At 71.2% G+C, this 56,003-nt stretch carries 55 protein-coding genes and 1 pseudogene (2 of these 56 only partly in view); 28 read left to right on the forward strand and 28 right to left on the reverse strand.

Annotated elements, in window-relative coordinates; all coding sequences use genetic code 11:
• Positions 1–157, reverse strand: partial view of a DNA-binding protein gene (locus AB0M56_RS38775; protein ID WP_364185642.1) — the beginning only. The gene continues 425 nt to the left of window position 1, outside the view; only the first 157 of its 582 coding nucleotides appear in the window; its start codon is at positions 155–157; its stop codon lies beyond the left edge, outside the window.
• A gap of 409 nt (positions 158–566) precedes the next feature.
• The gene (locus AB0M56_RS38780) at positions 567–1,544 is read right to left on the reverse strand and encodes a LacI family DNA-binding transcriptional regulator (protein WP_364185644.1); all 978 of its coding nucleotides are present in this window, start codon (positions 1,542–1,544) and stop codon (positions 567–569) included.
• A 90-nt stretch (positions 1,545–1,634) separates the two neighbouring features.
• On the opposite strand from AB0M56_RS38780, the gene AB0M56_RS38785 reads away from it, so the two are divergent.
• The gene (locus AB0M56_RS38785) at positions 1,635–3,134 is read left to right on the forward strand and encodes an FGGY family carbohydrate kinase (protein WP_364185646.1); all 1,500 of its coding nucleotides are present in this window, start codon (positions 1,635–1,637) and stop codon (positions 3,132–3,134) included.
• Here AB0M56_RS38785 and AB0M56_RS38790 read toward each other — a convergent pair.
• Positions 3,116–3,787: a helix-turn-helix domain-containing protein gene (locus AB0M56_RS38790; RefSeq protein WP_364185648.1), complete on the reverse strand. Its 672-nt coding sequence runs from the start codon at positions 3,785–3,787 to the stop codon at positions 3,116–3,118. The two genes, AB0M56_RS38785 and AB0M56_RS38790, sit on opposite strands and share 19 nt — an antisense overlap.
• 39 nt (positions 3,788–3,826) lie before the next feature.
• Between AB0M56_RS38790 and AB0M56_RS38795 the strand changes: the two genes are divergently transcribed.
• From AB0M56_RS38795 to AB0M56_RS38805, 3 genes are all read left to right on the forward strand, one after another.
• Entirely contained in the window at positions 3,827–4,225 is a 399-nt protein-coding gene (locus AB0M56_RS38795; RefSeq protein WP_364185650.1) for an NUDIX domain-containing protein, read from the forward strand.
• 194 nt (positions 4,226–4,419) lie between these two features.
• Positions 4,420–4,908: an MmpS family transport accessory protein gene (locus AB0M56_RS38800; protein WP_364185652.1), complete on the forward strand. Its 489-nt coding sequence runs from the start codon at positions 4,420–4,422 to the stop codon at positions 4,906–4,908.
• A 49-nt stretch (positions 4,909–4,957) separates the two neighbouring features.
• Positions 4,958–5,764: an ABC transporter permease gene (locus tag AB0M56_RS38805; RefSeq protein ID WP_364185654.1), complete on the forward strand. Its 807-nt coding sequence runs from the start codon at positions 4,958–4,960 to the stop codon at positions 5,762–5,764.
• Here the strand turns inward: AB0M56_RS38805 and AB0M56_RS38810 are convergent.
• Together AB0M56_RS38810 and AB0M56_RS38815 are read right to left on the reverse strand one after the other, a co-directional pair.
• Complete coding sequence (locus AB0M56_RS38810; protein ID WP_364185656.1) at positions 5,740–6,426, reverse strand: histidine phosphatase family protein; 687 nt, start codon at positions 6,424–6,426, stop codon at positions 5,740–5,742. The two genes, AB0M56_RS38805 and AB0M56_RS38810, sit on opposite strands and share 25 nt — an antisense overlap.
• A 40-nt stretch (positions 6,427–6,466) precedes the next feature.
• Complete coding sequence (locus AB0M56_RS38815; protein WP_364185658.1) at positions 6,467–8,341, reverse strand: Na+/H+ antiporter; 1,875 nt, start codon at positions 8,339–8,341, stop codon at positions 6,467–6,469.
• Between the two features lie 82 nt (positions 8,342–8,423).
• Between AB0M56_RS38815 and AB0M56_RS38820 the strand changes: the two genes are divergently transcribed.
• On the forward strand, positions 8,424–9,845 hold the full coding sequence (locus AB0M56_RS38820; RefSeq protein WP_364185660.1) for a carboxylesterase family protein: 1,422 nt from the start codon (positions 8,424–8,426) through the stop codon (positions 9,843–9,845).
• Between the two features lie 20 nt (positions 9,846–9,865).
• Here the strand turns inward: AB0M56_RS38820 and AB0M56_RS38825 are convergent, their stop codons facing one another.
• The 5 genes from AB0M56_RS38825 to AB0M56_RS38845 form a co-directional block, all read right to left on the reverse strand.
• Positions 9,866–10,249: a YchJ family metal-binding protein gene (locus AB0M56_RS38825; RefSeq protein WP_364185662.1), complete on the reverse strand. Its 384-nt coding sequence runs from the start codon at positions 10,247–10,249 to the stop codon at positions 9,866–9,868.
• Positions 10,236–10,706 (reverse strand): ribonuclease HI, encoded by a 471-nt coding sequence (rnhA, locus tag AB0M56_RS38830; protein WP_255638179.1) that lies wholly within the window; start codon positions 10,704–10,706, stop codon positions 10,236–10,238. The genes AB0M56_RS38825 and rnhA overlap by 14 nt, the downstream gene beginning before the upstream one ends.
• A gap of 21 nt (positions 10,707–10,727) precedes the next feature.
• Positions 10,728–12,203 (reverse strand): glycosyltransferase family 39 protein, encoded by a 1,476-nt coding sequence (locus AB0M56_RS38835; protein ID WP_364185664.1) that lies wholly within the window; start codon positions 12,201–12,203, stop codon positions 10,728–10,730.
• An 87-nt stretch (positions 12,204–12,290) separates the two neighbouring features.
• Entirely contained in the window at positions 12,291–12,623 is a 333-nt protein-coding gene (locus AB0M56_RS38840) for a hypothetical protein (protein ID WP_364185666.1), read from the reverse strand.
• Positions 12,577–12,903 (reverse strand): hypothetical protein, encoded by a 327-nt coding sequence (locus AB0M56_RS38845; RefSeq protein ID WP_364185668.1) that lies wholly within the window; start codon positions 12,901–12,903, stop codon positions 12,577–12,579. Before AB0M56_RS38845 ends, AB0M56_RS38840 begins: the two co-directional genes overlap by 47 nt.
• Positions 12,904–12,994: 91 nt before the next feature.
• Here AB0M56_RS38845 and AB0M56_RS38850 point away from each other — a divergent pair, with 91 nt between their 5' ends.
• Positions 12,995–13,789, forward strand: coding sequence for a DUF1684 domain-containing protein (locus tag AB0M56_RS38850; RefSeq protein ID WP_364185670.1), 795 nt, complete (start codon positions 12,995–12,997; stop codon positions 13,787–13,789).
• A 3-nt stretch (positions 13,790–13,792) separates the two neighbouring features.
• Here AB0M56_RS38850 and AB0M56_RS38855 read toward each other — a convergent pair whose 3' ends face one another.
• From AB0M56_RS38855 to AB0M56_RS38865, 3 genes are read right to left on the reverse strand one after another with little or no spacing between them, the layout of a single operon-like run.
• Positions 13,793–14,554 carry an enoyl-CoA hydratase gene (locus AB0M56_RS38855; protein ID WP_364185672.1) on the reverse strand — a complete coding sequence of 254 codons (762 nt, stop codon included), beginning with the start codon at positions 14,552–14,554 and terminating at the stop codon, positions 13,793–13,795.
• 36 nt (positions 14,555–14,590) lie between these two features.
• Positions 14,591–15,997, reverse strand: coding sequence for a 4-hydroxyphenylacetate 3-hydroxylase N-terminal domain-containing protein (locus AB0M56_RS38860; RefSeq protein WP_364185674.1), 1,407 nt, complete (start codon positions 15,995–15,997; stop codon positions 14,591–14,593).
• Between the two features lie 45 nt (positions 15,998–16,042).
• A complete protein-coding gene (locus AB0M56_RS38865; protein WP_364185676.1) occupies positions 16,043–17,197 on the reverse strand; it encodes an acyl-CoA dehydrogenase family protein in 1,155 nt (384 codons plus the stop codon).
• A 156-nt stretch (positions 17,198–17,353) separates the two neighbouring features.
• On the opposite strand from AB0M56_RS38865, the gene AB0M56_RS38870 reads away from it, so the two are divergent.
• Genes AB0M56_RS38870 through AB0M56_RS38880 form a run of 3 tightly spaced genes read left to right on the forward strand, consistent with a single transcriptional unit; the run spans position 17,354 to position 19,798 of the window.
• The gene (locus AB0M56_RS38870) at positions 17,354–18,325 is read left to right on the forward strand and encodes a nitronate monooxygenase family protein (protein ID WP_364185678.1); all 972 of its coding nucleotides are present in this window, start codon (positions 17,354–17,356) and stop codon (positions 18,323–18,325) included.
• An 11-nt stretch (positions 18,326–18,336) separates the two neighbouring features.
• Positions 18,337–19,092, forward strand: a complete 756-nt coding sequence (locus tag AB0M56_RS38875) for a 3-hydroxyacyl-CoA dehydrogenase (RefSeq protein ID WP_364185680.1) — start codon at positions 18,337–18,339, stop codon at positions 19,090–19,092.
• 43 nt (positions 19,093–19,135) lie between these two features.
• A complete protein-coding gene (locus AB0M56_RS38880; RefSeq protein WP_364185682.1) occupies positions 19,136–19,798 on the forward strand; it encodes a TetR/AcrR family transcriptional regulator in 663 nt (220 codons plus the stop codon).
• Between the two features lie 6 nt (positions 19,799–19,804).
• Here the strand turns inward: AB0M56_RS38880 and AB0M56_RS38885 are convergent, their stop codons facing one another.
• Positions 19,805–20,443, reverse strand: a complete 639-nt coding sequence (locus tag AB0M56_RS38885; protein WP_364185684.1) for a TetR/AcrR family transcriptional regulator — start codon at positions 20,441–20,443, stop codon at positions 19,805–19,807.
• Positions 20,444–20,655: 212 nt separating this feature from the next.
• Here AB0M56_RS38885 and AB0M56_RS38890 point away from each other — a divergent pair, with 212 nt between their 5' ends.
• From AB0M56_RS38890 to AB0M56_RS38935, 10 genes and pseudogenes are all read left to right on the forward strand, one after another.
• Positions 20,656–22,167: an acyl-CoA synthetase gene (locus tag AB0M56_RS38890; protein WP_364185686.1), complete on the forward strand. Its 1,512-nt coding sequence runs from the start codon at positions 20,656–20,658 to the stop codon at positions 22,165–22,167.
• 35 nt (positions 22,168–22,202) lie between these two features.
• Entirely contained in the window at positions 22,203–23,306 is a 1,104-nt protein-coding gene (locus AB0M56_RS38895) for an NAD(P)-dependent alcohol dehydrogenase (RefSeq protein ID WP_364185687.1), read from the forward strand.
• A gap of 4 nt (positions 23,307–23,310) precedes the next feature.
• Positions 23,311–23,502, forward strand: a complete 192-nt coding sequence (locus AB0M56_RS38900; RefSeq protein ID WP_220241991.1) for a ferredoxin — start codon at positions 23,311–23,313, stop codon at positions 23,500–23,502.
• Between the two features lie 31 nt (positions 23,503–23,533).
• The gene (locus tag AB0M56_RS38905; protein ID WP_364185689.1) at positions 23,534–24,748 is read left to right on the forward strand and encodes an FAD-dependent oxidoreductase; all 1,215 of its coding nucleotides are present in this window, start codon (positions 23,534–23,536) and stop codon (positions 24,746–24,748) included.
• Positions 24,748–26,196, forward strand: a complete 1,449-nt coding sequence (locus AB0M56_RS38910; protein ID WP_364185691.1) for an aldehyde dehydrogenase — start codon at positions 24,748–24,750, stop codon at positions 26,194–26,196. Before AB0M56_RS38905 ends, AB0M56_RS38910 begins: the two co-directional genes overlap by 1 nt.
• Entirely contained in the window at positions 26,193–27,455 is a 1,263-nt protein-coding gene (locus tag AB0M56_RS38915; protein ID WP_364185693.1) for a cytochrome P450, read from the forward strand. Before AB0M56_RS38910 ends, AB0M56_RS38915 begins: the two co-directional genes overlap by 4 nt.
• A 32-nt stretch (positions 27,456–27,487) precedes the next feature.
• Positions 27,488–27,895, forward strand: coding sequence for an SCP2 sterol-binding domain-containing protein (locus AB0M56_RS38920; RefSeq protein WP_364185695.1), 408 nt, complete (start codon positions 27,488–27,490; stop codon positions 27,893–27,895).
• Between the two features lie 22 nt (positions 27,896–27,917).
• Positions 27,918–28,525, forward strand: a pseudogene (locus tag AB0M56_RS38925) (ATP-binding cassette domain-containing protein); the annotation flags it as partial.
• Between the two features lie 617 nt (positions 28,526–29,142).
• On the forward strand, positions 29,143–29,310 hold the full coding sequence (locus AB0M56_RS38930; RefSeq protein ID WP_364185697.1) for a hypothetical protein: 168 nt from the start codon (positions 29,143–29,145) through the stop codon (positions 29,308–29,310).
• Positions 29,311–29,441: 131 nt separating this feature from the next.
• Positions 29,442–30,212 (forward strand): hypothetical protein, encoded by a 771-nt coding sequence (locus tag AB0M56_RS38935; protein ID WP_364185699.1) that lies wholly within the window; start codon positions 29,442–29,444, stop codon positions 30,210–30,212.
• Here AB0M56_RS38935 and AB0M56_RS38940 read toward each other — a convergent pair.
• Together AB0M56_RS38940 and AB0M56_RS38945 are read right to left on the reverse strand one after the other, a co-directional pair.
• A complete protein-coding gene (locus AB0M56_RS38940) occupies positions 30,196–30,732 on the reverse strand; it encodes a hypothetical protein (protein ID WP_364185701.1) in 537 nt (178 codons plus the stop codon). The genes AB0M56_RS38935 and AB0M56_RS38940 overlap by 17 nt on opposite strands.
• A 159-nt stretch (positions 30,733–30,891) precedes the next feature.
• Positions 30,892–31,569, reverse strand: a complete 678-nt coding sequence (locus AB0M56_RS38945; protein WP_364185703.1) for an MBL fold metallo-hydrolase — start codon at positions 31,567–31,569, stop codon at positions 30,892–30,894.
• Between the two features lie 87 nt (positions 31,570–31,656).
• Here AB0M56_RS38945 and AB0M56_RS38950 point away from each other — a divergent pair, with 87 nt between their 5' ends.
• Together AB0M56_RS38950 and uvrA are read left to right on the forward strand one after the other, a co-directional pair.
• Entirely contained in the window at positions 31,657–32,886 is a 1,230-nt protein-coding gene (locus AB0M56_RS38950; protein WP_364185704.1) for an acyltransferase, read from the forward strand.
• A 76-nt stretch (positions 32,887–32,962) separates the two neighbouring features.
• Positions 32,963–35,824: an excinuclease ABC subunit UvrA gene (gene uvrA / locus AB0M56_RS38955; RefSeq protein ID WP_364185706.1), complete on the forward strand. Its 2,862-nt coding sequence runs from the start codon at positions 32,963–32,965 to the stop codon at positions 35,822–35,824.
• 49 nt (positions 35,825–35,873) lie between these two features.
• Here the strand turns inward: uvrA and AB0M56_RS38960 are convergent, their stop codons facing one another.
• Positions 35,874–36,554: a fibronectin type III domain-containing protein gene (locus tag AB0M56_RS38960; RefSeq protein WP_364185771.1), complete on the reverse strand. Its 681-nt coding sequence runs from the start codon at positions 36,552–36,554 to the stop codon at positions 35,874–35,876.
• A gap of 357 nt (positions 36,555–36,911) precedes the next feature.
• Here AB0M56_RS38960 and AB0M56_RS38965 point away from each other — a divergent pair, with 357 nt between their 5' ends.
• From AB0M56_RS38965 to AB0M56_RS38975, 3 genes are read left to right on the forward strand one after another with little or no spacing between them, the layout of a single operon-like run.
• Positions 36,912–37,460, forward strand: a complete 549-nt coding sequence (locus AB0M56_RS38965; RefSeq protein ID WP_220241983.1) for a sigma-70 family RNA polymerase sigma factor — start codon at positions 36,912–36,914, stop codon at positions 37,458–37,460.
• Positions 37,457–38,173, forward strand: a complete 717-nt coding sequence (locus AB0M56_RS38970; RefSeq protein ID WP_364185708.1) for a zf-HC2 domain-containing protein — start codon at positions 37,457–37,459, stop codon at positions 38,171–38,173. The genes AB0M56_RS38965 and AB0M56_RS38970 overlap by 4 nt, the downstream gene beginning before the upstream one ends.
• Before the next feature lie 3 nt (positions 38,174–38,176).
• The gene (locus AB0M56_RS38975) at positions 38,177–38,620 is read left to right on the forward strand and encodes an SRPBCC family protein (protein ID WP_364185710.1); all 444 of its coding nucleotides are present in this window, start codon (positions 38,177–38,179) and stop codon (positions 38,618–38,620) included.
• On the opposite strand, the gene AB0M56_RS38980 is transcribed toward AB0M56_RS38975, so the two are convergent.
• Positions 38,608–40,020, reverse strand: coding sequence for an MFS transporter (locus tag AB0M56_RS38980; RefSeq protein ID WP_364185712.1), 1,413 nt, complete (start codon positions 40,018–40,020; stop codon positions 38,608–38,610). The genes AB0M56_RS38975 and AB0M56_RS38980 overlap by 13 nt on opposite strands.
• 113 nt (positions 40,021–40,133) lie before the next feature.
• On the opposite strand from AB0M56_RS38980, the gene AB0M56_RS38985 reads away from it, so the two are divergent.
• Complete coding sequence (locus AB0M56_RS38985) at positions 40,134–40,526, forward strand: helix-turn-helix domain-containing protein (protein WP_364185714.1); 393 nt, start codon at positions 40,134–40,136, stop codon at positions 40,524–40,526.
• Positions 40,527–40,641: 115 nt separating this feature from the next.
• Here AB0M56_RS38985 and AB0M56_RS38990 read toward each other — a convergent pair whose 3' ends face one another.
• Positions 40,642–42,027, reverse strand: coding sequence for a cation:dicarboxylase symporter family transporter (locus AB0M56_RS38990; protein ID WP_364185716.1), 1,386 nt, complete (start codon positions 42,025–42,027; stop codon positions 40,642–40,644).
• A gap of 180 nt (positions 42,028–42,207) precedes the next feature.
• Here AB0M56_RS38990 and AB0M56_RS38995 point away from each other — a divergent pair, with 180 nt between their 5' ends.
• Together AB0M56_RS38995 and AB0M56_RS39000 are read left to right on the forward strand one after the other, a co-directional pair.
• Positions 42,208–43,812: a sensor histidine kinase gene (locus AB0M56_RS38995; RefSeq protein ID WP_364185718.1), complete on the forward strand. Its 1,605-nt coding sequence runs from the start codon at positions 42,208–42,210 to the stop codon at positions 43,810–43,812.
• The gene (locus tag AB0M56_RS39000) at positions 43,809–44,477 is read left to right on the forward strand and encodes a response regulator (RefSeq protein ID WP_364185720.1); all 669 of its coding nucleotides are present in this window, start codon (positions 43,809–43,811) and stop codon (positions 44,475–44,477) included. The genes AB0M56_RS38995 and AB0M56_RS39000 overlap by 4 nt, the downstream gene beginning before the upstream one ends.
• Positions 44,478–44,494: 17 nt before the next feature.
• Here the strand turns inward: AB0M56_RS39000 and AB0M56_RS39005 are convergent, their stop codons facing one another.
• A complete protein-coding gene (locus AB0M56_RS39005) occupies positions 44,495–45,733 on the reverse strand; it encodes a sialidase family protein (protein ID WP_364185721.1) in 1,239 nt (412 codons plus the stop codon).
• Between the two features lie 180 nt (positions 45,734–45,913).
• On the opposite strand from AB0M56_RS39005, the gene AB0M56_RS39010 reads away from it, so the two are divergent.
• Positions 45,914–46,342, forward strand: a complete 429-nt coding sequence (locus tag AB0M56_RS39010; RefSeq protein WP_364185723.1) for a hypothetical protein — start codon at positions 45,914–45,916, stop codon at positions 46,340–46,342.
• Between the two features lie 3 nt (positions 46,343–46,345).
• On the opposite strand, the gene AB0M56_RS39015 is transcribed toward AB0M56_RS39010, so the two are convergent.
• The 8 genes from AB0M56_RS39015 to AB0M56_RS39050 all read right to left on the reverse strand — a co-directional run.
• Entirely contained in the window at positions 46,346–47,734 is a 1,389-nt protein-coding gene (locus tag AB0M56_RS39015; RefSeq protein WP_364185725.1) for a beta-N-acetylhexosaminidase, read from the reverse strand.
• A gap of 1 nt (position 47,735) precedes the next feature.
• Positions 47,736–48,629, reverse strand: a complete 894-nt coding sequence (locus AB0M56_RS39020; protein ID WP_364185727.1) for a carbohydrate ABC transporter permease — start codon at positions 48,627–48,629, stop codon at positions 47,736–47,738.
• Positions 48,620–49,576 carry a sugar ABC transporter permease gene (locus AB0M56_RS39025; protein WP_364185729.1) on the reverse strand — a complete coding sequence of 319 codons (957 nt, stop codon included), beginning with the start codon at positions 49,574–49,576 and terminating at the stop codon, positions 48,620–48,622. The genes AB0M56_RS39020 and AB0M56_RS39025 overlap by 10 nt, the downstream gene beginning before the upstream one ends.
• The gene (locus AB0M56_RS39030; RefSeq protein WP_364185731.1) at positions 49,576–50,868 is read right to left on the reverse strand and encodes an extracellular solute-binding protein; all 1,293 of its coding nucleotides are present in this window, start codon (positions 50,866–50,868) and stop codon (positions 49,576–49,578) included. Before AB0M56_RS39030 ends, AB0M56_RS39025 begins: the two co-directional genes overlap by 1 nt.
• A 71-nt stretch (positions 50,869–50,939) precedes the next feature.
• Complete coding sequence (locus tag AB0M56_RS39035; protein WP_364185733.1) at positions 50,940–52,082, reverse strand: lactonase family protein; 1,143 nt, start codon at positions 52,080–52,082, stop codon at positions 50,940–50,942.
• A 38-nt stretch (positions 52,083–52,120) separates the two neighbouring features.
• Positions 52,121–53,512, reverse strand: coding sequence for a gluconate:H+ symporter (locus tag AB0M56_RS39040; RefSeq protein ID WP_364185735.1), 1,392 nt, complete (start codon positions 53,510–53,512; stop codon positions 52,121–52,123).
• Positions 53,509–55,104 carry a D-aminoacylase gene (locus tag AB0M56_RS39045; RefSeq protein WP_364185737.1) on the reverse strand — a complete coding sequence of 532 codons (1,596 nt, stop codon included), beginning with the start codon at positions 55,102–55,104 and terminating at the stop codon, positions 53,509–53,511. Before AB0M56_RS39045 ends, AB0M56_RS39040 begins: the two co-directional genes overlap by 4 nt.
• A 13-nt stretch (positions 55,105–55,117) precedes the next feature.
• Positions 55,118–56,003 carry the 3' portion of an amino acid deaminase gene (locus AB0M56_RS39050; RefSeq protein WP_364185738.1) on the reverse strand. The gene runs 419 nt beyond the window's last position, so the window shows 886 of its 1,305 coding nt (coding positions 420–1,305); its start codon lies off the right edge, out of view; its stop codon occupies positions 55,118–55,120.

Raw genomic sequence — 56,003 nt, forward strand, 5'->3', positions numbered from 1 at the left:
CCGCCAGCGCGGCCTGCTGGTCGGGCGAGAAGTAGTGCGACGGGTCCGGATTCGGCGGCGACAGCCTGCGCGCCGCGTCCTCGACGAGCGTGAGGAACTCGGTGGCGTCGGCCTTGAGCCCCGCCTTGGCGAGGACGTTCTCGAGCGCGACTGACATGCGCTCAGAGTAGCTCGCGTGTGCGGGTTCGTGCGGTTCAGCACCGGATTTGTGGGTGAATTCACCAGAGATCGACACGCGGCGCGCAGAACCCAACACGAGGTGTAGGCGATTTCGCGTCAGTCTGCCCGGCCGGTGGTCGTGCTGTCCAGGCTTTCGTGCCCTTGACACTCCGCCGTGGCCCCTTTACGTTCGGTTGGTAATCGATTTCCCGCCTCGTGCTGTTGCGGGCTCCGGTGGTTTCGGCCGCCGGTGCTGGGGGGACAGGGGGTGGGACGTGCCTGGTGGACCGGTACTGGCCGGTCCACCAGGCACGTCGTCTTTTCAGGGTTTTCCGCGCAGTTTCACGTCGGCGTGGACGCAATTCCGGGTGGTGGGCGCGAATTGCGCGACGTGAATTCCGTGCGCCTCAGCGGCGGGAGCTCTGCCGTTCGATGAGCCGCGCTTCCAGTGTCGTCGTGGTGGGGCGGCGGGTGCTGTCGGTGATGCGGGCGAGCAGGAGCTGCGCGGCGACCCGGCCGACTTCGTAGGCGGGCTGCGCGACAACCGTCAGCGGCGGGTCGATCAGGGTCGTCCAGGGGGCGTCGTCGAAGGAGACGATGCCGACGTCGCGGCCGGGGCGCACGCCGCGGCTCGCGAGGGTTTCCAGGACGCCGATCGTCATGGTGCTGTTGGCCACCAGCAGCGCGTCCGGGGGTTCGGGCAGTTCGAGCAGCTCGGTGGCGGCCACCCGCGCGCCCTCGGCGCGGTACTCGGCGCGGCGGAAGAGCGCGTTCTCCTCGCCGACGGCGTCGAGGTAGCCGGCGAGGCGGTCATCGGCCGTACGGACGCCGGCGGGACCCGTCAGGCACGCGATGCGGCGGTAGCCGCCGGCCACGAGGTGGCGGGTCGCGTCGCGCGCGGCGCGGCGGGTGTCCACGAGGACCTGGTCGCCGTCCGGGCCGGTGAGCGGCCGGTCGACCGCGACCACGGGCGTGCCCTGGCGGCGCAGGCGGTCGACGTTGGTGGAGCGGCCCGTGGGGGAGAGCACGACGCCGGCGACGCGTTCCTGGAGCGCGACGTCGATGTAGCGGCGCTCCTTGTCCTCGTTCTCGTCTGAGTTGCACAGCACCACGGAGTAGCCCGACACCTGTGCGAGGTCCTCGACGCCGCGCGCGATCGCCGTGAAGAACGGGTTCTCGACGTCGGAGATGATCAGCGCCAGCACGGCCGTCTCCTGGCGGCGCAGGTTCCGGGCCAGGCCGTTGGGGTGGTAGCCCAGTTCCTCGGCCGCCACGAGCACCCGCGCGGCGAGCTCCGGGTCCACTGTGGACTTGCCGTTGAGGGCCCGGGACACCGTGGCGGTGGAGACGCCGGCGCGCGCGGCGACGTCGCTGATCGTGGCCACCGTGACCTCCTCCGGCCGTCCTTGACACCCTCGTCCCCCGAAGAATAGCGTCCCGGGTAATCGTTTACCGTCCGCATACGGGGAGTCGCGGTGGATCCGGGCCTGCTGCTCGGCATCGACATCGGCACGTCCAGCTCGAAGGGCGTCCTCGTCGGTGCCGACGGGACGATACTGGCGCGCGCCGGCCGCGCGCACACCACCTCCCGTCCACGGCCCGGGTGGTTCGAGCACGACGCGGAAACGGTGTGGTGGGCCGACTTCATCGCGCTCGTGCGCGAGCTCGCCGCGGCGGCGGGCGACCGGCCGCTCGCCGGGCTGGCCGTGAGCGGCATCGGGCCGGTGCTGCTGCCCGCCGACGCCGACGGCCGGCCCCTGCGCCCGGCGATCCTCTACGGCGTCGACACGCGCGCGGGCACGGAGATCGCCGAGCTCACGGCGGAGCTGGGTGAAGGGTCCATTGTGGAGCGCGGTGGCAGTGCACTGTCCAGCCAGGCTGTGGGACCCAAGTGGCGCTGGCTGTTCCGGCACGAGCCCGAGGTCGCGGAACGCGCCGAACTGTTCCTCATGGCAAGCTCGTACCTCGTGCTGCGGCTCACCGGCGAGTACGTGCTCGACCACCACTCGGCGAGCCAGTGCGACCCGATGTACGACCTGCGCGCCGGTGCGTGGGCCGAGGACTGGGCCCGGCTGGTCGCGCCCGGCGTGCGGCTGCCGCGGCTGGCGTGGCCGACGGAAGTGGCCGGCACGGTTTCCGCGTCGGCGGCCGCGGCGACCGGGCTGCCCGCGGGCCTGCCCGTCACGTGCGGCACGGTCGACGCGTGGGCCGAGGCGGCGAGCGCCGGCGTGCGGGCGCCCGGCGACACGATGCTCATGTACGGCACCACGATGTTCCTCGTGCAGACCGCCGCCGAGCCGCGTCCGGTGCCGGGCCTGTGGGCCACGCGCGGTGCGTTCGAAGGCACGTACTCGCTGGCCGCCGGCATGGCCACGTCCGGCGCGATCACCGACTGGCTGCGCGACCTCGTCGGCGGTGAGTTCGCCGACTTGGTCGCCGAGGCGGGCGACGTGCCCGCCGGGAGCCGCGGACTGCTGATGCTGCCGTACTTCGCCGGCGAACGCACCCCGGTGCCGGACCCGGCCGCGCGCGGGGTGCTCGCCGGGCTGACGCTGTTGCACACCAGGGCCGACCTCTACCGCGCCGCACTGGAAGGCACCGCGTACGGCGTGCGGCACAACCTGGAGACGATGGGTTCCGCCGAAGGCCGCCGCCTCGTCGCGGTCGGCGGCGGCACGCAGGGTCGCGTGTGGACGCACATCGTGAGCGACGTGACGCGCGCCGAGCAGCACGTGCCCACCGAAACGATCGGCGCGGCTTTCGGGGACGCGTTGCTGGCCGCGTTCGCCGTGGGGCTGGAGCCGGACATCGACGCGTGGAACCCGGTCGCGACCGTCGTGCGGCCCGATCCCGCGCGGGCCGACGTCTACGACGAGTTCTACGCCCGCTACCGCGCCCTGTACCCCGCGACGGTCGACATCGTGCACTTCCTTGCCGCGCAACAGGAACGCGCGGCTCAGGCTCCGGTGAAGTAGGCGCTCGGCGTGAGGCCGGTCAGCGCCCGGCACTCCCGCGACAGGTGGGCCTGGTCGGCGTACCCGGCGCCGGCCGCGAGGCCGGCCAGCCCGGGCGCACGCGGCGCGAGGGCGATGGCGCGTTGCAACCGCAGCACGCGCAGGTAGGTCGCGGGTCCATAGCCGACGGCGACGGTGAAGCGCCGCCGCAACTGCCGTTCACCCACGGCCGTCGCCGGAGTGCCCACGCGGGCCGGCGCGGTGTGCAGGTGCGACAGCAGCGCGGCCACGGCCGGGTCGGGGTCGGCCTCCCGGCCGGCCACGACGTCGGTGAGGCAACGCGCACCGCTGAGTACCGCGTCGGTCAGCAGCTCCCCGCGGCGGCCCCACACCTCGGCCAGCGGGAGCCGGCGGTCGCGCAGCTCGTCGGCCGCCACGCCGAGCACGGCGGGTGCCGCGCCGGGGTGGAAGCGCAGGCCGTGCAGCGTGGCGCCGGGCGAGGTGCTCGACGACCATGCCTCGGTGTCCGGGCCCGCGACGAAGACCTCGCCGTCGCCGGCGACGAGGTCGACGCAGCCGTCGGGCACGATCCGCTTCGGGCCCGCCGGGACCGACCGCCATAGGCAGCGGACCACGGCGCGCACCGGCTCGGGCGCGAGCGTCTCCGAGTACACCCCCTGATCATCCCCTCCGGGTACGACAGAATGCGACCCATGACCCCGATCGACGCGCTCGCCTGGGTCCACGTCTGCGACCGGCGGCTGCTGTCGGTGCGCACGCGCGGCAAGGCGAAGTTCTACCTGCCGGGCGGCAAACGCGAGCCGGGCGAGGGCGACGTCGCGGGGCTGTGCCGCGAGATCCGCGAAGAACTGGGCGTCGAGCTCGACCCGCTGACCTTCCGCTTCTTCGCGCTGCTCGACGAGCAGGCCGACGGGTTCGCCGACGGCCGCCGCGTGCGCATGATCTGCTACACGGCCGAACACACGGGCGAGCCGGAGCCGTCGGCCGAGATCGCCGAGGCGGCGTGGCTGGGCTCCGCCGACGCCGCAGTGTGTCCGCCCGCCGGGCAGCGTGTGCTGCGGATGCTGGCAGAGCAGGCCGTCGTGGAATGACTCTCCGTGACCGGATATCACGACGGTGTTATCGGCATCGTCCGTGGTGACCACACCGGTGACTGGCCCACGGGGGCACCCGAAAGGGTGAAGTTTCACCAACTTCGCGCGGTTGGCTAACGCCGAGTGACGTTCGGACGAGAACCAGACGTCGTACTCGTCAGAAGTGCGCTGGAACGAGAGAAGACCTCTCCATGAGTGTTCCTGCCGCGACCCCTCCGGCATCGCCGCCGGGTGCGGGTGGTCCGGGCCGGCTCAAGCCGCTCGGCAGCGTGGTCGGCGTCATCGCCGTCGCGATCGCTGTGGCCTCGTACGTCACGCCCAAAGCGGCGCCGACGGCCGGCGAACCCGGCCAGGTGTCCCCGACCGAGGTCGCGCAGGCCGAGCCCGTGGCCGTCCAGAACGTCACCCGCACCATCGTCTACTCGCTCGAGGGCGAAGGCGGCGCCCGCAACCTCACCTACGTCGCGGCCGACGCGGGCCTCGAGCAGCAGACCGCGGTCACCACGCCGTGGTCGGTCGCCGTCACGCGCACCGCGCCGGCCGGTGAAGCCGAGTTCGCGAGCCTTGCCGCGCAGAGCGCCGGGCCGGGCGGGTTGACCTGCCGCATCACCGTGGACGGCACCGTCGTCGCCGAGAAGTCGGTGTCGGAGGAGGGCGCGCAGCTCAGCTGCACCGCGTGAACCACGGCGTGAGCCTCGGACAAGCCGTTCCTGGGGCAGGATCACAGTCGTGAACGGTGCGATCGGGTTCGGGCCCGCCCTGGTGATCGTCCTGGCGGTGCTGACGCTGGCGGGGGCCGGGGTGGTGCGCTTCGGCGGGCTGGGTCAGGGCCGGGCAGTGCTGCTGGCGGCGGTCCGCGCGGTCGCGCAGCTCGCGCTCGTGTCCCTGGTGATCACGCTGATCCTGCGGTCGGGCTGGCTCACCGTCCTGTTCGTGCTGCTGATGTTCGCGATCGCGGCGGTCACGTCGGCTTCTCGCATCGGCGTGCCACGCCGGATTGGCTGGGTGGCGCTGGCACTGGCCTCGGGCGTCGCGCCCGTGCTGGCCCTGGTACTCGCTTCGGGAGTGGTGCCGCCGGAACCGATCACGGTCGTCCCGATCGCCGGCATCGTGATCGGCGGGACGATGACCGCCACGTCGCAGTCGGCGCGCCGCGCGCTCGACGAGCTCGCCCTGCGCCACGGCGAGTACGAAGCCGCGCTGGCACTGGGTTTCCTGCCCCGGCTGGCCGCGCTGGAGATCTGCCGTCCCTCGGCCGGGCAGGCGCTGATCCCGGCGCTCGACCAGACGCGCACGGTCGGGCTGGTGACGCTGCCGGGTGCGTACGTCGGTCTGCTGCTCGGCGGTGCGGGCCCGATCCAGGCGGGTATCGCGCAGGCGCTCGTGCTGATCGGGCTGCTGGCCGCGGAGTCCGTGGCCGTGCTGACGACGGTGCAGCTCGTCGCGGCGGGGTTCATCCGCCGCGACGAGCCGGTGCGCCGCCGGTGGATCTTCGCGTGGGTGCCGTGGCGTCAGCCGAGCGGCGCCGCCAGGTGAGCGGTGTCGTTGAAGCGCCGCACGAGCCAGCGGTCGCCCTGCACCACGAGGTGGGAGATGGACCCGTTGTCCGCGCCCAGGAACGCGAAGCGGTCGACCGCGCGGCTCGCCTGCGCGAAGACTTCGCCGATCACGCCGCCGTGGGTGAACACCGCGACGCGGCGGTCGGGGTTGGCCGCGGCGATCCGCATGAGCGCCCGGCGGATGCGCCGGCCGAACGCCTCGTCGGACTCCGCGCCCGGGATCACCGCCCAGCGCTGCTCGGTCCAGAGCCGATCGACGATCGGGTGGCCTTCGGTCGTGTACTGGCGGAAGAGCCCGTTCTCCCAGTCGCCCAAGTGGATTTCGCGCAGCTCGGGCACGACCTCGGGCGTGAGGCCCAGCTTTTCGGCGAGCGGCGCGGCGGTCTGCACCGTGCGCCGCAGCGTGGTGACGTAGAGCGCTTCGATGCGCTCGCCGACGAGCCGTTCGCCGATGCGGAGGGCGTGGTCGCGGCCTTCGGGCGCGAGGTCGGGGTCGGCCTGGCCGTCGACGAGGTCGAACGGTGCGCTGATCCGCGCGGGCGCGGATTCTCCGTGGCGCACCAAGAAGATCTCGGTCGCTCCCGGCTGGGGGCTGAACCGGTGCTGGCGGTATTCGACTTCCTGCTCGGGCGTGCTCATGGCCCCGACCCTATCCGGGCCGGGTTGCGAGCCGGGGTCCTCAGCCCAGCTGTTTGTCCACGAAACACCACCGCCACGTCTCACCCGGTTCGAAGCTGCGCATGACGGGGTGGCGCTCGTCGTGGAAGTGGCGCGTCGCGTGCTTGCGCGGCGAGGAGTCGCAGCACGCGACGTTGCCGCACTTGACGCACATGCGCAGGTGTACCCAGGTGGTGCCTTCCGCGATGCACGCGGCGCAGACGTCTTGCGAGCTCGGGTCCACGTCGCGCCACGGGTGCGCCAAATGCTTGCACGAGCGCGCCGTGACGGCCGGCGTGCTCAGCTCGCGCTCGACGGCCGGGGCTTCTTCTTCGACGCGGTCGAGCAGTGACTCCTCGATGTCGAGGTGGGCCAGCACGCGGCGTAGGACGGTGTCGTCGGCCATGCCGTTGTCGCGCGCCAGCAGGAACTGCTCACGGTCGACCTCCAGCAGCTGCAGGCGCAGCCGCCGGTAGGCATCGCTCGGGGTCTCGGCGAGCGCGCTCTGGCGGCCGAGCTGCTCCCACGCCGAGTCGGCGCGGTACTGCAGGCGGTCGCGCAGCCGTTCGATGATGTCCGGCGGGTCGTCCGGGGTGCTGATCTCCTCGAGCTTCGCGAGCGAGGCGCGGGTCATGTCGTTGACCACGGCGGCTTCCTGCAGCGCGTCCTCAGCCGGGTCGGGCCGGGGCAGGCGCAGGCGGCGGATCAGGGTCGGCAGTGTCATGCCCTGCACCACGAGCGTGCCGGCCACGACCACGAACGCGGCCAGCACCAGCACGGCGCGCTGTGGGGTGTCGGCCGGGAGCACGAACGCCGCGGCGAGCGTGACCACGCCCCGCATGCCGGCCCACGCGATCACCGCGGAGTAGCGCCAGGGCCAGATCTTCGGCTTCTTGACGAAGCGCGCGGTGAGGCGCTTCTGCACGCCGATGCCGATCAGCCACAGCAAGCGCGTGAGGATTACCGTGCCGAGCACGGCGGCGCAGATGCCGACGAGCTCCCACACCGACAGGCCTGTCTTGGAGACCTCGATGAGGATTCCGCGGAGCTGCAGGCCGATCAGCAGGAAGACCATGTTCTCCAGCAGGAACTGCACCGTCTGCCAGTTGAGCCGCGACGCGAGCCGCGTGGAGCCCGAGAGAATGCGCGGCGACTCGTGGCCCAGCATCAGGCCGCAGACGACCACCGCGAGCACGCCGGAACCGTGCGCGACCTCGGCCAGGAGGTAGGCGACGAACGGCACGGCGAACGAGAGCGCCGTGTCCGTGACCGGTTCCTCCAGGCGCTTGCGCAGCTGGGTCGCGACCAGGCCGACCAGGAGGCCGACCACGATTCCGCCGAACGCGGCGAGCAGGAAGTCGAGCCCGACCTGCCACAGGCTGATCGACCCGGCGATGGCCGCGATCGCGGTGCGCAGGGTGACCAGCGCGGCCGCGTCGTTGAACAGGCTCTCGCCCTCCAGCAGCCGCACGAGCTTGCGCGGCATACCGACCCTGCGCGCGACCACGCTCGCGGCCACCGCGTCGGGCGGCGCGACCACCGCGCCGAGCGCGATCCCCGCGGCGAGCGGCAGGCCGGGCACGACGGCCCAGGCGACCACACCGACGCCGAACGCGGTGAACACGACCAGCCCCACCGACAGCACGAGGATCGGCCCGCGCAGCTTGTTGAACGCGACCAACGACGTCTGGATCGAGGCCGAGTACAGCAGCGGGGGCAGCAGCCCGATCAGCACGACCTCGGGGTCGAGCTGGTAGTCGGGCAGGCTCGGGATGAACGACGCCGCGACCCCCACCGCGACCAGACACAGGGGCGCCGACCAGTCCAGCCGCCGCGCGATGACCGTGACGACGAGGACCGTCACGACCAGACCCACCAATTCCGCCGCGATGTGCACGGGGTAATCATGACCCGCGCGTGGCCGCGGCCGCTCGTGGGACACCGAACTCGCCACCGGCGTGGTCACTAGGCTGGCTCGCGTGACGACGGTGGAGACGCGAGCCGGTGCGGTGCGTGGCGAAATGCGCGACGGGGTCGGGTATTTCCTGGGTGTGCCCTACGCCGAGCCGCCCGTGGGTCCGCTGCGGTTCCGGCCGCCGCGGCCGGTTGGAAACTGGACCGGAGTCCGCGACGCGACGCGGTTCGCCGCGCGGGCTCCGCAGCCGGAGGTGACCGGGCGCGGGTTCACCGGCGAGGAGGACTGCCTGCACGTCAACGTCTACGCGCCGGTCTCACCCGGGCCGTACCCCGTGCTGGTGTGGATCCACGGTGGTGGCGGGGTGATGGGCTCGCCGCACCAGTTCGACGCGTCGGCGTACGCGCGCCGCGGCGTGGTCGTGGTGACCGTCGGCTATCGCCTCGGGGTGCTGGGCATGCTGCGGCTGCCCGGCGTGTCCGAGGGCAATCTTTCACTGCACGACCAGGTGCTCGCGCTGGAATGGGTGCGCGACAACGTGGCGGCGTTCGGCGGCGACCCGGACCGGGTCACGCTCGCCGGACAGTCGAACGGCGGGCGCACGGTCGGCACGTTGCTGGCCGTGCCGCGGACGCGGGGGCTTTTCCACCAGGCGATCGTGCAGAGCGGCACGGGCGTCGGCTCGGTCGTGCACATGCCGGCCGAGGGTGAGGCTGTGGCGGCGGCGCTGCTGGCCGACCTCGGCGTGTCCGCGGGCGAGCTCGCCACGCTGCCGGTGACGCGGATCCTCGAGGCGCAGCAACGGGTCGCGGCCGCTTCGGGGAAGCTCGTGACCTACCGCGTGATCGTGGACGGAGATCTGCTGCCCCGGTACCCGGGTGAAGCTGTGGCCGACGGGGCCGCGCGCGACGTCCGGGTCCTCACCGGCACGACGGCCGATGAGCAGGACCTGTTCTCCTGGCTGCAGACCGGGCGCGCGAAGCTGCTCGGCACCGGCTCGACGATGCTCGACGACGAGACGATCGCCAAGGGCGTCGCCGCCTACCGCGAGCTGCTGCCGGACTGGCCCGAGGACCAGTTGCGCAACCGCGTGCGGACGGCCGGCGACTGGTGGCTGCCCGCCATCCGGCTGGCGGAGGCGCAGCACGCCGCCGGCGGTACCGCGTGGATGTACCGCCTCGACTGGCGGATCGCGCCGCGCGGCAAGGGGCTCGGCGCCGTGCACGGGCTCGACCTGCCGCTGATGTTCGACGACATCGGCAACAAGAACTGGCGCTTCCTGTTCGCGCTGGCGAAACCGGATCCGGCTCGGCTGCAGGCGATGGCGACGCAGATGTTCGACGTGTGGGTCCGCTTCGTCGCGACGGGCGACCCGGGCTGGGCGCCGTACGAGCCTCGCGCACGGATCACGCGGCTGTTCGACGACGTGAGCCAGACCGTGTCCGATCCGGACGCCGGGCAGCGCCGGCTGTGGGATTCCCTCTGAAACCGGGTCAGAGCGCAGTTCTAGAGGGCACTGACGTAGAACCATTGGCCGGCTTCGCGGACGAAGCGGCTGTTCTCGTGCAGCGTGTCTTCGTTGCCGCGGAAGCGGTAGTGCGCGCGGAACTCGACGGTGCCCTCGTTCTGCAGCAGCCCGCCGCCCGTGCCGCCGAGGATGTCGAGGCCGGTCCACTTCTGGCCGTCGTCGAGGCGCAGCCGCTTCGGGCGGGTGTCCGGGTGCCAGGTCGCCAGCAGGTACGCGGCATCGGCAACGGCGAACGCGCTGTAGCGCGAGCGCATGAGCAACTCGGCGGTCGGCGCGGCCTGGCGGCCGTCGTGGAAGCGGCCGCAGCACTCAGCGTAGGCCTGCGGCAAGCCGCAGGGGCAGCGTGGGTCAGCCGCGGGCACGTTTGACCCCTGCCTGGGCGGACTCCTGCGCGCCCTTCACCGCCAGCCGGTCGGCGCGCTCGTTCTCGGGCAGGCCGGCGTGGCCCTTGACCCACAGCCACTCGACCTCGTGGCGTTCGCCCGCGGCGTCGAGGCGCTGCCACAGGTCGGCGTTTTTCACAGGCTGCTTCGCCGCGGTCTGCCAGCCGTTCTTCTTCCAGCGCGGCATCCACTGCATCACGCCGTTGCGGACGTAGGTGCTGTCGGTGTAGATCCGCACGACCGAGGGGCGCGTGAGGCTTTCCAGCGCGCGGATCGGCGCCATCAGCTCCATGCGGTTGTTGGTGGTCACGGTGTCCTCGCCGCCGTAGAGCTCGCGCTCGTGGCGGCCGTAGCGCAGGAAGGCGCCCCAGCCGCCCGGGCCGGGGTTGCCGCTGCACGCTCCGTCGGTGTAGATCTCCACGGCCTCTTCGCTCACGCAGCGACCCTACCGAGCGCGTCAGGAGAAGTGGCGGAGGCTCGGCCAGAGTGCCGACCACGCGGCCGTGGTCCCGGTGCACAGGGCGACCGGGGTGCCCTGCTCGTCGTTGTCGATCCCGGTGTCCTGCACGGCGACCTGGCGGCAGCCGGTGAACGCGCGGGCCGGGCGGTCGAACGTGCCGACGAGCACCACGGCCCCGTCCATCCGGTCGGGCGGCGGGCCCCAGTCTGCGTAGGACATGTGGCCCGAGTAAGGCGCGGGCAAGTCGTGCGCCGGGCCGTAGCGCTCGATCGCGCCGGCTTCGCCGTAGTTGCTGGTGAAGACGACGGCGTCGGCCTTCTCGGGAATCTGCCGCCACACGGCGGCGACGGTCGTGACGAACCCCGGCCAGCCGATCTGCTCGCCCTGCTCCTTGTTCAGCGCGAGCACCGGACCGAGGGCTTGCGCCGGCACGATCGGCAGCCCGATGGCGAGGGAGACGGCCGCCCCGAGCGCCGCGGCGACCAGCCACCACCGCCTCGCCCGGCGGCGCGCGAACCACTCCAGTGCGGGTTGCACCCCGGCGGCGGTGAGCAGCATCAGCGGCGGCAGCGAGTAGTACGGCTTGCCGCCGAGCGCGAGCAGGATGACGCAGAGGATCGGGTATGCCAGCGAGAGCGAGCGCAGCCGCGACGTCTTCCACAGCCGCACGATCCCGGCGATCCACACGGGCACCAGCGCGGGGGACAGGTACGCGATCTGCAGCGGGACGAACATCAGGCGGTTCTCGGCACCGTCGTTCTCGCTGATGCCGCCGGCGAACGTGACCATGGGCCAGCCATTGCGTGCCTCCCAGACGAGCACGGGCGCGACCGCCGCGAGCGCGATGGCCGCGCCGGCCGCCAGCCACCACGTCCGGAACACCTCGCGGGGCCCCGTGACGAACACGCTGACCGCCAGCGCCACGAGCAGCAGGGGCACGAGCCACTTGTTGAGCAGCCCGACGCCCGTCGCCGCGCCGATCGCGAGCCACCAGCGGCCGTCGCCGGTCTTGAGCAGCTTGACGGTGAACAGCCCCAGCATCGACCAGACCAGCATGTCGATCGTGGTGGTGGACAGCATGTGCGAGACGACGAGGACGTAACCGGACAGGGCCGTGACCACGGCGGTGATCACCTGACCCGCGTATCCCGCCCCGAACTCCCGCGCGACCAACGCCAGGACGATCACGGTCGCCACCCCGGCGAGCGTCGCGACCACCCGCAGCCCGGGCGGCGTGTCCCCGAACAGGATCGTCGCGAGCTTCGCCAACGTCGGCGTCAACGGCGGCTGGTCCACGTACCCCCACGCCAGCCTGTTCCCGGCGGCGACGTAGTAGAACTCGTCGCGATGGAAGCCGTACCCACCCGACAACACCGTGAGCACCGCGGCCTGCACCAGCACCACGACCCCGACCCCGCCCGCCGCGAACGGCGCCCTGGTCTTCGCGGCTGTCTCCGAAGCGGTTTCCCCCATGGCTCCCCCTCACCCGGAAGGCGGATCGTAACGCCGTTCCGAGATCGACAGGGCCCACGTTTCCGACCCGAGACCGGCGGGGCCGGCTCAGCGCGGCGACACGGCACAGATCGCCTGGACCACGGCGTCCGGCCGGAGCCAGGCGAGGCCCGAGTGCCCGGCATCGTCGAGGCGGCGGACTTCGGCTTGGGGGAGTGCTGCGGCCAGATCGGTGTACAGCCGGTGCTTGGCCTGATTGGACTCGACCAGCGACGCGCGCGCTTCGGGCGGCACCAGTTCCTCGGCGAACCGGTCGATCCCCTCGGGCGGCACCAGTTCCTCGGCGAACCGGTCGATCCCCATGGCGGACACGAAGATCAGCGGCACGTCGGGATCAGGCCCGGCGTCGCGGACCTCGCCGAACAGCCGCGGCAGGTTCATCGGCTCCCGCAGGGACTGCCGGTAGCGCTCTCGGCTGAACCCCTGATCCACCGGGCACCGCCGCGGTGCGCAACAGCTCGTGCAGATCGCCGGTCACCTGCGTGCCGCTGCGGGGGAGATCCACCACGTCGCTCCAGCCCGTGCCGAGCCGGTCGTAGAGCACGCTCGTGGTGAACTCCGCGAGGAGGTCGTGCACGTTCCAGTAGTAGAGGCCGAACATCCCGTCGTCGGCCAGGAAGACCACCGGCGGCCCACCGGTGCCGGACCGGTGCAGCAGCATCGCTCCGCCCGGGGCCGCCCGCATGATGGGACGCGGAACAACGCCCGCGGCGAGGCGTTGTCTCCAGCACGGGTCGACGGAAGGGGCAAGCATGACGGCGAGCACCAGGGACTTCACCCAAGCCTGGCAGGACTGGAAGCTCCAGCGCGAGAAGGAGCTGGCCGACCCCTACGGCTGGCTGGCGCTCGTGTCCCTCGACTGGCTGGAGGACGAGCCGCGCAGCTACGGGAACCTGCCCGGGAAGTGGTGGCAGGACGAGGAAGCCGCGTACGTCGACCCGGACGGTGCCGACCTCGAGCACGAGGGCGAGAAGATCACCGGTGTCCAGCGGATCGAGCTGGTGAACAGCGGCGCCGGGACGCGGGTGCGGGCCGGGGCCGTCGAGGTGGAGATCGCGAGGCGGTCGGGGTACCTGATTCGCGTGCACGATCCCGAGGCGCCGGTGCTCGCCGGGTTCCGGGGTGTACCGGCGTATGAACCGGACGAGAGCTGGGCGGTCGAAGCTCGGTTCGAAGCGTTCGAGGAGCCCCGGCCGGTCACGGTGGGGGCCGTGGTCGAGGGGCTGTCGCACGTGTACACCGCGCCCGGCAAGGTCCGGTTCACCCACAATGGTGCCGAGTACACGCTGACCGCCTTCAACGGGCGCGAAGGCGGGTTCACGATCCTCTTCACCGACGCCACCAGCGGTGTCACCACCTACGCCGCCAACCGGTCGCTGTCGGTGGGCAAGCCGGACGAGTACGGCCGCGTCACGGTGGACTTCACGAGGGCGCGCAACCTGCCCTGTGCGTTCACCGACTTCGCGACGTGCCCGCTGCCGCCCGAGGGCAACCGGCTCCCGTTCGCCGTGGAGGCGGGCGAGAAGCTGCCCTACGAACGGCAGTAGACCTCACTCGCCGCGGAACTCGGGGCGACGCTTGGCGCGGAAGGCGGCCAGGCCTTCGGCGAAGTCCTTGGTGGCGAACAACGACGACTGACCGGCCCGCTCCAGCTCGAACGCGCCGTCGAGCTGGGCCAGCGACGAAGCGGCCAACGCCCGCTTCGTCTGTGCGAACGAAGCCGTGGGGCCCTCGGCCAGCTGCTGGGTGAGGCGAGCGACCTCCGCGTCGAAGTCGGTGTCCGGCACGACGTGGGAGATCATGCCCCACTCCAGGGCCTGCGGAGCCGGCACACGTTCGGCCAACATCGCCATCCGCGCCGCCCGGGCGCGGCCGATGGCGGCGGGAACCAAAGCGGTGGAGCCGCCGTCGGGCATGAGACCGACGTTGGCGAAGGCCAGCAGGAAGTACGCCGACTCCCGTGCCACGCACAGGTCCGCGGCCAGCGCGAACGAGCAGCCCACGCCCACGGCCGGGCCGTTCACCGCGGCCACCACCGGCTTGGGGATGTCGCGGAACAGGCGCGTGAGCCGGTTGGCGGCGTCGATCGTGCCGGTGTCCGGGTCGGCTTCGATGTCGCTGCCGGCGAGATCGGCGCCGGCGCAGAAGGCACGCCCGGCGCCGGTCAGCACGACCACCCGCACGCTCGCGTCCGCCAGCGCTTCCTCCACGGCGTCGCCCACGCGGACGAGCATCGCGGTGGTCACGGCGTTGAGCCGGTCGGGCCGGTCGAACTCGATGCGGAGTGCGGCACCGTCCTGCTCGATCTTCACTGGCACATCAACTGGCGCGGTCAAGGAAGGCCCCTTTCAGGCGAGTCCGGCGTGGTGGCTGACGTACGCCCGGGCGCGCGTCGGGTCGTAGGTGCGGGCGATCTGCAGCTTCTCCGCCTCCAGCGAACCTTCCGCGTGCGTGGCGAGCACGGCCTGGTAGCCACCGTAGTCGCGGGCGGTGAGGTCGGCGATGAGGTTCAGCAGCCGCAGCCGCAGCCGCAGCCGCAGCCGGGGCTCGGCCGGCACGGCGGCCGCGTAGTACTTCTCCAGCACCGCGCGGATCTCCGGGTTCGCCCAGTCCTCACCGCCGGGGCCGGTGGCGAGCAGGCCGCCGGCGAGGTCCATGAGCTTCGCCGCCGCGCCGTGGAAACCGTGCGCGAAGGTGTACTTCGCCGTGTTCACCGCGACTGGGTCGGGCTGCTGGATGCCGTCCTGCCCGGGCCGCGACCGCAGCGCGGCCAGCTCCGCGAGCCCGCGCACCGTCTCGGCGTACGCGATGAGCTGCGTGATCTTGTCCTTCACATGCCCGGCGCGCGCGATGCCGTTGTACTCCGCGATCAGCGACGCCGAGCCCACGAGCAGGTCGAGCAGCGGCAGCTTGTAGTTGATCGCGGTGAACCGGTGGTAGTCCACGAACGCGATCGCCAGCGGCCCCGCCAGCTCCGGGCGCCGGTTCAGGAACACGCGCTCGTTCGGCACCCGCACATCGTCGAACACCGTGAGGCTCTCGAGCATCTTGTGCTTCGACGACAACGGGAATTCGAACTCGTTGCGCTCACCGGCGAGGTAGGGCGACACGTAGATGTCCAGACCCGGAGTGTCGACCGGGAGCGCGAACGACACCGCGTAGTCCGCGTCCTCAGGTCCCATCGCGCGGGTCGGCAGCACGATCAGCTCGTCGGCGTTGGCCGAATACGACGTGTGGCACTTCGCGCCGCGCACGGTGATCGAGTCGGCGTCCTCGTCGACGATCCGCAGGTACAGGTCCGGGTCGGCCTGCTGGTGCGGTGCGAGTGAACGGTCGCCCTTCACGTCTGTCTGCGCCACGGCCAGCGCCAGGTCATCGCGGCACACGCGCTCATGGAACGCCTTCGCGCGCTCCAGCTCTTCACCTTCGAGCGTGCGCAGCAGCGCGAACATCGCGTCGCTGCCCACCTCCTTGAGCACGATGATCCCGCCGCCCAGCCGGGAGACGGTCTCGATCAGCTCACCGCGTGCCCGCAGCTGTTCGGCCGAACGCGGCACCCGGTAGAACGCCGAGTACCCATCGGCGACGGCCAGCTCGGGGTGCGACTGCGCGATGTCGAAGCAGTGCGCGGAGTGGTCCACCGCGAGCGTCAGCTCCGGGTGGTCGCCCACGCTCGTCACCCGCTGCCCGCGGTAGAACACGCGACGGCCGTCGCGCAGCCCGTCCCGGTACTCCTTCGCCGTGCGCAAACCCATGTAACGCCGGCCTTTTCGTGAGGGAGGGTGGTCAGTTGGCGGCGGCTAGTCCCGGGCGGCCAAGTCCCGGCCGATGATCTCCTTCATGATCTCGGTGGTGCCGCCGTAAATCGTCTGGATGCGGGAGTCCACAAAGGCCCGCGCGACGGGGTACTCCAGCATGTAGCCGTAGCCGCCGTGCAGCTGCACGCAGCGGTCGACGACGCGCTTCTGCAGCTCGCTGGCCCACCACTTCGCCTTCGCCGCATCGACCGCGGTGAGGGCGCCTCCGTTGAGTTCGTGCACGCACGCGTCGAGGTACGCGGCCGTCACATCGCGTTCGGTGGCGATCTCCGCGAGGACGAAGCGGGTGTTCTGGAAGTCGCCGATCGCCTTGCCGAACGCCTTGCGGCTGAAGCAGTATTCGCGCGTCTCGGCGAACACCGCGTCGACGCTCGCGAGGCTGCCGACGGCGATCGACATGCGCTCGCGCGGCAGCCGTTCCATCAGGTGCGCGAACCCGCGGCCCTCGGTGCCGAGCAGATTCGCCACCGGCACGCGTACCTGTTCGAAGAACAGCTCCGCGGTGTCCTGGGCGTGCAGGCCGACCTTGTCGAGCTTGCGTCCGCGCGTGAATCCGGGGGTGCCGTCCTCGACTACGATCAGGCTGAACCCGCGCGAACCCGCCGCCGGGTCCGTGCGCGCCACCACGATCACGAAATCGGCGTTGATGCCGCTGGTGATGAAAGTCTTCTGTCCATTGAGGACCCATTCGTCACCGTCGCGCACAGCCGTGGTGCGCACGCCCTGCAGATCGCTGCCCGCGCCGGGCTCGGTCATCGCGATGGCGCCGATCAGCTCGCCCGAAGCCATGCCCGGCAGCCACTTCCGCCGCTGCTCGTCGGTGCCGAGGTCCTGCACGTAGGGAATGACGACGTCGTCCTGCAGTCCGAAACTCGAGTGCAGCGAGGCCGCCCCGACCCGCGCCAGTTCCTCGGCCACGACCACGCGGTAGCGGTAGTCCGGCTGCCCGGCGCCGCCGTGCTCCTCCGGCACGGCCAGCCCGATCACGCCCTGCTTGCCGGCGGCGCGCCAGACCTCGCGGTCGATCAGCCGGTCGGCGTCCCACCGGTCGAGGTTCGGTACGACTTCGCGTGCGGTGAACTCCCGGACCAGTTCGCGGTAGGCCTCGTGGTCGGCGGTGAAGAGCTGGCGCTGCACGGTGCCCCCCTGCGTCGTCGAAAGTTATCTAACGATCGTTAAACACGCCCGCCGCTGTCAAGAGACACGGGTCACTGTATATCTAACGATCGCTAAGTTACCTTCGGTGGTGAAACACAGTCCCGAACCGAACGTAGGCCGAACGAGGGAGTCCGGATGCTGCGCACGCGCTTCTGCGAGGTTTTCGGGGTGGCGCACCCCATTGTCCAAGGCGGCATGCAGTGGGTGGGCCGCGCGGAGCTCGTGGCCGCCGTGGCCAACGCGGGCGCGCTCGGATTCCTCACCTCGCTCACGCAGCCGACGCCGGAGGACCTGGCGAAGGAGATCGTCCGCTGCCGGGAGCTCACGGACAAACCCTTCGGGGTGAACCTCACGATCCTGCCGTCGATCAACCCGCCGCCGTACGCCGAGTATCGCGACGTGATCACCAGTTCCGGCGTGCCCGTCGTCGAGACCGCCGGGTTCAACCCCGCCGAGCACCTGCCCGCGTTCAAAGCGGCCGGGGTGAAAGTGCTGCACAAGTGCACCAGCGTCCGCCACGCGGTGAAGGCGCAGGCCCTCGGTGTGGACGGAGTTTCCATCGACGGGTTCGAGTGTGCCGGGCACCCCGGCGAGGACGACGTCCCGGGCTTGGTGCTGATCCCCGCCGCGGCCGAGCAGGTCACCATCCCGATGATCGCCTCCGGCGGGTTCGCCGACGGCCGCGGCCTCGTCGCCGCGCTCGCGCTCGGCGCCGACGGCGTCAACATGGGCACCCGGTTCCTCGCCACGGCCGAGGCGCCGGTGCACGACAACGTGAAGCAGCGCCTCGTCGAGGCGACCGAGCGCGACACGGAGCTGATCTTCCGGTCGCTGCGCAACACCGCCCGGGTGGCGTCCAACGCCACGAGCCGCGAGGTGGTCGGCATCCTCGCCGGCGGCGGTGGCTTCGACGACGTGCGCGACCTGGTGGCGGGCAGCCGCGGCCGCACGGTGTACGAAACCGGCGACGTCGACCTCGGCATCTGGTCCGCGGGTGTGGTGCAGGGACTCGTCCACGACGTGCCGACGGTGGCGGAGCTGGTCTCCCGCGTCGTCGCCGAGGCACACGAGATCATCGCCGGCCGCCTGGCCGGCGTGCTGGCCTGAGGAGGACACGGATGGACATCGCGAACACGGTCGCGCTCGTGACCGGCGGGGCGTCGGGGCTGGGCCTGGCCACCGCGAAGGAGCTGCACAAGCGCGGCGCGAAGGTGGTGGTGGTCGATCTGCCCACTTCGGACGGTGCCGCGGTCGCCGCGGAGCTGGACGGCGTGTTCGCCCCGGCCGACGTGACGAGCGAGGCCGATGTGCAGGCCGCCGTCGACACCGCCGCGTCGCTGGGCGACCTTCGGGTGATCGTGAACTGCGCGGGCATCGGCAACGCGGTGAAGACCGTCGGGAAGAAGGGCGCGTTCCCGCTGGACGCGTTCACGAAGGTCGTGTCGGTCAACCTGATCGGCACGTTCAACGTGCTCCGGCTGGCCGCCGAGCGCATCGCGGGTGTGGACTCGGTGGGGGAGGAACGCGGGGTCATCGTGAACACCGCGTCCGTGGCAGCCTTCGACGGTCAGGTCGGGCAGGCGGCGTACTCGGCGTCGAAGGGCGGGATCGTCGGCATGACGCTGCCGATCGCGCGTGACTTGGCGAGCCTCAAGATCCGCGTGATGACCATCGCGCCGGGGCTGTTCCGCACGCCGCTGTTCGCGACGCTGCCCGACGAGGCCGTCGAGTCGCTCGGCGCGCAGGTGCCGCACCCGTCCCGGCTGGGTGATCCGGCGGAGTACGCGGCGCTGGCCTGCCACATCGTGGAGAACCCGATGCTCAACGGCGAGACCATCCGGCTCGACGGCGCCATCCGCATGACCCCGCGCTGAGCCTAGACTCGGCGAGGAAGCTTCCGGACTCGATGGGGGGAACATGGTGCGTGCGCGGGAGGCGGTGACCTCCGCTTCGGTCTCGATCGAGGTCGAGCCGGGGGCCGGCTGGCGGCACTACGACGAGCTGGAGCTGACGCCTCTGCTCGCCGCCGCACTCGACGCGTTCTACGAGCACGGTTTCCACGGCACGTCGGTGCGCGACATCGTCCGCCGGGTCGGGCAGACCGTGCCGTCGCTGTACTACCACCACGACAGCAAAGAAGGCGCCTTCGCCGCGTTGCTCGACCTGGGCACCGGCGAAGCCGTCAGCCGGGTCAACGCCGCGGCGGCCGACGCGGCCGGCCCGCGCGAGCAGCTGGTCAACGTCGTCGAAGCAGTGGTGCTGCACATGACGCACCGCACGCGGCTGGCGGCGCTGGACCTCGAGCTGCGGCACCTCTCGCCGGACTCGCGCAAGCGTTACGCCGCGCGCCGCAAGGAGATCGAGACCGTTCTGACCGGCATCATCGAGGACGGCGCGCGCGAGGGTGTGTTCACCGTGGCCCACCCCGAGGAGACCGTGCGGGCCGTGCTGGGCATGTGTCAGTCGATCGCGCGCTGGTACCAGCCCGGCGGCCCGCTCAAGCCCGAAGAGCTCGCCGAGCGGTACGTGGACCTCGCGCTGCGCACCGTCGGCGCGCGGCCGGTGAAACGCAAGCGCTGAGTTGCGTCACGGACGCGGCGCCGGCTCCAGGTACAGGGTGCGCCAGATGACCTCGGTCATGGAGTCGGCCAGCGTGTCGTCCTCGGACTCCGGGGTGAAGCGCAGCGTCTGGTGGCACGTGCGCTCGACCATCCACGTGAGCGCGGAAGCCGTGGCGCGCACGGGCATCGGGGCGATCGTGCCGGCGGCTTGACCGCGTTCGATGATCGCCGCGATGGCGTCGACGAGGCCTTCCATGATGCCGCGGTAGAGCTCGTCGACCTCGGAGTCGTAGGCCGCCATCTCGATCACGGCGTAGAGCACCGAACGGTGGTTGCGGTAGCGGGCGATGATTTCCGTGATCGACGCCCGCAGGTCCTCCGGATCGCGCGCGTCGGCGCTGTCCCACCAGCGTTGCGCGGCCTCGGTGAGGTCGGCGAACACGTGCTGGGCGAACAGCCGCAGCAGCTGGCCCTTGTCCTCGAAGTAGACGTAGAAGGTGGCGCGCGAGATGCCGCCCTCGGACGCCAGGCGGTCGACGCTCAGCTCGGTGAACGTGAGTCCCTCGCCCATGAGGCGCTCGGTGGCCTCCAGCAACTGGCGGCCGAGCGTCTCCCGGCGCTGCTGCTTGCGAGCGGTCTGGGGCTTGCGGGTCACCGACGGCATCCAGCCTCCTTTTCTTCGCTCTCACCCTACCGGCTCGCCGCTCGAATTGACTGGACAGAGAATCCAGACATACTGTCTTGACAACATGTGAGCTGGGCCATACGCTCAACTTAACGAACGCTAGATAGTTCTCCCGAGGTCACAGCCGACCGGTTCGGACGCCCGCGGCGCGCCGGTCGGCTTCCGGTCCGGTCCCCCCGCCAGGAGCGCCCATGTACCCCGGTGTCCACGCCGAGCAGTTCCCCGACAAGCCCGCCGTCGTCGTGGCGGGCGGCGAGGTGCTCACGTATGGGCAGCTGGAGGAGCGTTCGGCGCGGCTGGCGCGCTACCTGCACGAAGCGGGCCTGCGCCGCGGCGACCACATCGCGCTCCTTTCGGGAAATGACCCGAAAGTGTTCGAGGTCTACTGGGCCGCGCTGCGCTCGGGCCTCTACATCACGGCCGTGAACCGGCACCTGTCGCCGGGCGAGGTCGCCTACATCGTCGACGACTGCGGCGCCGAGGCGCTGATCGTGTCGGCCGGGCTCGCCGACGTGGCCGAAGCCGTCGTCGCGGACACGTCGAAGGTGCGCATCCGGCTGGCGTACCGGGCAAGCGTGGCCGGGTACGAGTCCTATGAGGACGCGCTGGCGAGCGTCTCGGCCGAGCCGCTGCCGGAGCAGCCGCGGGGCATGGACATGCTCTACTCGTCCGGCACCACCGGCCGGCCCAAGGGGATCAAGCCGCCGCTGCCCGAGCGCCGGGTCGACGAGCCGGGTGACGTCTACACCGCGGTTTTCGGGACCCTGTACGGGTTCGGCCCCGACACGGTCTACCTCTCGCCCGCGCCGGTCTACCATGCGGCGCCGCTGCGCTTCGGCGGTGTGGTGCAGGCGCTGGGCGGCACGGTGGTGCTGATGGAGAGGTTCGACGCGGAGCAAGCGCTTTCCGCGATCGAGACCCACTGCGTGACGCACAGCCAGTGGGTGCCGACGATGTTCGTCCGCATGCTCAAGCTCCCCGAAGCCACGCGCGCGAAGTACGACCTGTCGAGCCAGCGCGCGGCCGTCCACGCCGCGGCGCCGTGCCCGATCGACGTCAAGCGCGCCATGATCGACTGGTGGGGCCCGATCCTGCACGAGTACTACTCGTCCACCGAGGGCAGCGGCATCACGTTCATCGACAGTGAGCAGTGGCTGCGCAAGCCCGGCTCGGTCGGGCCGGCCGGCGTCGGTGTGATCCGCATCTGCGGCGAACACGGCGAAGAGCTGCCGGCGGGCGGCATCGGCACCGTCTACTTCGAACGCGACGCGCTGCCGTTCGCCTACCACAACGACCCGGGCAAGACCGCCGAAGCGCAGCACCCGGAGCACCCGACGTGGACCACCACCGGCGACGTCGGGTACGTCGACGAGGACGGCTTCCTGTTCCTCACCGACCGCAAGGCCTTCATGATCATCTCCGGCGGGGTGAACATCTACCCGCAGGAGATCGAGAACGCGCTGACGCTGCACCCGAAGGTGCTCGACGTCGCCGTGGTCGGTGTGCCCGACGCGGAGATGGGCGAGGCGGTGCAGGCGTTCGTCGAACCCGCGGGCGAGGCCGGGCCCGGCCTCGGCGACGAGTTGCGCGAGTACCTGCGCGAACGCATCGCCCACTACAAGGTGCCCCGTGCGTTCACTTTCGTGGACCGGCTGCCCCGCACTCCCACCGGGAAGCTCGTCAAGGGCGAGCTCACCCGCTGACCGACCCCTTCGGACCCACCAGGAGCGAGAAGATCATGCAGATCAAGGCCGCGGTGCTGCGCGCCGCCGACGGGCCCTACCGGATCGAGGACGTCGAGCTGCCCGCCCCGGGCGCGGACCAGGTGCTGGTACGCATCGCGGGCGCCGGGCTGTGCCACACCGACCTGCTGCCGCGCGCGCCGGGTTTCCTGGCCGCGCCGCCGATCATCACCGGGCACGAGGGTTCCGGCGTCGTCGAGGCCGTGGGCGCCGACGTGACGAGCCTGGAGCCGGGTGACCACGTGGTGCTCTCGTTCGACTTCTGCGGCCACTGCGCCAACTGCGTCGCCGGGCACCCGTCGTACTGCGAGAGCTTCTTCCCGCGCAACCTCACCGGCCACGACCCGGACGGCGAGCAGCCGGTGCTCGACGCCGCCGGCGAGGCCGTGGCCGCGCGCTGGTTCGGGCAGTCGTCGTTCGCCTCGCACTCGGTGGTCGCGGCGCGCAACGCGGTGAAGGTCGACCCGGAGCTGCCGCTGGAGCTGCTCGGCCCGCTCGGCTGCGGCATCCAGACCGGCGCGGCCTCGGTGTTCAGTGCGCTCGGCGTGGCACCCGGCACGAGTTTTGTCGTGTTCGGCGCCGGCGGCGTGGGCCTGTCCGCGGTGATGGCCGCGCGGGTGGCCGGTGCCGCGCGGATCGTCGCCGTGGATCTCAACCCGCGCCGGCTGGAACTGGCGAAGGAGCTCGGCGCCACGCACACCGCCGACGGCGCCGCGGCCGACCTGGTGGAGCAGCTGCTCGCGGCCACGGGCGGCGCTCAGTACACGCTGGACACCACCGGCGTGCCGTCGGTGATCACCACGGCGATCGCGGTGCTGCGCCCGACCGGCACGTGCGGGCTCGTCGGGGTGCAGCAGGGCGACCTGGTGCTCGACCCGACGGCGCTCGCCGTGGGCCGCAACGTGATGGGAATCCTCGAGGGCGACGCCGTGCCGCAGGTGATGATCCCGCGGCTGATCGAGCTGTGGCGCCAGGGCCGGTTCCCGTTCGACCGGCTCGTGGAGACGTTCCCGTTCGAGGAGATCAACGAAGCCGAGCAGGCGAGCCTGAAGGGCGAGGTCGTCAAGCCCGTCCTGGTTCCCGCCGCGCGGAAGGAGTGAGCACGTGAAGATCGTCGTGGACCGCGCCCGCTGCACCGGGCTGGGCATCTGCGAGTCGTTCGCGCCCGAGGTGTTCGAGGTGGACGACAACGGTGACCTGGTCCTGTCGTCCGAGACCGTGCCCGACGGGCTGGAGTCCGAAGTGGAGCAAGCCGTGACGGGGTGTCCGACCGAGGCACTGAGGCTGGAAAAATGACGGCGGCTCTCGAACTGACGGGGCTTGTGCAGTGACGCGTCTCGTCGTGGTCGGTGCTTCCCTGGCCGGGTTGCGGGCCGTGGAGGGCGCGCGCAAGGCCGGGTTCACCGGGTCCGTCACGCTCGTCGGCGCCGAGGAGCACCTGCCCTACGACCGGCCGCCGCTGTCGAAGGCGTTCCTCGACGGGCCGGTCGCCGCGCCGGTGTTCCGTGAGGAGCAGGTGCTGCGGGACGAGCTCGACGTCGACCTCGTGCTCGGCACCCGCGCGCACGCCCTGGACCCGGCCGAGCGCGTGGTGCACGCGGGGGAACGGGAGATCCCGTACGACGGCCTGGTGATCGCCACCGGCGCGACCGCCCGGACGCTGCCCGGCACGAGCCACCTGGCCGGCGTGCACACGCTGCGCACCCTCGACGACGCGCTCGCCGTGCGCGCGGCCCTCGACGCCGGTGCGCGCACGGTGGTGATCGGCGCCGGGTTCATCGGCTCGGAAGTCGCCTCGGCCGCGCGCAAACGCAGCCTGCCGGTGACCGTGGTGGAGGCCGCGCCCACGCCGTTGATGCGCGCGATCGGCGCCATGGGAGAACCGTGCTCGGCGCTGCACCGTGCGAACGGCACGGACCTGCGCTGCGGAGTCGCCGTGACCGGGGTCGAAGGCTCGGACCGCGTCGAGCGAGTGCGGCTCACGGACGGCACCACGCTCAACGCCGACCTCGTCGTGGTCGGCGCCGGCGCGATTCCGGCCACGGACTGGCTCGCGGGCAGCGGGCTCACGCTGGAGGACGGCGTGGTGTGCGACGAGACGCTCGCGACGGGACTGCCCGGCGTGTACGCCGCGGGGGACGTCGCCAGGTGGGCCAACCCGCTGTTCGGCCGGGCCATGCGCCTGGAGCACTGGAGCAGCGCCGCGGAGCAGGGGGCCGCGGCGGGCGTTGCGGCGGCGATGCCGGGGGCGGGGAAGCCGTACGAGACCGTTCCCTACTTCTGGTCCGACTGGTACGACACCCGCATCCAGTTCGCCGGCGTGCCCGACGCCGACGAGATCCAGGTGGTGCTCGGCGATCCGGACGAGGGCCGCTTCGTCGCGCTGTACCGCTCCGGCGACCGCCTCACCGGCGTGCTCGCGGTGAACAAACAGCGGGAGATCATGAAGTTCCGGGCCCTCATCGCGCGCCGCACCGACTGGTCCGGCGCGCTCGACTTCGCCGCCCGGCGGCGGGAACCCGTGTCCGAAGGAGTGCGCTGATGCACGAGCACGAAGCCCTGTACATCGACGGCGCGTGGGTGCGCCCGGCCGGCGGTGCCACGCTCGCCGTGGTCTCGCCGGACACCGAGGACCGAATCGGCACGGTGCCGCTCGCCGCGGAGTCCGAAGTGGACTCCGCGGTCGCCGCCGCCGGCCGCGCGCTGCGGTCCGCGGAGTGGGGCGGGCTCACACCGGAGGCCCGGTCCGGGCTGCTGATGGCGTTTGCCGAGGAGCTGGGCAAGAACGTGGCCCAGCGCGCCGAGCTCACCACGATCCAGAACGGCATGCCGATCACCGTCGCCACCGCCGCGGAGGGGGCCGGCCCCGTCGGGATCCTGCAGTACTACGCCGCGCTCGGGGCCGCGCCCGCCGAGGAGCGCCGGCCGCGGCTGGACGGGCAGGGCGTCACCGTGGTGCGCAAGGAGCCGGTCGGCGTGGTCGCGCTCGTGGTGCCGTGGAACTTCCCGCAGGTGCTCACGATGTTCAAGCTCGCGCCGGCACTGGCCGCGGGCTGCACCGTGGTGCTCAAGCCCTCGCCCGAGACCACTTTGGACGCTCTGGAGCTGGCGGCCACCGCCGAGCGCGCCGGCCTGCCCGCGGGCGTGCTGAACGTGATCTCCGGCGGCGCCGACATCGGCGAGTACCTCGTGACGCACCCGGGCGTGCGGAAGGTCGCGTTCACCGGGTCCACGCCCGTGGGCCGCAAGATCGGCGAGGCCTGCGGCCGCCTGCTGCGTCCCGTCACGCTGGAGCTGGGCGGGAAGTCGGCGGCGATCGTGCTCGACGACGCCGACCTGGAGGCCACCGTGCAGGGCCTGGCCACCGCGAGCCTGCTCAACAACGGCCAGACCTGCTACCTCTCCACGCGCATCCTCGCCCCGCGCTCGCGCCACGACGAGGTCGTCGCCGCGCTGTCCGGGCTGGCGTCCGCGCTGACCGTCGGCGACCCGCTCGACCCGGGCACACACATCGGCCCGCTCGTCAGCGACAAGCAGCGGCGCAAGGTCGAGGAGTACGTGGCCGTGGGCCGCGAGTCCGGCGCCACGCTGGCCGCCGGTGGCGGGCGCCCCGACCGGGACCGTGGCTGGTACGTGCAGCCGACCGTGTTCGGTGGCGTCGACAACGGCAGCCGGATCGCGCGGGAGGAGATCTTCGGCCCGGTGCTCACGGTCATCCCGTACGACGGCGTCGACGAGGCCGTCTCGATCGCCAACGACTCCGACTACGGACTCGGCGGCACCATCTGGACCTCCGATGTGGAGAAGGGCCTCGACGTGGCGCGCCGCGTGGAGACCGGCAGCGTCGGGGTGAACTTCTACGACCTCGACCTGGGCGCCCCGTTCGGCGGCGTGAAGGCCAGCGGCGTCGGCCGCGAGCTCGGCCCCGAGGGCCTGGCCGCATACCAGCAGCTCAAGTCCGTCTACTTGGGACAGGAGATTCCCGCATGACCGCCATCGTGACCCCGCAGCAGCGCGAGTACGACGAGATCGACCTTTCGTCGCGGGCCTTCTGGTCGACCCGCGCCGCCGACCGTGAGCGCAGTTTCGCGGCGCTGCGCCGGGAGCGTCCGGTGTCCTGGCACCGGCCGGTCGAGGACGCGCTGATGGAGGACCCCGAGGACCCCGGCTACTGGGCCGTGGTCCGCCACGCCGACATCGTCGAGGTGAGCCGCCGCAACGACGTGTTCGTGTCCGGCCAGGGCGTGATGTTCGAGAACATCCCCGAGGAGATGCTCGAGGCTTCGCAGTCGTTCCTGGCGATGGACCCGCCGCGGCACACGAAGATCCGCAAGCTCGTCAGTGCCGCGTTCACCCCGAAGCAGGTACGCCGCATCGAAGAGCAGATCAAGGCCAACGCCCGCGACATCGTGCGCGAGCTGGCCGAGGCGGCCAGCGGAGCCGACTTCGTGAAGCAGTGCTCGGGCCAGCTGCCAATCCGCACGCTCTCGGACATGGTCGGCATCCCCGAGTCGCACCGCGAGAGCGTGGCCCACGCCGCCGACGCGTCGGTGTCCTGGGCCGACCCGGTCTACCTCGCGGGGCGTGACCCGATCGACATGATCTTCGAGGCCCAGATGACGCTGCACGGCGTGGCGTTCGAGATGGCCGAGCACCGCCGCGCCCACCCGGCCGAGGACCTGATGACCAACCTCGTACAGGCCGAAGTGGACGGTGAGCGCCTCACCGACGAGGAGATCGCGGCGTTCTTCGTGCTGCTGTCGGTGGCGGGCAACGACACCACCCGCCAGACCACCAGCCACACCCTGCGCGCGCTCACCGACTTCCCGGAACAGCGCGAGTGGCTGATGGCCGACTTCGACGGCCGCATCGGCAGCGCGCTGGAGGAGTTCGTCCGCTGGGCCTCGCCGGTGATGACGTTCCGCCGCACGGCCGTCGCGGACTTCGAGCTGGGCGGGCAGCGGATCAGCACCGGTGAGAAGGTGGTGATGTTCTACGCGTCCGGCAACTTCGATCCCGAGGTGTTCGACGAGCCCGGCCGCTTCGACCTGAGCCGCAGCCCCAACCCGCACGTGAGCTTCGGCGGGGGCGGCGCGCACTTCTGCCTGGGCAACCAGGTCGCCAAGGCCCAGCTGCGCGCCCTGTTCGGCGAGCTGCTGCGCACCCTGCCGACCATCACCGCCGGCGAGCCCGAATACCTGGCCGGCAACTTCGTGCACGCCGTGCGCGCCATGCCCTGCTTCTTCTGAGACCACCTTCCCGAACCGACCGGAGGCCAGCCATGCCCGCGTTCAGCAAGCCCGAAGAGATCTACCAGTACATCGGCGGCATCTTCGAAACCGCGTTCGCCGACGCCGACCTCGCCGCCAAGCTCGCCGGCACCGGACTGGTGCTGAAGATGGTGTGCACCAACCCCGAGTCCGCGCTGCTGATCGACACGCAGAACCGCCGTGTGACCGGCGACGCGTTCGACGCCCCGGCCGACGCGACCATGACGATGGACAGCGAGGTCGCCAACGGCTACTGGCAGGGCAAGGTGAACCTCACGTTCGCCATGGCCCGCGGCAAGGTCAAAGTGGACGGTCCGGTGTCGAAGCTGATCAAGCTCGCGCCGCTGTCGAAGAAGCTTTTCCCCGTGTACGTCGAAAAGCTGCGCGCCGACGGGCGCGAGGACCTGCTCGTCGGCTGAGCCGGGAAGGGCAAGCACAACGGTGGGTGCGGAAGTCGTCGAGGGCCTGACGAAGTCGTTCGGGCGTCAGACGATCTGGCGGGACGTGACCCTCAACTTGCCCCCGGGTGAGGCGTCCGTCCTGCTGGGTCCCTCGGGCACCGGGAAGTCGGTGTTCCCCAAGTCGCTGATCGGGCTGCTCAAGCCCGACCGCGGCCGCTGCGTGGTCGACGGTGTCGACTTGGCCACGTGCTCGACGAGCCGGACTCCGGCTTGGACCCGGTGCGCACCACCTACATCTCGCAGCTGTTCCTCGACGTCAACGCCCAGAGCGACGCGACGTTCCTCATCGTTGCGCACAACATCAACCTCGCCCGGACCGTGCCCGACAACCTCGGCATGCTCTTCCGCCGCGAGCTCGTGCTGTTCGGGCCGCGCGAGGTGCTGCTGACCAGCGAGGAGCCCGTGGTGCGCCAGTTCCCCAACGGCCGCGTGGACGGCCCGATCGGCATGAGCGAGGAGAAGGACTCGGCGACCATGGCCGCGGAACGCGCGAAGATCGCCGCCGGGCGCGGCCTCGGACATGACGCCTTCGGCGTCGAAGAGGTCGCCGGCATCCCGCCGCAGATGCAGCCCGCGCCCGGTCTGCCGCCGTCGTGGATGTCACCGCGCGCCAGGGCACGACCCCCTCGGCCGTCAAGCGCAACCGCTTCCAGGCGACCGTCACGCGGACCCCGGACGGCTGGAAGCTCTCCGCCGTCCAGCCGGTCACCGTCAGCCTCTGAGACCCTTCCGAACAGATTCCCGCCATGGCCCGCACCCGCCACCGCCCGCCATCCCCCCCGCCGCACGGCGGCCGCCGGGAAACCCCGCGCCGCGCAGCCTTCGGCGGCGTCTGCCGGTCGACGTGATCGAGCCGGCCGCGGGACCGCACCTCGCCGCCGAGCCTGAGGCCGCCGCGCCGGGTTCCGGAATCGAGTCGAAGGCTCGTGGTGCCCTCGCGCCGGACTCCGCTGCCGCGCTGCCGCCACGCGCAGCCACGATGTCGCGCCGCGCCGCCGCGCTGCCACACCGGAGGGCGCCGAGGCACTCTCGGCCGAACCCACCGAAGAACGGGCAACCGCCGCACCCGGCAAACCTCGCCGCAACCGCGTCGTCCAGGGCCTGTCGGCCGTGACCGTCGTCCTCCTGATCGCCGCCAACTGCTTTCGGCCGTCCAGCAACAGGCCGTCCCAACCACCTCACGCTCACCAGCCGCGTCCGCACCATTGGCATCAAGGGACATCACCGGCACCACCGCCCACGTCCTCGTCTTCGCCGACCAGACGACCTCCCGCACCGGCACGTCTGACACCTCCAGCGGCGGCGCGCAGGTCCGCCTCACCGCCACGGAGGACAACGGGCACTGGCGCATCAGCGACATCGCCATCCTGTAAGCGAAAAGTGGCCGATCGGTTCGCCGCGACGGCCCGTATGACCACCGTGCCGGCTCGCGCGGCCGACGAAGTTGGCCTTGGTCCCGCCGGCTTCTTACGTTCGGAGCAGAAGCCGGGCGAGGGGAGCGTCGATGGACATCCGCGGGTACGAGCCGGGGCCGATCTCAGCGGAAGGCGCCTTCACCTCTGATTACGCGCTCCCCGGTGTGCTTCGGGTGCGGCAGATCGCGGACCTGGTGGAGGCCGACCGGCCCGCCATGGACGTTCGCCCCGGGATGCGGCACAAGTACCTGCCGTTGCGGTTCGACCCCGCCGCCGGAGCCCCTCAGGTCGGTCGCCGCTACTTGTTCGACACGTGGTCGAACGCGATGGACTACGAGCGGTTCACCACCGAGGAGCTGGAGTTCGAGCCGGGCGTGAAGTTCTGGGGCCGCCCGTTCTTCCACGGCGTCGTGCGCCACGTCTGGCACGTGATCGGAGCGCACGACCTCTCCTCGCTCGCGAGTACCCACCACGTCAACCGGTTCGAACGCTGGGCCTACCGGGGTCGGGACGAGGAGGCGGCGCTGCTGCGGGCCTGGCCGCTGATCAGGGAAGCTGCCCGAGGAGCCGGGCTGTTCGGCGTCTGGCTGATGGTCCGGCCGGAGCAGCGGCAGGTGGCCATCGTGACCGTCCGCGCGAAGGTGACCGGCGCCGATCCCGCCGCCCGCTCGATCAGCGCGCTCGAACTGCTCCCGTCGTTCGGCCGGTTCCTCCCCGCAGACTGGGAGCTCGAGAAGGAGTTCGACCGGACGAGCCTGATCCTGGCCCTGTGGCTGCCCTGCTCACGGGCGCTCGGCGGTGCACCCTCGGTTCCGCTGCACGCCGAGCCGGACAATCCCTGCGTCAGGAGTCGCAGCTGACGTCGGTGACCTTCGCCGAGACCTTCGTCTTGGACGACGCGGTGGACAGCGACGTGGAGTGCACCTGCCACGATCCGGCCCCGGACGACTGCGCGGTCTCGACCACCTCGCCGGACTCGTCCCCGTCGATCTCGTAGGTGAGGCTGCAGCCGCCGGAGTAGTACGCCAAGTCACTTTGCGGGCCGTCGTACTTGAGGGACTCGTCGGGGATCACCTCGACGTTGCAGCCCGCCGAGCCGAAGCAGTGCTTGCTCAGCACCTTGAGCGACATCGTGAACTTCGCGGGATCGATCGAGGGCGGCGGTGTGTCGACGAGCTCTCCGTTCACACAGGACTGACCTTCCTGGAGCGCGGGACAGGACCCCTGCGGCTGGTAGCTCGGCACGGACGTGGCGGGAGCAGTGGGAGTTCCCGCGGCCTGCTGCACCGCGACGCCGAGGTTGCCGCCGGAACCGCAGGCCGTCAACAGCCCGAGCGCGGCGACGGCCGCGGCGGTGAAGAGCGTGGTGCGCTTGGTCATGGCGGGCCCCTCGACGTGGTGTGCCCGGTAGTCGTGCGGTGCCGTTCACTCGTTACGGCGAGTAACAATGGCATCTCGGCGAGGCGCGTCCGTAACGGCGGCAACAAAACCGGGCTGCCTGAAAGCCAGGCAGCCCGGTCACGTAGGTCGATCCTCAGCTCACCAACCGCGCTCGCGCCACTCCGCGAGCTTCGGCCGCTCAGCCCCCAACGTCGAGTCATCCCCGTGCCCCGGGTAGAACCACGTCTCGTCCGGCAGTTGGTCGAAGATCCGCGCCGAAACATCGTCCAGCAGCGACGCGAAGTCCTCCGGCGACGACGTCTTCCCCACCCCGCCGGGGAACAGCGAGTCACCCGTGAACAGGTGCGGGTGCCCGGCGGGGTCGCGGTACAGCAAGGCGATGGAGCCTGGCGTGTGGCCGCGCAGGTGGATCACCTCGAGGGTGACCTGCCCCACCTGGAGCGTGTCGCCGTGTTCGACCAGGAAGTCGGGCGGCACGGGCAGCGGCGAGGCGTCCAGGGGGTGCGCGGCGGTGTTCGAGCCGTTCGCGCCCGCCACGGCGCCCAGGGCCTGCCAGTGGTCCTGGTGCTGGTGGGTGGTCACGACGGTGCGCAGCGCGGGCCGGTCGGGGCCGTGGCCGATGAGGTCGGAGATGCGCTCGGGGTCGTTGGCGGCGTCGATCAGCAGCGCCTCGTTCTCGGCGCGGCAGACGAGCAGGTAGGCGTTGTTGTCCATCGGCCCCACGGAGAGCTTGGTGATGGTCAGCGCGTCCAGCGTGCGGCGGGCGGCGTCGCCGCCCGGTTCGACGTGCCCGGTGTAGGTGTCGGCGATGTTCACGTCCACACGGTAGCCGGGGCAACGCGGTCTGTCCTACCCCCGCACACGTAGGCTCGGCGCGACCAGCCGGGCGACCCCAGGGAACCAGTGCCGAACACCGCGACACCGCACCATTCCACCCGACGGATCAGCTGGGACCTGCTCAGAGTCATCGCGATCGTCTCGGTCGTGCTCGGCCACGTCACGCACCAGGGCGCGCTGCTGCACGGCGAGCTCACCGGCTACCCGTTCCGCGTGCCCGCGCAGTTCGGGGCCGCTGGGCTGATGGTGATCTCCGCCTATTTCGTGTGCGTGAGCGTTCGCAAGCCGGACACGGGCCGGTGGCTGTGGAGCCGCGTCGCGCGGCTCGTGCCGGCGTACCTCGTCGCGGTGCTCGTCACCTACGTCGTCACGCGCTATGCCGCCATCCACTTCAGCGGCCTGCCCACGCCGGACGGCGTCACCGGCTTCCTGTTCGGCGTGCCGCAGGGCCCGCCGGCGGACCCGTTCCCGTGGTACATCCCGACCTGGCAGGACCTGCTCACGAACCTGGGGATGATCCAGGCATGGGACTACTACGGGTTCCACTACCTCGACGGTTCGTGGTGGACCCTGCCGGTCCAGCTGTTCGCGTTCTGCGCCGCCGCGTGGTTGTTCTTGCGGCGGTGGCGCACCGATCGAGTGATGATGTGGCTCGTCTGGGTGTTGATGGTCGCGCCGGCGGTGGTCCGGTTCCTGATCTTCGACCCCGGCCGGACGCCGATCCAGGTCGTCAACGTCTTCTTCGGGCTCGGCCTGCAGCGCACGCACCTGTTCGCGATGGGGATCGCACTGTGGCTGTGGAGCCGGAAACGGCTGGAGTCCTGGCATCTCGGGCTGCTCGCCGCGGCCTGTATTCTGGTTCAGGACCTGCACGTCTTCCCGTTCCACCGGGCGATGCCCCAGGACCCCGCGCGCTGGCCCTCCACGATCGGCTTCGCCGTGCTGCTGCTGATGATCTGCCTGGCGGCACGCGGCTCCGACTGGCGGTTCCCGGGTCTCGCGCGGGTCGCCCCGGCGCTCACCTGGCTCGCCGGGATCTCGTATGGTCTTTATCTGGTGCACCAGGAACTGGGTTACGTCCTGGCGCGCGCCCTGCTGGACATCGGTGTCCCCGGCTGGCTGCGGCTCCCCGCGGTGCTGGCCGCCGCCGTGCTTGCCGGCTGGGCGCTCACCGCGTGGGTGGAACGGCCGCTGCATCGGCGCCTGACCGCCCGGCGGGCGGGCAAACCCGCCCAGGAACCCGTAAAAGCCCAGGTCGAAGAGCCGGAGCCCGTTTCTGTCGGTGGTGCGTCCTAGCATGGACGCGGCCGCCCGTGCAGGACTTCCACCGGGCCGGCCTCCGAGCCGAGATTTGAATTGAAGGGACGTGGGCGTGGCTGATCGCCTCGTTGTTCGCGGGGCCCGCGAGCACAACCTCCGCGGTGTCGACCTCGATCTGCCCCGCGACAGCCTGATCGTGTTCACGGGCCTGTCCGGGTCGGGCAAGTCGAGCCTCGCTTTCGACACCATCTTCGCCGAGGGGCAGCGCCGTTACGTCGAGTCGCTCTCGGCCTACGCGCGGCAGTTCCTCGGGCAGATGGACAAGCCCGACGTCGATTTCATCGAGGGCCTCTCGCCCGCGGTGTCGATCGACCAGAAGTCCACCTCGCGCAACCCGCGCTCCACGGTGGGCACGATCACCGAGGTCTACGACTACCTGCGGCTGCTCTACGCCCGCGCGGGCAAGGCGCACTGCCCCCAGTGCGGCGAGCTGATCAGCAAGCAGACGCCGCAGCAGATCGTGGACCAGGTGCTCGACATGGACGAGGGCACGCGCTTCCAGGTGCTCGCGCCGGTCGTGCGCGGGCGCAAGGGCGAGTACCTCGACCTGTTCCAGAACCTGCAGCAGCAGGGCTACGCGCGCGTGGTCGTCGACGGGAAGGTGCACCCGCTCACCGACCCGCCGAAGCTGAAGAAGCAGGAGAAGCACCAGATCGGTGTGGTCATCGACCGCCTGAGCGTGAAGACGAGCTCGCGTCAGCGGCTCACCGACTCGGTCGAGACGGCGCTGCGGCTGGCCGACGGGCTGGTCGAGCTGGAGTTCGTCGACCTGCCGGAGAACGACCCGCACCGCGTGCGCGGGTTCTCCGAGAACCTGGCGTGCCCCAATGGTCACCCGCTGGCGATCGAGGACCTCGAGCCGCGGTCGTTCTCGTTCAACTCGCCCTACGGCGCGTGCCCCGTGTGCACCGGGATCGGCATCCGCAAGGAGGTCGACCCGGAGCTGGTGGTGCCCGACGACGAGCTGTCGCTGGGCGAGGGCGCCATCGCGCCGTGGGCCGGCGGGCAGAGCGCCGACTACTTCATCCGGCTGCTGGAGTCGCTGTCGGAGGCCATCGGGTTCCGCATGGACACGCCGTGGCGCCAGCTGCCGGCGAAGGTCCAGAAAGCGGTGCTGCACGGCGTCGACGAGCAGGTCCACGTGCGCTACCGCAACCGCTACGGTCGGCAGCGCTCGTACTACGCCAACTTCGAGGGCGTGATCCCGTTCCTCGAGCGGCGCCAGGAGCAGACCGAGTCCGAGTACATGCGCGAGCGGTACGAGGGCTACATGCGCGAGGTGCCGTGCCCCACGTGCCAGGGCACACGGCTCAAGCCGGAGATCCTTGCGGTCACCCTGGAGCACGCGACGCAGGGTGAGCGTTCGATCGCCGAGGTCTGCGCCCTGTCGATCGACGAGGCGTCGAAGTTCCTCGACGAGCTGGTGCTCGGGCAGCGTGAGGCGATGATCGCCGGCGCGGTGCTCAAGGAGATCCAGGCACGCCTGCGCTTCCTGCTCGACGTCGGCCTCACCTACCTTTCGCTCGACCGCGCGTCGGGCACGCTCTCGGGTGGCGAGGCGCAGCGCATCCGGCTGGCCACGCAGATCGGCTCGGGCCTGGTGGGTGTGCTCTACGTGCTCGACGAGCCGTCGATCGGCCTGCACCAGCGCGACAACCACCGGCTGATCGAGACCCTCACGCGCCTGCGCGACCTCGGCAACACTCTGATCGTGGTGGAGCACGACGAGGACACGATCCGCGCGAGCGACTGGGTCGTCGACATCGGCCCGGGCGCGGGCGAGCACGGCGGGCACATCGTCCACAGTGGACCGTACAAGAAGATGCTGAAGAGCAAGGAGTCGCTCACCGGCGCCTACCTGTCGGGCCGCCGCGCGATCGAGGTGCCGGCGATCCGGCGTCCGGTCGACAAGAAGCGGCAGCTCACGGTCGTGGGCGCGCGCGAGCACAACCTGCGCGGCATCGACGTGTCGTTCCCCCTGGGCTGCCTGGTGTCCGTCACCGGCGTGTCCGGCTCGGGCAAGTCCACGCTCGTCAACGACATCCTCGCCCAGGTGCTGGCCAACAAGCTCAACGGCGCGCGTCAGGTGCCGGGCCGCCACACGCGGGTCAACGGGCTGAACACGGTCGACAAGCTGGTGCGCGTGGACCAGTCGCCGATCGGCCGCACCCCGCGGTCGAACCCGGCCACCTACACCGGCGTGTGGGACCACGTGCGCAAGCTGTTCGCGGCCACCACCGAGGCCAAGGTGCGCGGCTACCAGCAGGGCCGGTTCTCGTTCAACGTCAAGGGCGGCCGCTGCGAGGCGTGCGCGGGCGACGGCACGATCAAGATCGAGATGAACTTCCTGCCCGACGTCTACGTGCCGTGCGAGGTCTGCAAGGGCGCCCGCTACAACCGCGAGACGCTCGAGGTGCACTACAAGGGCAAAACGGTGTCCGACGTGCTGGACATGCCGATCGAGGAGGCGGCCGAGTTCTTCGAGCCGATCAAGGCGATCCACCGGCACCTGCAGACGCTCGTCGACGTCGGCCTCGGCTACGTGCGCCTGGGCCAGCCCGCGCCGACCCTGTCGGGCGGCGAGGCGCAGCGGGTGAAGCTCGCGAGCGAGCTGCAGAAGCGCTCGACCGGCAAGACCGTGTACATCCTCGACGAGCCGACCACGGGCCTGCACTTCGAGGACATCAGCAAGCTCATCGGCGTGATCAACGGGCTGGTGGACAAGGGCAACACGGTGATCGTGATCGAGCACAACCTCGACGTGATCAAGACGTCGGACTGGGTCATCGACATGGGCCCGGAGGGTGGCTCCGGTGGCGGCATGGTCGTGGCGGAGGGTTCGCCCGAGCACCTCACGACCGTGCCGGAGAGCTACACGGGCGAGTTCCTCAAGCACGTCCTCAACCCGGCCTGACCCCGTCCCGGTGCGGTGGCCCGAAACCGGGTCGCCGCACCGGCGGGCGTCAGTCCTTGCCGGTCGTGCGGTCGACAACCGGCGAGAGCGGTCCGTAGTACAGCGCGCGCACGCGGAAGGCGGAGCCCTGCTCGCCGGGCAGCAGCGACAGCGCGCAGGTCGTCGTGTCGGGGTCGGTGATCTCGACCGGGACGAAGTCCGCCGCGTCCGGGTTGCGGATCTCCACCAGGAACCCCGTCTCGTCGCGGGAGCGGTCCGCCCAGGTGAAGTGCACGGCCGCGTCCTCGGCCGGGACCACGGTCACCTCGGCCGGAGCAGCGGCGTCCCCTGGCGTCCGCACCGGCACGGCCGTGGCCAGGGGAGTGGCGTGTCCCGCGGAGCCGGGCCGGCCGGCGGAGCCCGGCTGCACGACCGCCGACACGGGCCCGTAGAAGTCCCGCACGCGGTAGTAGAACGGTGTCTCCGGGATCAGGTCCGGGTGCCGGTAGGTGGTCTGCGAGCGCGGGATGTACCGCAGCGCCGTCCACGGGCCGTCGGCGGAGTTCGCGTATTCGAGCAGGTGCCCAGCCGCGGCGGGGTCGCCCGCGGACCAGCGCAGGTCGATGTCCGTCGGGGTCGTGAGCGTCGCCGTGAGGCCGTGGGGCGGTGGCTCCGGAGCGGCGGCCGGGGCCGCAGAGCAGCCGGCGGCGACCAGCACGGCCAGCGCCGCGAGCGCGAGGCGGGTTTTCACGGGCACGGCGAAGCCTCCGGGACGTCCAGGCGGCGGCGGTGCCGCGTCAGCCTAGGAACCCGTGCCGGTGATCGACAAGGCGCGTCCCGATCACCGGCACCACCCATCCGCCCGGCCTCCGGCGACGAATTCCTCCGGCGAACTTTCTGAATTCGCGGTGAACCGCATGGCGCCGGCATCCGTGTGAGGGGTGTCGGGGGCTCTCACCGGCGACGGCACGACCCACTCTCACCTCGGAAGGGGGGCGATCTCACGGTGGACACGGCGGCGGTGCTGGGCGTGCGGCGACGACCGGCGTTCACGCCGCGGTTTGCAGTACTGTCCTCGCCTACCCAGAACACCGTCGGGAGGTCGAGGGTGGCGATCGGACGCGGGCGGCCGAAACGGGCCGCCGCCGAGCGGCTCGTGGAGCAGCTCTACGCGGAACACGGCCGGAGCCTGGTGGCTTACGCGACCAGGCTCACGGGTGACCGCGCGGCCGCCGAGGACGTGGTCCAGGAGACGCTCGTGCGCGCCTGGAAGCACGCCGACGACCTGAGCGGCGACCGCCAGGGGTCCGTGCGCGGCTGGCTGCTCACCGTGGTCCGCAACCTCGTCACGGACCGGGCGCGGGCTCGCGCTTCGCGGCCGCCGGAGGTCGCCGAGGGCCCGGAGACACTCGCGGCGCCGGTGGAACGCGACCACGCCCAGGGAGTGGTCGACTCGATGACGGTGCTGGGAGCCCTCGAAGGGTTGTCGCAAGAGCATCGCGACGTGCTCGTGGAGATCTACTATCGAGGGAGATCGGTGGCGGAGGCAGCCGAGATGCTGGGGGTCGCTCCCGGCACCGTGAAATCCCGGTCCTACTACGCCCTGCGCGCCCTGCGCGCGGCGATGGTGAGCGGCGGAACGGAGGCAGTGAGATGAGCGCGGTCGAGCAGGAGCACGCGCAGCTCGGCGCCTACGTCCTCGGCGCGCTGGACCCGGCCGAGGCGGTCGAGTTCGAACGCCACCTGGTCACGTGCGCGCAGTGCCGCTTCGAACTCAAGGACTTCGGCGCCCTGCGGGAGGCGCTCGACGAGGTGCCGCCCGAGGCGTTCCTCGACGGCCCGCCCGAGGGCGGTGACCTGTTGCTGCAGCGCACGCTGCGCCGGATCCGGGCCGAGGAGGAGCAGGCCGGCCCCACCGAATCCACCGCGGCACCGAGCCGCGCCGGTTCACGCCGGGGGCTCGCGATCGCGGCCGCGGCGGTCGTCGCCGCGGTGGCGCTCGGCGGCGGGGTCTTCATCGGCCGTCAGACGGCGCCCGAGTCCGCCCAGCAGGTGGCCGTGCCCGGCACCCGGGACGTGGCCGCCACCAACGCGGCGACGGGCGCGAGCCTCACCGCGTCGGTGATCCCGGCGGCCGGCTGGGTCAAGGTGCACGTGGCCGTGAAGGGGATCCCCGCGGGCGAGAAGTGCAAGCTCGTGGTCACGGACAAGGCCGGCGCGAAGTGGGACGCCGGCAGCTGGCTCGTGTCGGAGAAGTGGAGCACGCAGGGCTTCGGCCTCGACGGTTCGGCGCTGGTCGCACCGGCGGACGTCGCGTCGGTCGGCATCGTCACCCTCGACGGCCGGGACCTGGTCTCGGCGCAGGTGTAGGCCGTGGCGGCAGCGGAGTACCGGTTCTCCAGCACCTGGTGGCTCCCGGCCGCCCCGGCCCGCCGGGTCTTCGACGCCGTCGTGGACCTCGAGGCTTACCCGAACTGGTGGCGCGACGTGCGCTCGGTCCGCCGCCTCGACGACGACTCCGCCGAGGTCGTCTGCCGCTCGAGCCTGCCCTACCACCTCGTGATCGCCATGCACCGCGAGGAAGAGGACCCCGTCACCGGCCACGTCCGTGTCGGCCTGAGCGGCGACCTGGAAGGGTTCCTCGCCGGCGCGCTGCACGCCGTCGGCGCGGGCACGCGGCTGGAGATCACGCAGCACGTGCGTGCCCGCAAACCGTTGCTGCGCAAACTGGACACGGTGGCCCGGCCGTTCTTCCGCGCCAACCACGCGTGGATGATGCGCCGGGGTCACCGCGGCCTGACCGCCTACCTGGCCTGACCCGCCACGCACAGCTCGGGCTCCGCGGCCGGGCGCGGGCGGCGCACCAGCACGAGCGCGGCCGCCACCGCGGCGAGTGCCACGAAGCCCGCGCTCAGCCCGTATGCGAGCCGGTAACCCGAAGCGAGTGCGGCGCGAGCCCCCTCCGATGCCAGCCCTGCCGTGCGCGCCGCCGCTGCAGTGGCGAGTGCCGCGGTGCCGATGGCCGCGCCGACCTGCTGCGTGGTGGTGATCAGGCCCGACGCCACCCCCGCGTCGGCCGGGTCGGTGCCGGACATCGCAAGCCCCATCACGGCCGGGATGGCCGCGCCCGCACCGGAACCCATCAGCACCAGCGCCGGGAACACGTGCAGGAAGTAGCTGCCGTCCGTGGGCACAGTGGTGAGCAACGCGAAGGCGATCACGACCACCGCGAGCCCGCCCAGCAGCACCGCGCCCGGCGTGAAGCGCGCGCTGAACTTCGCGGAGATCCCCAGCGAGAACACCGCGATCATCACCGGCGCCGGAAGGAACGCGAGCCCGGTGGCGAGCGCGTCGAGCCCGAGCACCTTCTGCAGGTACAGCGCCGTCACGAACTGGAAGCCCATCATGCCGGCGACCATGAACACCATCGTGACGTTGGCGCCGCTGACCGCGCGAACGCGGAACAGCCGCAGCGGCAGCAACGGAGTCCGCGCGCGAGCCTGCCGGACGACGAACGCGACGAGCAGCAAAGCCGCGCCCGCCAACGGAAGCGCGGCGCCGGTCTCGACGATCCCATACACCAACAGCATCACGCCGCCCGTCACGAGCACGGCGCCCAGCGCGTCGATTCCCGTGCGCAACCCCCGGCCGCGATCGGCGTCCACGACCAGCGGCGCCAGCACCAGCGCGGCGACGCCGATCGGCAGGTTCACGGAGAACGTCCAGTGCCAGTCGAGCGCCTGCGTGAGCGCGCCGCCGGCGATGAGCCCGATCGACGCGCCCGAGGCCTGCGTGAAGCTGAAGACGCCGATCGCCCGGGCCTGCGCACGGGGTTCGGGGTACATCGTCACGATCATGCCCAGCACCACGGCCGACGCGAGCGCGCCGCCGATGCCCTGCACGAACCGGGCGGCCACCAGCACCGCCGCGTCGGTCGAGAGCCCGGCCAGGAGCGACGACGCGGTGAAGACCACGAGCCCGGCGAGGAACACCCGCCGCCGGCCCAGCAGGTCACCGAGCCGGCCCGAGAGCAGGAGCAGCCCGCCGAACGCGACGAGGTAGGCGTTGACGACCCAGGCCAGCCCCGCGGACGTGAAGCCCAGCTCGGCCTGGATCGAGGGCAGCGCGACGGCGACGATGGTCCCGTCGAGCACCACCATGAGCGAGGCCGCGCACAGCACCACCAGTGCGACGGCCCGGCGACGGACTTCCGGCATTTCGGTCCCTCCAGAACGATCACCGAAGAGAATCCCCAGGTCGTGCCCAGGGCATCTCTTGTTACAGTGACCATCTTGTGTGACCATCGAGGCGCGCGGAAGGAGGCACTTTCATGTCCCAGGGAAACACCGCTGTGACCGACCAGGTCAGCGCGATCGACCCGGAGAAACTCGAGGCGTGCACGCTGCTCGAGGTGCTCAACCGGATCAGTGGCAAGTGGGCGATCGGCATCCTGTTGGAGGCGTCGCAGGGCCCGGTGCGGTTCACGGAGCTGGAACGCTCGGTGGCGGGCATCAGCCGCCGGATGCTCACGTTGACCCTGCGCAATCTCGAACGCGACGGGCTGCTGGAGCGCACTGTCTACCCGACCGTGCCGCCGCGCGTGGAATACGAGGCGACGCCGATGGCGCGTGAGCTCTACGGCACGTTGTCGGGTCTGGTCGACTGGGCGCAGCGCCACCGCGAAGCGATCGCCGTGGCGCGCGAGGCCTACGACGCACAGTAGAAACACGTGTGCCGTGGTCGTGAGCACGGGGGACGCTCACGACCACGGCACACGGGGGTGTTCGCACCCCGGCGGGGGAGTGTGGGCCGGAAGGAGCCCTGGGGTGCGAACGGCTTCAGTTGCCCGCTGACGCTCCGACCGGTTCGCCCCGGTCGGTGGGCGGCTCAGTGGCGGGCGGTTCGGCCGGTGCGGGCGCTTCGTCGAGCAGCGTGGCTTCGTCGAACGGCGCGGACCCCGCGAAGACCTGGCGGGACTTGTCGCGGTCGAACTCCTTCATCCACGATCCGATGAGGACGGTCGCCACGGCGTTGCCGGCGAAGTTCGTCAGGGCGCGGGCCTCGGACATGAACCGGTCGATGCCGAGGATGAACCCGACGCCGTCGACCAGTTCCGGCCGGTGCGACTGCAGGCCACTCGCCAGGGTCGCGATGCCGGCGCCGCTGACGCCCGCCGCGCCCTTCGAGGCGAGGATCATGAACAGCAGCAACCCGATCTGCTCGCCCAGCGCCAGTGGCTGGTCCTGCGCCGTGGCGATGAACAGCGTCGCCATGGTCAGGTAGATCGCCGTGCCGTCGAGGTTGAACGAGTACCCCGTGGGCACCGTGATGCCGACGACCGGCTTGCTCACCCCGAGGTGCTCCATCTTCGCGATCAGCCGCGGCAGCGCCGATTCCGATGACGAGGTGGACAGGATCAGCAGGAACTCGCGGCCCAGGTACCTGAGCAGCTGGAGGATGTTGACCCGGGCGCCCAGCCACAGCACCGTGCCGAGGATGCCGAACACGAAGATCAGGCAGGTGACGTAGAAGCCGAGCATGATCACCAGCAGGCTGCGCAGCGCGCCCCAGCCGGTGGCGCCGACCACGGCCGCGATCGCGCCGAACGCGCCGACGGGCGCGGCCCACATGATCATCGACAGGATGCGGAACACCAGGCGCTGCACGTGCTCGATGCCGCGCAGGATCGGCTCGCCGCGCCGGCCGAGCTTCTGCAGCGCGAACCCGGTCAGCAGCGCGATGAGCAAGGCCTGCAAGGTCTGGCCCTCGGTGAACGCCGAGACGAACGAGGTCGGGATGATCCCGAGCACGAAGTCGACGCCACCCTCGGCGCCCTTGGCCTGGTCGTGGACCTTCGTGACGTCGGCCGGGTTGAGGTGCAGACCACTGCCCGGGTGCAGGATGTTGCCGACGATGAGGCCGATCGCGAGCGCGAACGTCGACATGACGACGAAGTAGACCAGCGCGGTGATGCCGACCTTGCCGACCTTCGCCGCCTTCGCGACCGAGCCGATGCCCAGCACGATGGTGCAGAAGATGATCGGCGCGATCATCATCTTGATCAGGTTGACGAAACCGGTGCCCAGCGGTGCGAGCTGTTTGCCGACCGACGGCCAGATCAAGCCGACCGCGGCGCCGACCACCACGGCGACGATCACGGCCAGGTAAAGGTAACGCGTGCGGTCGCGCTTGGGCGCGGCTGCTTCGGGGGTCGGTGTCGGCACCGTTGCCTCCAGTAGGGGAATGGGTGGAACGCCGGTCACTATGCGGGGAGGATATGACCAGCGTCACCGTTGTGTTCATTGAGTTCGCACGAGAGGTCCAGTCCGGTTCGGACGGTGGTACGCGAGGGTCGTCGCACCACCCGGGTGTTGCCCCGCGCCCGCGTGTGCTGGTATGAGCACGTGCCTGCCCCCACCCGGACCCGGACCAGCCGCTGGAGCCTCGCCCGCCAGCTGCTGGTCCTCCAGCTGGCGGTGCTGCTGGTGCTCGTGGGCGGCGGGATCACCATCGCGTACCTCGACGCCGGCCGCACGACGACCGACCGGGCGCGCGACCAGTCGCTGGCGATCGCCCACGCGATCGCCGACTCGCCGAGTGTGACCCGAGCGGTGTCCACACCGGACCCGACGGCCGTGCTGCAGCCCTACGCGGCGCGGGTGCAGACCGACGCCGACGTCGACTTCGTCACGATCATGACCCCGCAGGGGATCCGCTACACCCACCCGAACCCCGCGTTGATCGGGCAGCCGTTCCTCGGCCACATCGACGCCGCCCAGGAGGGTGGCGTGGTCACCGAGACCTACGCGGGTTCGCTCGGGCCTTCGGTCCGGGCCGTGGTGCCGGTGTTCGACGCGAACCATCGCGTCGTCGCCCTCGTGGCGGTGGGCATCACGATCGCCGCGATCTCCGCGGAGCTGCGCGACCGCGTGTGGCCGCTCGCCGGCGTCGCGGGCGCGGTGCTGCTCGTCGGCGCGTGCGGCGGCTGGCTCGTGAGCGCCCGGCTCAAGCGGCAGACGCGCGGGATCGCGCCCGGTGAGCTCAGCAACCTGTTCGAGTACCACGAAGCGGTGCTGCATTCCGTGCGCGAGGGCGTGCTGCTGGTCGGGCGCGACGGCCGCGTCGGCCTGTGCAACGACGGTGCGCGCACGCTCCTGGGTCTCACCGCGGATCCGGTCGGGCTGCCGCTGGTCGAGCTGGGGCTGCCGCCGGAACTGGTGGCCGCGTTCGTCTCCGCCGAGACGCGCACCGAGGAGCTGCACCTCACCGACACGCGCGTGCTGGTGGTCAGTACCACTGTCGTGCGCTCCGCCGGACGCGCACAGGGCACCGTGGTGATCCTGCGCGACCACACGGAACTGCAGACGCTGACGGGCGAGCTCACCACCGCCCGCAGCCTCGCGGAGGCACTGCGGTCGCAGGCGCACGAGGCGGCGAACCGGCTGCACACCGTCGTTTCCCTGGTGGAGCTCGGCCGGCCCGAGGACGCGGTGGAGTTCGCGACGGCCGAGCTCGCTCTGGCCCAGGAGCTCACCGACCGCGTGATGAGCGCGGTGTCCGAGCCCGTGCTGGCGGCCCTGTTGCTCGGCAAGGCCGCGGAGGCGAGCGAACGCGGCGTCGAGTTCACGATCACCCCCGACACCGTGATCGAGGACCTCGGCCCGGAGATCGTCGGCCGGGACCTCGTGACGATCCTGGGCAACCTCGTCGACAACGGCATCGACGCCGCCGCGCGCGGGGCGGACGGCCGGCCCGCCGTGGTCGTCACCGCGCGGACCGACGACGACGGGCTGCTGCTGCGGGTCGCCGACAACGGCCCGGGCGTACCGGAGGAAGCTGTAGAGGACATGTTCCGCCGCGGCTGGTCCACGAAGGCGGGCGAGGGCCACGGGCTCGGGCTCGCTCTGGTGGTCCAGGCCGTGCGCCGCTACGGCGGCAGCGTGGACGTCGGCCGGGACGGCGGCGCGGTGTTCACGGTCCGGTTGCCGAGGCAGGAGGCGCTGCGGTGATCCGCGTGCTGGTGGTGGAGGACGAGCCCGTGGCCGCCGAGGCCCACCGGCTCTACGTGGAGCGCTTGCCCGGCTTCAGCGTCGCCGGCGTGGTCCACTCCGGCGGCGACGCGCTGCGCTTCTGCGAACGCGAACCCGTCGACCTCGTGCTGCTCGACTTCTACCTGCCCGACACCCATGGCCTCGCCGTGTGTCGCTCCCTGCGCGCGGCCGGCCTGCCCATCGACGTGATCGCCGTGACCTCGGCGCGCGACCTCGCGCTGGTGAAGGCGGCGGTATCGGTGGGCGTGGTGCAGTACCTGCTGAAACCGTTCACTTTTGCTTCGCTGAGGGAAAAGCTCGAGCGCTACGCCGAGTTCCACCAGGCTTCGGGAGAGGTCACCGGCCAGGCCGAGATCGACCGCGCGCTCGCCACGCTGCGCACGAGCGAGCAGCACGCGCTGCCGAAGGGCATGAGCGCCGAGACCCTCGAAGCCATCACCTCCGCCCTCGCCGCCGCCTCCGAAGGCCTCTCCGCCGCCGGCGCGGCGAGCGCGATCGGCGCTTCGCGCGTCACGGCCCGCCGCTACCTGGAGTACTTGGCGGACAACGGGTTGGCCCACCGCGAGCCCCGCTACGGCCAGGTCGGCCGGCCCGAGGTCTGGTACCGCCACGGCCCCGCGTGAGGGCGGTGCCGCGTGGCTCAGGCGAGCCGCACGGAGATCGTCCAGAGCTTGCTGTCCCGTTCGTGGGGGTAGTCGTAGGCGACGTCGCAGCCCCAGCCGGACTGGCAGTTGTCGCCGTAGAACGTGGCGGTGCGGGGTCCGGTGACGGCGACCCCGACGTAGCCGCTGGAGCCGAGCGTGTCGCACGGGTGCACGCCGTTGGGCTTGGCGCAGTTGCGGGGCTGGTTGTCGTAGAAGCGGTGCAGGCCGGTCCAGGTGGCGCCGCTGTCGTAGCTGAACGCGATGTTGTTGCCGGGGCGGCCGAACACCAGCATCAGAATGCCGTCCTGCATCGTGTTCACCACCGGGGCGACGCCGCGGACCGCGTTCGCGTCGGCGGCACCGGGCACCTTCACCGCGAAGGCCGCGCCCCAGCTCGCGGCCGCGAGGTCCGCCGCGGAGTTCACCGGGCCGTTGGTGATCCGGCCCAGCAGTCGGCTGCGGATGACTTCGGACGTGGGATCGTCGTCCTGCCGGGTGATCATCAGCAACCTGCCGTCGGCCCGGCGGGTCACGCTGGACTCGCTGTAGTTGAAGGTGGCGGACAGGAACGGGGTGGCCGAGCGGGTCCAGGTGGTGCCGCTCTTCGGCATCGTCAGCAGGTAGGCGGCCGAGTGAGTGTTCGCCTGCCCGGCGTAGAACGGCGCGACCAGGTCGCCGTTGGGCAACGTGAGCACGCCCTGGAACAGACGCCCGGTCTCGCCGGCTCGGATGGTCGCGCCGGCCAGGTCGAGGTTCGCCCGGCCGATCCGCCAGCTCGCCCCGCCGTCGGCCGAGGTCCAGCGCACGAAGTACCGCTGCCTCGTGCCGTCCACCCGGCCGAGGCTTTCGAACACCGAGTACTCGCTGCCTGTCGCGACGCCGTTGGCCACCATGGCGAACTGGGCCGACGACAGGTCCTGCAGCTTCTTCCCGGTTCCGGCTTCGAGCGCGGGCTGCCAGCGGCCGGCGTCGTCCCGGTACTCGACGCGGGACTTGACCTGCCGGTCGCCGTCGGCGCTGACCAGGAAGCTGCGGATCAACCGGTGCTTCGTCGTGCCGGCCGCGTCCTGCCAGGTGACCCACTGCAGCGAAGGCATGGCGCGGAACTGCCGGTTCGGGTCCGCGGGCTCGATGGTCAGCGGGCCGTACCCCGGCTGCAGCGCCGCCGACGCCACCGGGGTGAGCACCCCGAGCGCCGTCAGGATGAGTGCGGCGAGCACGCCAAGTCGTTTCACGATCTCCCCCTCGTCCGTCGATCGACGAGAAGAGCGTGTCTTCACGGACCGTCTCCCGGCGGGCGAATCGCCCGGTTTCACCCGGATGGTTGTTCGCTCACTGTTCTGTATAACGCTCTACACAGCTCGGCGGGGCGCGCGGTACGGTCGCCGCGAACCAGCCCGACGAAGGGGAAACCGGTGGAGCGAGACCCGCGCCCACGGCTGCGACTGCGGCACCTCGCGCACGAGCGGAGTGCCGAAGGCGGCGAACGTAGCTCTCCGCTCACCGTCCGGCGCCCCGCGACCGGATACACCTCGGCGACCGCCGTCTGCGGTTGGTGCGGCGCCGAACTCCGGCTGCGCGTCGCGGCCGCCCGGAAGGTGCGGCAGTCGCTGCAGGGGTGGGCGCTGGTGTATTTCGCCGGGGTGCTGGCCGTGGTCGGGGGCATGGCCGCGTTGTCGGCGTCGGTCGTGTGGCTCGCCGTCGTCCTGATGGTGGGCGGGCTGCTGGTGGCGGTGGTCGGAGCGGCGTTCTGGTGGTGGGCCACGGGTGTTCGTCCGGTGAGCGCGCTGCCGGACGGGAAGCCCGGGCCGCACGTGGTCAGGCCGGACCGCGGGCAGCGCTAGCACTCAGCGCGGTCGGCCCGGTGCGTCGGGCCGGGTCTGCCACGGGTGCGGTCCGTCGAGCGGCCGGTACTCCACGCCCAGCGCGTCGAGCCGCGGCAGGTGGTGGTCGCGCAGCCGCGGCAGGAACTCGGCGAAGTCGCGGGGGCCGGTACTCCACGCCAGCTCCGCGAACGCGCTCAGCCGGGGGAAAGCCGCGTAGTCCACGCGCCGGGCGGTGTCGAGGTGCTCGGTCCAGATCTGGGCCTGGGCGCCGCGCAGGTGCGGACCGGTCAACGCCGGATCGTAGGTGTAGACGTCCTCCAGCGTGCGCAGGTAGCCGACGGGGATGGGCTCGTCCGGGTGGTCGGACTGGCGGTGGTCGAGGTACACGCGGTCTTCCGGGCACAGCACCACGTCGTGACCCCGTGACGCGGCCAGCTCGCCGCGTGCCTCGTCCTGCCAGGCGCCGATCACCATGGGCGGGAGGTCGTCGATGTCGAGGACCTCGTCCCAGCCGAGCGCCTGCCGGTCGCGCGAAGCCAGGTGCGCCGCGATCTCGCGGACGAACCGGCCGTGGGCCTCGGTCGCGCCCGGCACCTCGTCGCCGCCGAGGCCGATGACCGGCGAGGGGAAGACGTCCAGCACGTGGTCGAACACCGCGCGGAAGAAGTCCGAAGTGGATTCCGACGGATCCAGCAGCGAGGTGCTGATGCCCCAGGACGTCCACACCTCCCAGTCCGCGTCGGGATCGGGACCGAGCTTCGGGTACGCGGCGATGGCCGCGCGGGCGTGGCCCGGCACGTCGATCTCCGGCACTACCGTCAAAGCCCGCGAAGCGGCGTACGCGACGATTTCCCGTAGGTCGTCGGTGGTGTAGAACCCGCCGTGGGGGCGGCCGTCGCGCTCGGGGCCGTCGTGGCGGCCGACCATCGACGAACGCCGCCAGCCGCCGACCGAGGTCAGCCGCGGGAACCGCGGCACCTCGATCCGCCAGCCCTGGTCGTCGGTCAGGTGCAGGTTGAGCACGTTGAGCTTGTGCGCCGCCAGCAGGTCGACGAACCGCAGCACCTCGGCCTTCGTGCGGAAGTGCCGCGCCACGTCGAGCAGGCAGCCGCGCCAGCCGAACCGCGGGTGGTCCTCCACCACGCCGCACGGCAGCGTCGACCCCGTGCGGATCGACGCCGCCCGGAACGCGTCCGGACCGGCGAGCTGGCGCAGCGTCTGCCGGCCGTACACCTCGCCCGCGGCGTCGGCGACCGCCAGCGTGACCCCGCGCGGCGTGATCGTCAGGCGGTAGCCCTCGGAGGGCAGCTCCGGCGCCTGCTGCACGGTGACCGGCGCCGGCCACGGGCACGCGCCCGGCACCTCGGTGACGGAGACGGGGCGGGGGAGCAGGGTGTCGAACCCGGGCATATCAGCCTTTCACCGCGCCGGACATCCCGGCGACGAGCCGGCGTTGCACCAGCACGAAGAACACCAGAACCGGGATCGTCATGAGAGTGGACGACGCCATCACCGCGCCCCAGTCGGTGTCCTCCGGTTTGAAGAACACCAGGATCGCCTGCGGCAGCGTCTGGTTCTCGGTCTTGGAGATGATGAACGTCTTCGCGAACAGGAAGTCGTTCCACGCGTGGATGAACGCCAACACGCTCACAGCGACCAAGCCGGGCACCACGAGCGGGAACAGGATCTGCCACGTGAAGCGCATCCGCGACGCGCCATCGAGCTTCGCCGCTTCCTCGAGCTCCACCGGCACCGCCGCGACGAACCCGCGCAGCATCCAGATCGCGAACGGCAGGCTGAACGCCAGGTGCACCAGCACGAGCGAGCCCAGCTCGTTGAGCCCGAACGCCGGCGCGACCGCGCCGATCTGGCGCATCAGGAAGAACAGCGGAATCGTCAGCGCCTCCACCGGCACCATCTGCGCCACGAGGATCATCACCAGCAGCACCGTGCGCCCGCGGAAGCGGAACCGCGTGAGCGCCACCGCCGACAGGAACGACAGCAGCAGCGACAGCACCACCACGGCCAGCGCGACCACCAGGCTGTTCACGAAGAACCGGCCGAAGCCCGAGACGGTGAGCACGCGCTGGAAGCTGTCGAGCGAAGGCGCGAGCGTCCACGGCTTCGGGTTGGCCGTCTGGATCTCACCCGCCGGCTTGAACGCCGAGAGCACCATCCAGTACAGCGGGAACGCCACGATCCCGGCCACCACGACCGCGATGATCTCCGCGACGAGCCGGCCCGGGCGGCGCACCCGGCGGCGGCCCGTTCTTGTCGAGAGGGACCGCGCACTGATCACAGCCATGCGGTGCTCCGGCGCTGGGACCGGACGTACAGCCCGGTGATCGACAGGAGCAGCAGTGTCATCACGACTCCGATCGCCGAGCCGAGGCCGTACTCCTGCCCGGCGAAGGCCTGCTGGTAGGCGTAGACGTTGAGCACGAGGTTGCGCCCCGCCACGCCGCCGCCGTTGGTCATCACGTAGATCTGCGTGAACACCTTGAAGTCCCAGATGATCGACTGGATCGTCGCGATCGTCAGCAGCGGCCGCACCATGGGCAGCACGACCGTCCACGTGCTGCGCCACATCGACGCGCCGTCGAGCGACGCGGCCTCGAGGACCTCCTCTGGGATCGCCTTGATCCCGGCGTACATCGTGACCAGCACGAACGGGAACGAGCACCAGATCACCTCGGCGGCCACGAGCCCGAACGCGCCGAAGGTGCCGAACGTCCAGGAGTGGTGCGCCATACCCGTGAAGCCGATGCCCGAGAGCACCTCGTTCACGAGACCGAAGTCGGTGTCGAAGAGAAACAGCCACACGTACGAGCCGGCGATCGCGGGCGTCGACCACGCGCCGAGCGCCGCGAGGAACAGCAGGGTGCGCGGCACCGCGCGCACCCTCGACGCCAGCACCGCCAGCGCCGTGCCGACCACGAGGCCGCCGATCACGCACGCGACGGCGAACCCGACCGTCTTCGCGAGCACCGTCCAGAACTGCACGTCCTGCAGGAGCGCCGCGTAGTTGTCGAAACCGAGGAACACCAGCGGCGCCGCGCCCGCGGCCTGGGGCTGGCCGTAGTCGTAGAACGAGATCAGCACCAGCTGGTAGATCGGGTACACCAGCAGCGCCGCGAGCAGGATGCCCGCGGGCAGCAGGTACATCAGGGCCGCCCGGCCGTCCCGGCGCCGGCGTGCGCGTCGGGGCGCGACCGGGGCCGGGACGGAGACGGGCAGCTGCTGGGTGACCATCAGCCGAAGTTCTTGTTCATCGCCGCCGTGGCGTCGGCGAGCGCCCCGTCGACGTCCTTGCCGCCGGTCGCGATCTGCTGGACGGCGGCGGGCAGCACGTTCTGGCTGTCGATCTTCGACCAGCCGGGCGTGCTCGGCACGAACTTCGTGCCGGCGGCGAGGGTGTCCACGAACGGCTTGAGCGTCGGGTCGCTCGCCGCGAGCTTCTTCTGCACGCTCTCCAGCGTGGGCAGGTTGCCCATGGCGTTGTACATCTTCTCCTGGTATTTCGCCCCGGCCAGCAGCTCCGCGAACTGCACGGCGAGCCCGTGGCGCTTGCTCGCGCCGAACACGCCCAGCAGGTTGCCTCCGGCGAACGCGGGCGCGACCGAGCCCGGGGTGGTGCCCGGCAGCGGGACCACGGCGTACTTGCCCTTCACCGCGCCCTGCTCCACGGCCTTGCGGTTGAAGTCACCGCCGATGGTCATCCCGGCCTTGCCGCCGGCGAAGGCGGTCACGCTCTGCGTGCCGGTGAGGTTCGCGCAGGCGGCGGGCGGGCAGATGTCGTCCTTGAGCAGGTTCGCGTACGCGGTGATACCGGCTTTCGCCTGAGGGGATTCCACAGTGGACGTCCACTTGCCACCGTCGGACTCGGCCACGTCACCACCGTTGGCCCAGACGAACGGCAGGAGTGCGTAGGTGTACTTGCCACCGGTCGAGATGCCGTAGAGGTCGGGCTTGGCGGCGTGGATCTTGCGGGCGTCGTCGGTCAGCTCCGCGAGGGTCGCCGGCGGCTTGAGGCCCAGCTCGGTGAACACGTCGGTCCGGTAGTAGAGGGCGCGGATGCCGGTGTACCAGGGCAGGCCGTAGGTCTTGCCGCCCGACTTCGCGGTGTCGAGCACCGAGGGCAGCAGGTCCTTGCCCTCGCTCCACGACGAGATGTCGCCCGTGAGGTCGCTGAGCGCGCCGGTCTGGGCGTAGCTCGCCACATCGGTGTTGCCGAACTCGGCGACGTCCGGGGCGTTCGACGGGTCGTTGAAGGCGCCGGAGAACTTGTCGGCGCGGCCCTCGACCGGCACCCACTGCACGTCGACGTCCACGCCGGCGTGCGCGGCCTTGAACTCGGTGATCGCCTCCTTCACCGCCGCTTCCTTGGGTGCGCGGCTGGCCTCGTCGAACAGCCACACCCGCAGGGTGCCGGTCTGGTCGTCCCCGCCGGCCGCGTCCGGGGCGGACTGCGTGGGCGCGCAGCCGGCCAGCAGGGCCAGCGCCGCGGTGACACTGATGACGGTGGACGTACGACGCACTCTCATCGTTGAGCTCCCAGAGGGTAGGGCCCGGCGGCGGCGGACCGGTCGGTCCGCCGCCTGCGGGAAACGCCGGGTCAGGCGAAGAAAACGGAGTTGACCGACGGCACGGCGAGCGAGCCGGCTACCGCGCCGGGCAGGCCCGTGGCCGCGTCGCGCGGCAGCCAGGTGACGGTGCCCGAACGCTGGTTGGACACGTAGAACCAGCGCTCGTCGGGCGAGAGCGCGAGGTGGCGCGGCCAGTTGCCTCCGGTGTCCACACCGGACACCAGCTTCAGCGTGGTGCCGCCGCCGGAAACCGAGAACGTGGCGATCGTGTTCGGGCCGCGCACGGTCGCGTAGACGAACTTCGCGTCGTTCGACACGGCGATCTCGCCGGGGAACAGGTCGCCGGTGCTGCCGGCCGGCACCGCCGGGACGACCGCGAGCGGCGTGAGCTTGCCCGCAGCCGCGTCCCAGGAAAGCACGGTGATCTCCGGCCGCAGCTCCTGCGCGAGGTAGGCGTAGCGGCCGTTCGGGTGGAAGGCGAGGTGCCGGGGCCCCGCGCCGGAGGGGAGCGTGACCTGCTGGTGCAGCGCGAGTTTCCCGCTGCCGGTGTCGAGCGAGTACACGTAGACCGAGTCGGCGCCGAGGTCGACCGAGAGCACCCACTGGCCGGTCGGGTCGTTCACCACCTGGTGCGCGTGCGCGTCGCGCTCGGCCCCGGTGTGCTGCTGCACGTCGGTGGCCGGGCCGAGCTTGCCGCCCGCGAGGATCGGCAGCACGACCACGCTGCCCGAGCCGTAGTTGGCCGCCAGCACGTACTTCTGGCTGCTGTGCACCGAGAGGTGCGTGGGCGCGCTGCCCTTCGACGACACGGAGTTGAGCAGCTTCGGGCTCGTCGCCGTGGTGACGTCGAGTGCGGAGATCGCGCCGTTCGGGTCGCCCTCGTTGGTCACGTAGAGGGTGCGGCCGTCGCGGCTGCGGTCGAACCACGACGCGTCGGGCACGCCCGCGACGGTGCGCACCGGGGTGAGCGCCGGCGCGGTGCCCGTGCGGCCCGCGACGTCGAGGCCGTGTCCGGCCGGTGGGGTGCTGGTATAGCTGCCGACGTACGCGGTGGTTCCCGCGTCTCGCGGGCACCCGGCGGGTGCGGCGCTCGCGAGCTGGGTGCTGAGCACGGTGCCGAGTCCGGCGGCGCCTGCGGCGCCGAGGAACGTGCGACGGGAAAGTCCGGCCATCGAGGTTTCTCCCAACGGTGAGGGGACCAAAAGGTGGTTCAGACCACTGCCATGATCAATGCTGCCACGGCGAAGCCACTGACGGAAAGGACCGTCTCGAGCGCGGTCCACGTTTTCAGCGTCTGCGGCACCGAAAGACCGAAGTAGCGCGACACGATCCAGAAGCCGCCGTCGTTCACATGGGAGGCGATGATCGAGCCCGCGGAGATCGCGATCACGATCAGGGCCAGCTGCGGCTGCGAGTAGTGCAGCTCCACCACCGTCGGCGCGACGATGCCGCTCGTGGTCACGATCGCGACCGTCGCCGAGCCCTGCGCGATGCGCATGCCGCAGCTGATGATGTACGCCGCGAGGATCACCGGCAGGCCCGCATCGCCGAGTGAGCCGGCGACGGCCTTGCCGATGCCGGTCGCCGAAAGCACCGCCCCGAAGAACGAGCCCGCGCCCACCACCAGCAGGATCATCGCGACAGGGCGCAGCGCGTTCGTCGACAGCTGTGCCAGGTCCGCGCCCGTCATGCCGCGGCGGCGGCCCAGCAGCCACGACGCGAGCAGCGTCGCGATCGTCAGCGCGATGGCCGGGGTGCCCAGGAACGCCGCGACGCCGGCGGCGCCGGAGTTCTTCGGCAGCACGATGCTGCCGAACGTGCCCACGAGGATCAACACGAGCGGGATCGCGATGATGCCGCTGACCAGGCCGAGCGACGGCGGGTTGGTGGCGTCGTCCTCGTCGTCACCGGCGAGCTTCGCGAATTCCTCGGCGAGCGGCACGTTCACGCGTTTGCCGATCCAGGTCGAGTAGAGGATGCCGCCGACGAACCACGCCGGGATGCCGCAGACCGCGCCCATCAGGATGAGCCAGCCGAGATCCACGTGCAGCAGCCCGGCGGCCGCGACCGGCCCTGGGTGCGGCGGGATGAACGCGTGCGTGATCGACAGGCCCGCCAGCAGCGGCATCGCGTACAGCACGATGGAGCGGCCGCCGTGCTTGGCCGCGGCGTAGACCAGCGGCGCCAGCACGAAGATGCCGATGTCGAAAAACACCGGGATGCCGAAGATCAGGCCGGACAGACCCATCGCGAGCGGCGCCCGTTTTTCGCCGAACGAGCGCAGCAGCGCCGACGTGAGCACGCGGGCGCCGCCGGACCGTTCGAGGATCGACCCCAGCAGGGTGCCGAGACCGATGATCGCCGTGATGTGCCCGAGGATGCTGCCGAACCCCTTTTCCAGCAGGGAGTCCGACGTCTTCTGCGCGGTGCCGACCAGCGTGCCCACCGGCAGCCCGGCGGCCAGCGCGGTGAGCACGCCCACCACGATCAGCGCGATGAACGGTTCGACCTTGACCTTGATGATGAGCACGAGCAGGACGGCGATCGAAACCGCGGCGAGCGTGAGCAGACCGCCGGTCGTGGTCTGCAGCCAATGGATCATCGGCCCCTCCCGGGGTGACGAAGGGAATGGCCGGCGAGGGCGCCGGTGGGGTGGGTGTCCTCGATCGCGGCGACGCCGTTCACGAAAACGCAGGCGATCCCCTTGGCGGGCTGCCTCGGGTTTTCGAACGTGGCGGTGTCGATGATCGTGGCGGGATCGAACAACACCAGGTCGGCCGCGTACCCGGGGCGTACGAGGCCCCGGTCGGCGAGCCGCAGCCGCCGCGCCGCGCGCCCGGTGAGGTGCGCGACGCAGTCGGCCAGCCCGAGCACGCCCAGTTCGCGGACGTAGCGGGCGAGGTAACGGGGGAACGTGCCCCAGGCCCGCGGGTGCGGCCGGTTGCCGACGAGCAGGCCGTCGGAACCGCCGGTGTGCGTGCGGTGGCGCATGATGGCCCGCACGTTCTCCTCGTGGCCGATGTGCATCAGGCACGACGTGCCGAGGCGCTCGTCGACCAGCGTGGCGAAGTACAGCTCGGCGGGCGTTTTACCCTGTGCCCGCGCGGACTCCGCGACGCTGTGGCCCACGAGTCCGGCGTTGCTCTGCCGGCGCACGCCGTTGATCTCGATGCCGGACCAGTCGATGGGCACGCCGTGCGCGCCGTCCGAGCCGGTCTCCTCGATCTCGACGCGGATCCGTTCGCACGTGTCCGCATCGGACAGTCGCGCGAGCGTCGCGTCGAGCCCGCCCTCGGTGGCCCAGCTCGGCAGCAGCGCCGAGAGGTAAGTGGCGCCCGGAAGGTACGGGTAGGTGTCGAGGGTGATGTCGCCGCCGGCGTCGAGGGCGTCGTCCAGCAGCTTCAGCAGCTCCGGCGCTTTGCCCTTGTTGACGGAGAAGTTCATCGTGGCGTGCGCGAGGTGCAGCGGGCAATCCGCGCGGCGCGAAACATCGACCATCTCGGCGAAGGCCTCCAGCGCGCCCGCGCCGTAGCTGCGGTGGTGGGGGCTGTAGTAGCCGCCGCGCTCGCCGACCACGCGGCACAGCTCGACGAGTTCGGCCGTGTCCGCGTACATGCCCGGGGTGTAGGTGAGCCCCGAGGACAGCCCGAAAGCGCCTTCTTCGAGGCCGGTCGCGATGAGTTCCTTCATGCGGTCGAGCTCGGCGTCGGTCGCCGGCCGGTTCTCCCAGCCGACGGCGAGCATCCGGACCGTGCCCTGCGGCACGAGGTAGGCGGCGTTCACGGCGACGCCGCGGTCGAGCCGGTCGAGGTACTCGCCGACCGAGCGCCAGTTCCAATCGAAGCCGGCCGGGTCGTCGTTCCAGCCGGCGAGCTGCTGGCGCAGGGCCTCGAGCACGGTGTCGTCGACCGGTGCGTACGAGAGACCGTCCTGGCCGAGCACCTCGGTGGTCACGCCCTGGGAGACCTTCGCGAGGTGGTCCGGGTTCGTGAGCAGCTGCAGGTCGGAATGCGAGTGCATGTCGATGAACCCCGGCGCGAGCACGAGGCCGTCGGCGTCCAGAACGCGCTTTCCGGTGAGCGAGCCCGGTTCGGCGACCTCGGCGATGCGGTCGCCGGTGATCCCGACGTCGTGGCGGGTCAGCGGGTCGCCGGTGCCGTCTGCCACTTGGGCGCCGCGGATGACAGTGTCCATCAGCGCACGTCCATCAGAACCACGTCCGCACGAAGTCGACGACCGTCTCGCCGTCGGTGTCCACCACCGGCAGCAGCGGCCACTTGTCGAACGTCGTGCACGGGTGGGAAAGCCCGAGCCGCACCCAGTCGCCGACCTCGACGGGCGAGTCCGGGGGCAGCGCGAGGAACGCGTGCTGGTCGTTGAGCTTCGTGACGGTGTGGCCGGTCAGTTCGGTGACGACCCCGGTCTTGCGCAGCAGCTGCGGTTCTGGCATGCCCTCGTCGTAGGGTAGATCGCGCTTGCCGGCGGTGAGCAGCGCCAGCTCGGGGGTGGGCTTCGAGGTCACCTGTGCCCACGCGTGCAGCGCGGCGTGGAACGGCTCGACGCCGGCCAGCCGCGGGTGCACGCCGAGCGGTGAGATCTCGCGGTAGAAACCGTCGTCGTGGGTCACGTACGCGCCGCTGCGCAGGATCGGCAGCACGTCCATGCCGTCGGGCCACGGTTTCGTGAGCTCCTGTGCCACGCGGTCGAAGTACGCGCTGCCGCCGGCCGTCACGTACACCTGGCCCTCGGCGAGCAGCCCCTTGTCGGCGAACGCGATCGCCGAGTCGCGCAGAGTGTCCACATAGGAACTGATCTTGGTCAGCGCGGCGTCGTCGGTGTCGTGCGACAGCGCGCCCTCGTAGCCGCCCGTGCCGCGCAACCGCAGCACCGGGCTCTTGGCGACGGCCTCGGCCACGGCCAGCGCGGTCTCGGGGTCGCGCACCCCCGTGCGCCCGCCGGCGCCACCCAGTTCGACGAGCACGTCGACCGGACGCGCGGACCCGGCCAGCGCCTCGGTCATCAGCTCGACCCCGCGCACGGAGTCGGCCCAGCACACGAACTCGAACGCCGGGTCCGCGGCCAGCTCACCCGCG

The organism is Amycolatopsis sp. NPDC051372 (assembly GCF_040682095.1).
Classification (GTDB): Bacteria; Actinomycetota; Actinomycetes; order Mycobacteriales; family Pseudonocardiaceae; genus Amycolatopsis.

What these genes read in the sequence shown, in the direction of transcription:
- AB0M56_RS38795 (WP_364185650.1), top strand. Translation starts at nt 3,827, where the DNA reads ATGACCCCGATCGACGCGCTCGCCTGGGTCCACGTCTGCGACCGGCGG.
- AB0M56_RS38800 (WP_364185652.1), top strand. Translation starts at nt 4,420, where the DNA reads ATGAGTGTTCCTGCCGCGACCCCTCCGGCATCGCCGCCGGGTGCGGGT.
- AB0M56_RS38810 (WP_364185656.1), bottom strand. Translation starts at nt 6,426, where the DNA reads ATGAGCACGCCCGAGCAGGAAGTCGAATACCGCCAGCACCGGTTCAGC.
- AB0M56_RS38835 (WP_364185664.1), bottom strand. Translation starts at nt 12,203, where the DNA reads ATGGGGGAAACCGCTTCGGAGACAGCCGCGAAGACCAGGGCGCCGTTC.
- AB0M56_RS38840 (WP_364185666.1), bottom strand. Translation starts at nt 12,623, where the DNA reads ATGAACCTGCCGCGGCTGTTCGGCGAGGTCCGCGACGCCGGGCCTGAT.
- AB0M56_RS38845 (WP_364185668.1), bottom strand. Translation starts at nt 12,903, where the DNA reads ATGCTGCTGCACCGGTCCGGCACCGGTGGGCCGCCGGTGGTCTTCCTG.
- AB0M56_RS38850 (WP_364185670.1), top strand. Translation starts at nt 12,995, where the DNA reads ATGACGGCGAGCACCAGGGACTTCACCCAAGCCTGGCAGGACTGGAAG.
- AB0M56_RS38860 (WP_364185674.1), bottom strand. Translation starts at nt 15,997, where the DNA reads ATGGGTTTGCGCACGGCGAAGGAGTACCGGGACGGGCTGCGCGACGGC.
- AB0M56_RS38870 (WP_364185678.1), top strand. Translation starts at nt 17,354, where the DNA reads ATGCTGCGCACGCGCTTCTGCGAGGTTTTCGGGGTGGCGCACCCCATT.
- AB0M56_RS38875 (WP_364185680.1), top strand. Translation starts at nt 18,337, where the DNA reads ATGGACATCGCGAACACGGTCGCGCTCGTGACCGGCGGGGCGTCGGGG.
- AB0M56_RS38880 (WP_364185682.1), top strand. Translation starts at nt 19,136, where the DNA reads ATGGTGCGTGCGCGGGAGGCGGTGACCTCCGCTTCGGTCTCGATCGAG.
- AB0M56_RS38885 (WP_364185684.1), bottom strand. Translation starts at nt 20,443, where the DNA reads ATGCCGTCGGTGACCCGCAAGCCCCAGACCGCTCGCAAGCAGCAGCGC.
- AB0M56_RS38890 (WP_364185686.1), top strand. Translation starts at nt 20,656, where the DNA reads ATGTACCCCGGTGTCCACGCCGAGCAGTTCCCCGACAAGCCCGCCGTC.
- AB0M56_RS38895 (WP_364185687.1), top strand. Translation starts at nt 22,203, where the DNA reads ATGCAGATCAAGGCCGCGGTGCTGCGCGCCGCCGACGGGCCCTACCGG.
- AB0M56_RS38910 (WP_364185691.1), top strand. Translation starts at nt 24,748, where the DNA reads ATGCACGAGCACGAAGCCCTGTACATCGACGGCGCGTGGGTGCGCCCG.
- AB0M56_RS38915 (WP_364185693.1), top strand. Translation starts at nt 26,193, where the DNA reads ATGACCGCCATCGTGACCCCGCAGCAGCGCGAGTACGACGAGATCGAC.
- AB0M56_RS38920 (WP_364185695.1), top strand. Translation starts at nt 27,488, where the DNA reads ATGCCCGCGTTCAGCAAGCCCGAAGAGATCTACCAGTACATCGGCGGC.
- AB0M56_RS38935 (WP_364185699.1), top strand. Translation starts at nt 29,442, where the DNA reads ATGGACATCCGCGGGTACGAGCCGGGGCCGATCTCAGCGGAAGGCGCC.
- AB0M56_RS38940 (WP_364185701.1), bottom strand. Translation starts at nt 30,732, where the DNA reads ATGACCAAGCGCACCACGCTCTTCACCGCCGCGGCCGTCGCCGCGCTC.
- AB0M56_RS38970 (WP_364185708.1), top strand. Translation starts at nt 37,457, where the DNA reads ATGAGCGCGGTCGAGCAGGAGCACGCGCAGCTCGGCGCCTACGTCCTC.
- AB0M56_RS38980 (WP_364185712.1), bottom strand. Translation starts at nt 40,020, where the DNA reads ATGCCGGAAGTCCGTCGCCGGGCCGTCGCACTGGTGGTGCTGTGCGCG.
- AB0M56_RS38985 (WP_364185714.1), top strand. Translation starts at nt 40,134, where the DNA reads ATGTCCCAGGGAAACACCGCTGTGACCGACCAGGTCAGCGCGATCGAC.
- AB0M56_RS39015 (WP_364185725.1), bottom strand. Translation starts at nt 47,734, where the DNA reads ATGCCCGGGTTCGACACCCTGCTCCCCCGCCCCGTCTCCGTCACCGAG.
- AB0M56_RS39020 (WP_364185727.1), bottom strand. Translation starts at nt 48,629, where the DNA reads ATGGCTGTGATCAGTGCGCGGTCCCTCTCGACAAGAACGGGCCGCCGC.
- AB0M56_RS39025 (WP_364185729.1), bottom strand. Translation starts at nt 49,576, where the DNA reads ATGGTCACCCAGCAGCTGCCCGTCTCCGTCCCGGCCCCGGTCGCGCCC.
- AB0M56_RS39030 (WP_364185731.1), bottom strand. Translation starts at nt 50,868, where the DNA reads ATGAGAGTGCGTCGTACGTCCACCGTCATCAGTGTCACCGCGGCGCTG.
- AB0M56_RS39035 (WP_364185733.1), bottom strand. Translation starts at nt 52,082, where the DNA reads ATGGCCGGACTTTCCCGTCGCACGTTCCTCGGCGCCGCAGGCGCCGCC.
- AB0M56_RS39040 (WP_364185735.1), bottom strand. Translation starts at nt 53,512, where the DNA reads ATGATCCATTGGCTGCAGACCACGACCGGCGGTCTGCTCACGCTCGCC.
- AB0M56_RS39045 (WP_364185737.1), bottom strand. Translation starts at nt 55,104, where the DNA reads ATGGACACTGTCATCCGCGGCGCCCAAGTGGCAGACGGCACCGGCGAC.